Here is a 48,498-nt window from a genome sequence, read left to right on the forward strand (position 1 = left end):
GCCCCGGTGCCGTCGCCTCGGCCGCCCGGCCGCCCCGGTCGCGCAGCCGTCGTAGCGGTACGAGGGTGAAGGCGCCCCACCACAGGCCCGCCGCGGCCAGACAGATCCGGACCGCCTCCGTCTCGGACAGTCCGAAGGAGTCGTGCGCGGAGTAGAGGACCAGGTCGGCGATCAGCACCAGAGAGCCGGCCAGGTAGCCGAAGGCCCAGCCCCGGGAGGAGATCGTGTCGCGTTCCTCGGGCGGTGCGATCTGGGGGAGATAGGAGTTGTAGAGCATCAGGGCGACGGACTGGGCGGCGTTCGCGACGATCAGCAGCATCCCGCCGAGCAGATAGCGGTCGCCGTCCAGGAAGAACATGCCCGTCGTCGCCACGGCCCCGGTGTACGCGGCCGCGCCGAGGAGTTGCTTCTTGCGGCCGGTGCGGTCGGCGGCGCTGCCCACCAGGGGCATGACCACGACCGCCAGGATCACCGAGAGGGAGACCGAGTAGGCGAAGAAGGAGCCCGCCCGGACCGGGATCCCCAGCGGGTGCACATAGCCGTCGGCGTCGGCCGCGTGGTCGGCGACCGACGTCAGATAGGGGCCGAGGAACACAGTGAGGACGCTCGTCGAATAGACCGAGCACGCCCAGTCGTAGAAGTACCAGCCGCGCTGTTCGCGCCGCAGCTCGGTGGCCTCGTCCAAGACCCCCGTCCGCACGGTTTCCGTGCCCACCCGTGCCCTCGCCTCTCCGCGGCAGTGCCGTGCGCGGGTCTCAGACCCAGACGCCCCGGTCCTGCATGACCTGACGCAACGTGTCGATGTGATCGGTCATGATGCCATCGACACCCAGGTCCAGGAGCCGGTGCATCCGCTCCGGTTCGTTGATGGTCCACACGTGGACGTGCAGCCCGCGCGCGTGGGCGGCGCGCACGAAGCGCCGGTCGACGACCGGGACCCCCGACTGCGACTCGGGCACCTGCGCGGCGACCGCCGACCGACGCACCGCCGCGGGCAGCCCCCAGGAGCGCAGCCGCAGCCCGACCACACCGCGCGTGCCGAACGAGGTGGCGAGCCGCGGCCCCGCGATGCGCTGCGCCCGCAGCACCCGGGCCTCCGAGAACGACCCGACGCACACGCGGCCGTACGAGTCCGTCCTCTCGATGAGCTCGAGGAGCGGCCGCAGCGCCGGCTCCGCCTTGGCGTCCACGTTCCAGCGGACGTCCGGGAATTCCTCGAGCAGTTCCTCGAAGAGGGGGAGCGGCTCACGCCCGGCCACGCGCGCGTGGCGTACGTCCTCCCACGGCAGGTCGGCGATCCGGCCCGCCCCGTCGGTGACCCGGTCCAGGGTGTCGTCGTGGAAGGCGACGAGCCTGCCGTCCGCCGTCGCGTGCACATCGGTCTCGATGTACCGGTAGCCGAGTTCGACCGCGCGCCGGAACTGCGCCACGGTGTTCTCCAGGCCGTCCGCGGCTCCGCCCCGATGGGCGAAGGCGATGGGGCCGGGGTGGTCCAGGTACGGGTGGCGTGTCAACGTGCTCACGTGCGCAGTATGGACCGCGCCGATGACCCCTTGGCAACCACCGCGCTGCCACCGGATGCCGGCCGGACGGCGAACACCTTCAGGAACAGCTGGGCGAGCGGCCCGATGGACACGGCGTAGAGCAGGGTGCCGACGCCGATGGTCCCGCCGAGCGCGAAGCCGGTGACGACCACGGCGACCTCGATCGCCGTCCGGATCAGCCGGATCGAACGGCCGGTACGGCGGTGCAGCCCCGTCATCAGGCCGTCCCGCGGGCCCGGTCCGAAGCTCGCCGCGATGTACAGCCCGGTCGCCGCCCCGTTGAGCACGATGCCCGCCGCCATCAGCGGAATCCGCACGGCGAACGCGTGCGCCGTGGGGACCACGGCGAGTGTGGCGTTCATGGCGAGGCCGATGACGAAGACGTTGGAGACCGTGCCCAGGCCCGGCCGCTGGCGCAGCGGGATCCACAGGAGCAGCACGGCCGCGCCCACGATGATGGCCACCGTGCCGATGCTCAGCCCGGTGTGCTCGGCGAGCCCCTGGTGCAGTACGCCCCAGGGCTCCAGACCGAGACCGGCGACGACGAGAAGCGCGGAACTCACGCCGTACAGCGTGAGCCCCACGTACAGCTGGACCAACCGTCGCCCGAGACGGCCTTGCGTGGACAAGGGATACCCCCCTGGTGGTAAAGGTGGACTGACCCGTGTCACTCTGTGGCTTGGGATGGAAAGTCATCCATGGCCAATTCGGGGAAGGTGGACTGATTCTCTTGGGGCGGTGGACCTCCGCTGTGGGTGCCGCACAGCTTGCCCGGCTGCTCAGCTCGCAGCAGGACCGCCCGGCCGGCCCCGGCACCCGGCGCCCGCCCGCCTACCGTGCCCTCGCCGACGGCATCCGGCTGCTGGTCCTGGAAGGACGTGTCCCGGTGGCCGCCCGGCTGCCCGCCGAACGCGAGCTGGCGCTCTCCCTGTCCGTCAGCCGTACGACCGTGGCGGCGGCGTACGAGGCGTTGCGCGCGGAGGGATTCCTGGAGTCCCGGCGGGGCGCCGGCAGCTGGACCGCCGTCCCGGCGGGCAACCCGCTGCCCGCCCGCGGTCTCGAACCCCTGCCCCCCGAGGCCCTCGGCTCGCTGATCGACCTCGGCACCGCCGCGCTCCCCGCGCCCGAGCCCTGGCTGACCCGTGCGGTCCAGGGCGCCCTGGAGGAACTCCCGCCGTACGCGCACACCCACGGCGACTATCCGGCCGGGCTCCCCGTCCTCCGCTCGATGATCGCGGAGCGCTACACCGCGCGCGGCATTCCCACCATGCCCGAGCAGATCATGGTCACCACGGGTGCGATGGGCGCGATCGACGCGATCTGCCATCTCTTCGGCGGGCGTGGCGAGCGCATCGCCGTCGAGTCGCCTTCGTACGCCAACATCCTCCAGCTGATGCGGGAGGCGGGCGCCCGGCTGGTCCCCGTCGCGATGGCCGAGGGGCTGTCGGGCTGGGACATGGACCGCTGGCGCCAGGTCCTGCGGGAGGCGGCGCCCCGGATCGCGTACGTCGTCGCCGACTTCCACAACCCCACCGGGGCGCTCGCGGACGAGGACCAGCGCCGGCGGCTGGTGGACGCGGCCCGCTCGGCGGGCACGGTGCTGGTCGCCGACGAGACGATGAGCGAGCTGTGGCTCGACGACGTGGAGATGCCCCGCCCCGTCTGCGGCTTCGACCCGGCGGGCGCGACCGTCATCACGGTCGGCTCCGCCAGCAAGGCGTTCTGGGCGGGCATGCGCATCGGCTGGGTGCGGGCGGCTCCCGACGTGATCCGCAGCCTGGTCGCCGCGCGGGCCTACGCCGACCTGGGGACGCCGGTGGTGGAGCAGCTGGCGGTCACCTGGCTGTTCAGTACGGGAGGCTGGGAACAGGCCGTCGAACTGCGCCGGGCGCAGGCGCGCGAGAACCGGGACGACCTGCTGACGGCGATACGACGGGAGCTGCCGGGCTGGGAGTTCGAGGTGCCGCGGGGCGGGCTCACGCTGTGGGTCCGTGCGGGGGGTCTGTCGGGCTCCCGGCTGGCGGAGGCGGGGGAGCGGGTGGGGGTCCGCGTCCCGTCCGGTCCGCGGTTCGGGGTCGACGGGGCGTTCGAGGGTTATATGCGCCTTCCGTTCACCGTGGGGGGACCGGTGGCGGACGAGGCGGCGGCGCGGCTGGCCGCGGCGGCGCGGCTGGTGGAGTCGGGGGTGTCGGGAGGGAACGAGTCACCGCGGAGCTTTGTGGCGTAGCGGTCCGTCTGCGGGCGGGCGCGACGGCACCCCGCAAGCGCCGGTAAGCGTTCCCACCCCCACCTCAACCCTCAACGACCGCAGCCTCCACAGGCACCGCTTCCATCTCCGCACTCCGCGGCGGCAGCAACGCCAGCACCGCTTCGCGGTACACGTCACTCGTCGCGTCGTCGTACGGATCCGGCGTGGCCGGCACCTGGAGCCGCAGTACCGGTCCGTGTCCCAGCCGGGCGTAACCCCGGCCCGGCGGCACCTGCGCGAGCGGTGTCGTATGCGGCGGAGCCCCCAGTACCGCCGCCAGCTCCTCCGGCAGCGCCGGACCGAGCACGACACGCGCGCGCGTGTGCTGTCGTACCGCCTCGCTCAGCGCATCCGCGCTGTCGAGCTGTTCGGCCACGACCACGGTGACGTTCGCCGCGCGGCCGTGCCGGAGGGGGACCTGGAGGAGGGCCTGCGGGTCCTTGTGGCCGTCCGCCGCGGCCAGGTGGACGAAGGCGCTGGGACGGTCCAGCAGGACCCACAGGGGGCGCCTGCAGTCGTCCGGCGGTGGGTGGCCCGCCTGGCGCGCGCGGTTGAGGGCGATGAGCCGCCGTTCCGTCTCGTGCGCCGCCCACTCCAGGCTGGCCAGCGCCCCGGCGAGACCGCACTCCACGGCGAGGACCCCGTCCCGGCCGGAGAGGCAGGCGTACTCGCCGGTGCCGCCGCCCTCGACGACGAGCACGTCGCCGTACTGGAGGGCCTGCAGGGCGACGGAGCGCAGCAGGGTCGAGGTGCCGCTGCCGGGGCGGCCCATGACCAGCAGGTGCGGTTCGGTGGAGCGGACGCCGGTGCGCCAGACGACCGGCGGGACGTCACGCTGCTCCTCGCCGTACGCGAGCGGGAGCGTGCGCTGGACCTCGGTGGGGTCGGTGAAGCCGAGGACCGTCTCGCCGGGCGCGGTGACGAAGCGCTGGGCGGCGATGTCGGTGGGCAGCGGGGCGAGGACGGTCACCGTGAGCCGGTTGCCCTCCTCGTCCCACGCGAAGTGGTACTCGCGGCCCCGCCCGGACTTCGCGGTGAGCAGGTACTCGATCCGCGCGCGGGCCTCGGGCTCGCCGTCCGGGAAGTACGCGGGGTAGCGGATCACGAGCTGGCCGATCTGGCCCACGTCGTCGAACTCGGGGGCGAGGAACGCCTTCTCCCACTCCCCGCCGTGTGCGTACAGCGGCGCCGGGTCCTCGGCGGCCGAGAAGTACGGCACCAGGGCCTCGTACAGGGACTGGAGCCGCTGGGTCTGCGACTCGTCGGGGCCCTCCGGCGGGGGCGGGGCGTGGTCGCGGCCCTGCCAGGCGCTCGCCGCCATCACCGTGATGACGGCGAGCAGTGGTCCGTACGGCACCAGTGCCACGACCAGCACGACCGAGGCCACCAGGAACAGCAGTGGCCCGCGCTTGTCCTTGGGGGTCTCCGCCCACCTGCGCCGCCCGGCCGAGGCCAGCCGGCGCAGCCCGCGCGTGACGGTGATGAGCGGATGGAGGACATCGGTGGCGCCGTCCGCGGCCGTCCGGGCCAGCTCCCGGCTCCGGGCGAGCTGTGCGCTGCCGTTGCTCAGAATGCGAGGGAGAGGGCGCAGGGCCACTGCTGTCTCCTGACGGTGCGTACGGGCGGGAGGGGCGTCAGAACTTGATGCCGCCGAGCAGGCTGGCCAGGCTCTCGCCGCCGGCCTTGATGCTCGGTGCGATCGCCGTGCTGGCGAGGTAGAAGCCGAACAGCGATGAGACGCAGGCGTGCGACGCCTTCAGTCCGTCCTTGCGGAAGAAGAGGAAGACGATGATGCCGAGCAGGACGACGCCTGACATGGAGAGGATCATTTGAGATCTCCTGGTGTCGGAGGGGGACAGTCACCATGAGTTCTTCCAGGATCACAGCAGGTATCCATACGATAAAAGGTGCGAAAGGGTGAATTTCGGCGAATTTCACTCGGTTGGTGGATCATTCCTGACCCGTTCTGACCGGGGCGGCCGGTGCGGTGATCTTTACCTCGGGCAGATCCGGTCATGTGCCCCCCGAGCCAGTACGCTGACGATTCACTCGTACGGCCGCGGGGCCCGTCCGTTGCCGTACGCTCCCCCAGTCCACGAAAGTCCCCACAGCACACAGGAGAGGCGGTCCGGCCGATGAGCGAAGCCCCCGACCCCGAGGTCGTGGAGCTGGCGACCAAGATCTTCGATCTGGCCCGGCAGGGGCGGACCGAGGCGCTCGTCGCGTACCTCGACGCGGGCGTTCCGGCCAACCTCACCAACGACCGCGGCGACTCCCTCGTGATGCTCGCCGCCTACCACGGACACGCCGAGGCGGTGCGCGAGCTGCTCGCCCGGGGCGCCGCGGCCGACGAGGTCAACGACCGAGGTCAGACCCCACTCGCCGGAGCGGTCTTCAAGAACGAGACGGAAGTGATCAAGGCGCTTCTGGAGGCCGGCGCGGACCCCGCGGCGGGCACTCCGTCGGCCGTCGACACCGCGCGGATGTTCGGCAAGACGGAGCTTCTGGAACTGTTCGGTACACACTGACCCAACTGACCCATCTGTTCTGACCAGCTAAAACACACAAAACGGGGGAGGCGGTACAGGGCCGCCGAAATTTCGGTCGCGGCAGGTCGAAGTGCCGAGTCATCATGACGTCGTGATTCACGGACGCGATGGCTGGGCAGGTGTTGCCGCACCGCGCGGGCCGTGATGCGGCCCGCATGGGCCACTGACGAGAGGCAGAGAGAAATGGTCTACAGCAAGCAAGAGACGGCGGGCGCTCCGACGTTGTGTCACGCGGCCAGGTAGTGCGTGTTCTCCGGTTGCGTCGACGCTTGATGTGAGGCTGTTTCCCATGTTCGATCCGGTCATAGCGCCCAGCGGTACGCTGCTCGGCCTGCTTCAGCGGGGCCGCGGCGACGGCACGCTGCACGCGCTCACCGCCCCGCGCGCCGAGGCGCTCGCGGCTCTGAACCACTGTGTGCTGCGCGATCCCCGCCACGACTGGCAGGTGGAGAACCGCTCCCTGTACTACGCCCGGCTCTACCTCGACCTGAACGGCGAGCTGGACGCCATCGAGGCGCACCTCTTCGACCCCGAGGACGTCCTGGACGACGAGGAGTCCCGCACCGGCCTCGCGCTGGCCGTGCTCGGGCACCTCGCCTCCTACGGCAGGCGGGACGCGCTCGAACTGCTGCGCAGGTACGCCGCCACCGGCTCCAACTGGGCCTGGGCCCTGGACGAGCTGGCGCTGCGCGACGACGACGCCGGCCTGCGCACCCTCGCGGTCCCGGTGCTCGCGCGGTTCGCCGCGGACGCCGAGGGCGAGGCCGAGCTGGCCGCCGCCGTACGGGACGCCTTCGAGCCGCGGCCCTGGCGGCTGTGGGCCGAGGATCCCCGTGAATCGATCGCCACGCGCGTGCGTGCGGCCCAGGAAACCGGCTGCTTCGACCGCTGGCAACGCCAGATGCGACCTACCGGGCCCCGTCCGGGGTGGAGCGTGCAGGCGGTCTTCGAGTGGGCCCAGCAGGGCGTCGAACGGGGCGCGGCCCTCCATGTGCCGGCCGCCCGCTGCCTGGTCGCCGTGGCCGGGCCCGAGGACCGGCCGGAGATCCTGCGGGCCGCCAAGGACGGCACCGACGGAGCCCGCTGTACCGCGTTGCGCTACCTCGCCGACAGCAACGACTCCGACGCGCTGAACCTGATCGAGGTGGCGGTGGCCGACGGCACGTCCGCTGTCGTGGAGGCCGCCGTCGACGCCTTCGAACGCATGCGCAGTATCGCCGCCGTGGATCGCGCCCGCGGCTGGGCCCGCCGGCCCGACGCCCTGGGCGCCGCCGCCGGACGGATGCTCGCCTGCCGGGGCGGAGCCCAGGACAGCGAACTGGTGCTCGCGGCGCTCCGGGAGGCCGTACGCGGGGAAGGCCCCGACGCACCGACCCTGTGGACCCTCGTCGACGGCACCGGACGGCTCGGCATCGCCTGCGCCGCACCCGTCCTGCGGCACGTCTACCGCGAGACCGCCTCGTCCCATCTCCGCGGCCGCGCCGCCCGCGCCCTGGCCGCCACCGACCCCTCCTTCGCCGCCGGCTTCGCCGTCGAATGCCTGTGGGACTGCGAGGAGACCACCCGTGAGGTCGCCGCCCGGCACGCCGAGACCGGTGACGCCCGGGTCGTCGAACAACTCCGCAGGCTCGCCGCCGACCCCGCCGAGGAGGCCGAGGTCCAGACGGCCGTACGCAGCCGCATCGGACCGGACACACCCGCCGTGTGACACATCACCACGGGGGAGCACGGCTTCACCACGGGAACCACGGGGGATCCCGCGCACGTTCCATACGCGGAAGACTGCCCGTCAGGTGAACGAGCGGTGACCGGCAGGTCAGCCGGGCATGGCCACCGGTTGGCCCGCTCGGGTGCGCAGGGCAACGCTCATGGGACGTTTAACAACCGGAAAGATCCACTTTGACGCGGCCACGTCCAGCGCGGCGACAACACCGGTATGCGTGTCGTCATCGTGACCGAATCCTTTCCCCCCGATGTGAACGGCGTGGCCCACTGCGCGCTCCAGACCGCCCGACACCTCGTCGATCGCGGTCACGCTCCCCTCGTCGTCGCTCCGGCCCCCGCTCCCGGAAACAGGCTCGACGCGTCCGCCGCGCCCTGCCCTGTCGTCCACGTCCCCTCCCTTCCGCTCCCGGGCTATCCCCAGGTCCGCGTCGCTCTCCCCAGCCGCAAGCTCGCCGCCGCACTGATCGAGCACCGCGCCGACGTCGTCCACCTGGCCAGCCCCTTCATCCTCGGCGTCCGCGGCATGGCCGCCGCCGCCCGCCTCGGCATCCCCGCCGTCGCCGTCTACCAGACCGACCTGGCCGGATACGCCCGGACCTACGTGGGCGCCGGCGAGGCGGCCGCCTGGCGGCGGATACGGTCCGTCCACGGCGCCGCCGACCGCACCCTCGCCCCGTCCACCGCCTCGATCAGCGACCTGGAGGCGCACGGAGTTCCCCGGGTCCAGCTGTGGCAGCGCGGCGTGGACACCGTCCGGTTCCGCCCCGAGTTCCGCGACGAGGCCCTGCGCCGCGAACTCGCCCCGAACGGCGAGGTCCTCGTCGGCTACGTCGGCCGCCTGGCGCCCGAGAAGCAGGTCGAACTCCTCGCCGGGGTCTGCGGCCTGAAGGGCGTGAAGGTCGTGATCGTGGGTGACGGGCCCGCCCAGGCCCACCTCACCGAGGCGCTGCCCGGCGCGGTCTTCCTCGGCCGCCGCACCGGCCACGACCTCGCCCGGATCTTCGCCTCGCTCGACGTCTTCGCCCACACCGGCCCCTTCGAGACGTTCTGCCAGACCGTCCAGGAGGCCATGGCCAGCGGTGTCCCGGTCGTCGCGCCCGCCGTCGGCGGCCCGATCGACCTGGTCGACCACGGCCGCACCGGGTTCCTGGTCCCGCCGCGCGACGCGAGCGCCGTCCGCGAGGCGGTGGCGTCCCTGGTGGCCGACCCCGCGCTGCGGGCCGGCTTCGGCGCCGCCGCGCGCGAGACCGTCGAGGGCCGCACCTGGGCCGCGGTCGGCGACCAGCTGATCCAGCACTACGAGGACGTGCTCGCGGCACGCCGGCCGGTGGTGGCGGCATGAGCGGTGAATCCCTGCGCATCGTCCGGCTCGCCAACTTCGTCGCCCCCTCCTCGGGCGGCCTGCGCACCGCCCTGCGCGAGCTCGGCAAGGGATTCGTGGCCGCCGGTCACGAATCGGTCCTGATCGTGCCCGGCGAGCGCTTCTCGGACCGGATCGAGGAGCAGGGCCGGGTCATCACCCTGCCCGGCCCGCTGCTCCCCGGCACCGGCGGCTACCGCGTCCTCGTCGACAAGAAGCGCGTACAGACCCTCCTGGAGCACCTCGCCCCGGACCGCCTGGAGGTGTCCGACCGCACCACCCTGCGCTGGACCGGCCGCTGGGCCCGGCGCGCCCGGATCCCCGCCGTGATGGTCTCCCACGAGACCGCCGACGGCGTCCTGCGCACCTGGGGCATGTCCGAGAACATGTCCCGGCGCACCGCCGACGCCCTCAACATCCGTACGGCGCACACATACGCGCGCGTGGTGTGCACCACCGAGTTCGCCGAACGCGAGTTCATCCGCATCGGCGCGCGCAACGTCGTACGCGCCCCCCTGGGCGTCGACCTGATGGGCCGCCACCCCTCGCTGCGCGACCTCGACCTGCGGGCGCGGTACGCACGTGAGGACGAGGCGCTGCTGGTCATGTGCTCGCGGCTGTCCGTCGAGAAGCGGCCCGGCACCGCCCTCGACGCCCTGGAGGCGCTGGTACGGCGCGGGCGCCGGGTCATCCTGGTCGTCGCCGGCGACGGGCCGCTGCGGGAGCGTCTCGAGCAGCGGGCGCGCGAGCGCAGGCTGCCGGTGACCTTCCTGGGGCATGTCTCCGACCGGGACAGCCTGGGCGCGCTGCAGGCGTCCGCCGATGTCGCCCTGGCGCCGGGACCCGCCGAGACCTTCGGGCTCGCCGCCCTGGAGGCCATGGCCTGCGGCACACCCGTGGTCGCCAGCGCCTCCTCCGCGCTGCCCGAGGTGATCGGATCCGCGGGGGCCACCGCGGCCGACCGCGGGGAGGCGTTCGCCGACGCCGTGGAGATGCTCCTGGAGCGTCCCGCGGCCACGCGCAGGGAAACGGCACGCGCGCGTGCGGAGTGTTTCGGCTGGGGAACGGCCGTGGAGGCCTTCCTCGCCGCGCACGACGCGCCGGTGCTGTGCCGTCGTGACGAGAGCGGAGCGACGGAACCGGTCCGTCGTGTCGTGCCGGAGGGCGTGGCATGAGAGCAGTTCGGTTCGTGGCGCTCGGGGACTCGCTGACCGAGGGCGTGGGCGACCCCGCCGGCGACGGGTGGCGCGGCTGGGCCGCGCTGCTGGCCGGCGGACTCGCCGCGAAGGACGTGGAGTTCACCAACCTCGCGGTCAGCGGGGCGCAGACCCGGGACGTGCTGGAACGCCAGACCCCGGCCGCGCTGGACCTGCGCCCCGACATCGTCGCCATCGTCATCGGCGTCAACGACACCCTGCGCTGCACGTTCGACATCCACGCGGTGGCCGAACGGCTCGACAAGGTCTACTCGGCCTTCACCCAGCAGGGCGCGACCCTGCTCACGGCCTGTCTGCCCGACCCCGGCTCGATGCTGAGGCTCCCGGGCGCCCTGGCCCGCCCGCTGGCCCGCCGACAGCGTGCGGTCAACATGGTCGTGCACGCCCTGTCCGAGCGGTACGGGGCCGTCCATCTGCACGCGGCGGAGGGCGAGTGGCTCACCGACCGCGCACTGTGGAGCGCGGACCGGCTGCACCCGTGCGAGCGCGGGCACCGGCAGCTCGCCGTCCGCTTCCACGGCATGCTCGCCCCGCTGGGCATGGCCACGGGGACGGCGCCGTCCCCCGAGCCCGAGTTCGCGGCGCCGACCAAGTCGGCGAGCCTGGTCTGGCTGGCCACCGCCGGTACCGCGTGGGTCATCCGGCGCTGCCGCGACCTGCTGCCCCAACTGCTGCGGCTGGCCCTCGACGAGATGCGGCACCGCCGGAAGGGCACCAGCGCCCGCCTGGACCTGAGCGCGTCCGCCGCCGTGTCCGCCGCGCTGGCCGCCCTCCAGCCGCCGGAGCGGCCGGCCGACGCCGCGTGAGGCCGATGCGCCGGAGGAGGCCGCTGCGGCGGTTCAGCGACGGCTCATGGCCCAGCGACGGCTTGCGGCTCAGCGACGGTTTACCGCCACGAAGCGGACCGGGGTGCCCGGGACCGCCTGGGCCGCCGCCGGGAGGTCGGCGGCGCGGACCACCGCGATCACCGGATAGCCCCCGGTGGTCGGATGGTCGGCCAGGAACACCACCGGGCAGCCGTCCGGCGGAACCTGGACGGCGCCGAGGACCATGCCCTCGCTGGGGAGTTCACCGGGACGGGCCCGCTCCAGGGCGGGCCCTTCCGTGCGCAGGCCGATGCGGTTGCTCGCCGACGACACGCGGTACGCGCGCGACGTGAACACCCGAACGGCTCCGGCCGTGAACCAGCCGGCGCGCGGACCGAGCGTCACCCGCAGCACGAGCTCCGCCGGCGGGGACGGCTGCGGTACGACGTCCACGCGCGCGTGGACGCCGGTCGGCGTACCCAGCGGCACCACCGTGCCGTCCGCCAGCGGCGCCGGCCCGAGCCCGGAGAGCAGGTCGGTGGACCGGCTGCCCAGCACCGGCTCGACGGCGATACCGCCGGAGACGGCCACATAACTCCGTACCCCGGACAGGGCCGCCCCCACTTCGAGGAGTTCGCCGGCCGGAACCACGACGGGCGCGCCCCACGCGGCCGGGCGCCCGCCCACCGCGACCGGACACGGCGCACCCCCGACCGCGACCACCACCGTCGAACGCGGCCGCACGGCACAGCCGTTGAGCGTCGTCTCCAGGACGGCGGCCTCCGGCGGATTGCCGGCCAGCCGGTTCACGAGCGCCGCGGCGGGCGCGTCCAGCGCCCCGGAACGGGGCACCCCGAGATGCGCGTACCCGGGCCGCCCCCGGTCCTGCACGGTCGTCAGCGCACCGGCCCGTACGACGACGAGCGCGCGGTCGGTCATACGCCCCCCACCGGCCCCACCGGCACGAACCGCACCCGCGTCCCCGGCGCCAGCAGCGCGGCCGGCACACGCGCGTGGTCCCACAGCACCGCCTCCGTCGTCCCGATCAGCTGCCAGCCGCCCGGCGAGGAGCGCGGGTACACGCCGGTGTAAGGCCCGGCCAGCGCCACCGCACCCGCGGGCACGGCCGTGCGCGGGGTGGTCCGGCGCGGCACGTCGTAGCGGGCCGGAAGCCCGGTCAGGTAGCCGAAGCCGGGCGCGAAGCCGCAGAACGCGACCGTGAACTCGGTTCCCGCGTGGATACGGGCCACCTCCTGTTCGGGCACCCGCCAGTGCGCGGCGACCTCGGCGAGGTCCGGGCCGTCGTAGCGCACGGGAAGCTCGATCGCCCCACGCGCGCGTGGGGGAGTGGGAGGGATCTCGGCGGCGGTGAGTTCGGCGGCCAGGCGGGCCGGGTCGTCGAGGCCGTCGAGCAGGACCGTGCGGGCGGCCGGCACGATCTCGCGGACCGCCAGCGAGCCCTCCGCGCGGCGGCGCAGCAACTCGGCGTGCAGGGCCTGGGCCTCGGCGCCGGAGCCGACCTCGACGAGAAGGGCGTCGTCCCCGACGGGATGGGTGGTCATGGGCATGATGGTCCCGGTCGGCATGGTGCTTGTCGGCATGGTCCCGTTCGGCATGCTCCCGCTCACGCGAAGGCCGCCACGGTCACGCCCGCCTCGGTGAGCCGCGCCCGCACCCTGTGCGCCAGCTCCACGGCGCCCGGGGTGTCGCCATGCAGACAGAGCGAGCGGGCGCGTACGGCGATGCGCGTGCCGGAGTGCGCGGTGACCGCGCCGGAGCGCGCCAGCTCCACCGAGCGCTCCACGACCGCGTCCGGGTCGCTCACCACCGCGCCCTCGCGCCCGCGCGGGACGAGTGTCCCCTCGTCGGTGTACGCGCGGTCCGCGAACGCCTCCGTGACGGCCGGCAGCCCCGCCTTGCCCGCCAGCTCCAGGAACCGCGAACCGGGCAGCCCGAGGACGGGCAGCGAGGCGTCCGCGAGGAGCACGCCGTCGACCACCGCGGCGGCCTGCTCCGCGTCGTGCACGACCCGGTTGTAGAGCGCGCCGTGCGGCTTCACGTACGCCACGCGCGCGCCGGCCGCGCGGGCGAAGACCTCGAGGGCGCCGATCTGGTAGGCCACCTCGGCCGCCAGCTCGGCGGGCGGCACGTCCATCGCGCGCCGCCCGAACCCCGCCAGGTCCCGGTAGGACACCTGGGCGCCGATCGTCACCCCGCGCTCGGCCGCCGACTCGCACACCCGCCGCATGGTCGCCGCGTCCCCGGCGTGGAAGCCGCAGGCCACATTGGCGCTGGTGACGACGGACAGCAGTTGTTCGTCGTCGGTGAGCCGCCAGCGGCCGAAGCCCTCGCCGAGGTCGGCGTTCAGGTCGATCGAGGTCATGGATCCGTTGTCTCTCCTGTCAGGCCACGCGGTACTGCTCGTCGCGGGCGTCGCTGATGAACATCTGGCCGGGCGCGTGGGTGATGGCGAACGGCGGCCGCGAGGCCGTCACCACCGCCTGCGGGGTCACCCCGCACGCCCAGAACACGGGAATGTCGTCCGGGCCGGCGTCCACCGGGTCGCCGAAGTCGGGGCGGCCGAGATCCTCGATGCCGAGTGCCGAGGGATCGCCGCAGTGCACGGGGCCGCCGTGCACCGCCGGGAGCAGACTGCTCTCCCGGATCGCGGCGGACAGATGCGTCGGAGGCACCGGGCGCATCGACACCACCATCGGCCCGCTCAGCCGCCCCGCCGGCCGGCAGGGGCGGCTGGTGACGTACATCGGCACGTTCCGGCCCTGCTCGACGTGCCGGATCGGCACGCCGGCCGCGGCCAGCGCCCACTCGAACGTGAAGCTGCACCCGAGCAGGAACGACACCAGATCGTCCCGCCAGTACGCGCGCACGTCCGTCGGCTCGTCCACCAGCTCCCCGTCCCGCCACACCCGGTAGCGCGGCAGGTCGGTGCGCAGGTCCGCGCCGTCCGCGAGCACGGTGTCCGTGGCACCGGCGTCGGTGACGTCGAGCACCGGGCAGGGCTTGGGATTGCGCTGGCAGAACAGCAGCATGTCGTAGGCCCAGTCGGCGGGCACCGAGATCAGATTGGCCTGTGTGTGCCCGGCCGCGACCCCGGCCGTGGGGCCCGCGAGGCCCTCCCGGAAGCGGGCCCGCGCGGTTTGCGGGCTCCACGCGTGCGCGTGCTCGTCGACGAGGGCGACGGGGCGGTCCTGCGTGGCGAGGGCGCAGGGCTGGTCACCGGGGGTGACGGCGACGAGGCGGTCCTCCGTACGGTTCACGCCAGTTCCTTTCCGCGCGTCTCCGGCAGCCCGAACAGGGCCAGGGCGGCGAGTGCGTATCCGGCCGCGCCGAAGACCAGGGCGCCGCCCACGCCCCAGCTGTCGGCCAGGAAGCCCACCAGGGTGGGGAAGACCGCGCCGACCGCGCGGCCCGCGTTGTACGTGAAGCCCTGCCCGGTGCCGCGCACCGCCGTCGGGTACAGCTCGCTCAGATACGAACCGAAGCCGCTGAAGATCGCCGACATGCAGAAGCCGAGCGGGAAACCGAGCACCAGGAGCACCGTGTTGGCGCTGTCCGGGATGTTCGCGTACGCCAGCACGCAGACCGCCGAGAGCAGCGCGAACAGCCAGATGTTGCGGCGTCGGCCCAGCCGGTCGGTGAGGTATCCGCCGGTGAGATAGCCGAGGAAGGCGCCCGAGATCAGGAAGGTCAGATATCCGCCGGTCCCGACGACCGACAGACCGCGCTCGGTCTTCAGATACGTCGGGATCCAGGTCGCCAGCGTGTAGTAGCCGCCCTGGACACCCGTGGACAGCAGGCCCGCGAAGACCGTGGTGCGCAGCAGACCGGGTGCGTCGGCCGTACCCGGCCGGAAGATCGCCGCGAACGAGCCGCGCTGCGGGCTCTGTTCGCGTACCGCGACCGCCTGCGGGGCGTCGTGCACCCGGCGCCGCAGCCACACCACGAGGAGCGCGGGGAGCGCGCCGGTCCAGAACATCACCCGCCAGGCCAGGTCGTCGCCGACGAACGAGAAGACCAGCGTGTAGACGATCGCGGCGAGCGCCCAGCCGACGGCCCAGGAGCTCTGGATCGCACCCAGCGTGCGGCCGCGGTGCCGGGCGCTCGCGTACTCGGCGACCAGGATCGCGCCGACCGCCCACTCGCCGCCGAAGCCGAGGCCCTGCAGGGCGCGGAACACCAGCAGCGTCTCGTAGTTGGGCGCGAAACCGCAGGCCACCGTGAAGACCGCGTACGTGATCACCGTGACCATCAGGGCGCGGACCCGGCCGACCCGGTCCGCGACGACACCCGCCACCGCGCCGCCGACCGCGGAGACCACCAGGGTGACGGTGGTGAACAGGCCGGTCTGGCCTTTGTCCAGGCCGAAGTACGCCGCGAGCGCGACCATGCTCAGCGGCAGCATGAAGTAGTCGTAGGAATCCAGGGCATATCCGCCGAAAGCACCGGCGAACGCGCGCCGGCCGTGCGGACCGAGGGCGCGCAGCCAGCCGAACGCACCGTCCTCGGCGGTGCGTTCGCCCTTGCCGGAGCGTGTGTCGGAGGTCAGGGCCTGCTGTGGAGGGGGCGTGCTCATGGGCACCTCGCAGATGAGGGACGGAGGGTGCTGGGACTGAGCAGTGCGGGGCCGCTCCTTGGGGAGCGTGATGAGCACCGTAGAGGATCGTTCAACGATCCTTCAATACCCGTGTTGTTTCGTTCTTGTGTCTGCGGTTGAATTCCGGGCATGGCAGAGCAGCTGACGGGACTGGCCGACGACCGCGCCCTCCTCGGGCGCACCAGCACCGCCGAACGGGTCTCCGACATCCTCAGAGGCCGTATCGCCGACGGCTTCTTCCCGCCAGGCACCCGCCTGTCGGAGGACGGCATCGGCGGCGCGCTCGGTGTCTCCCGCAACACCCTGCGCGAGGCGTTCCGGCTGCTCACCCATGAACGCCTGCTCGTCCACGAGCTCAACCGCGGCGTCTTCGTCAGGGTCCTGACCGTCGAGGACGTCGAGGACATCTACCGCACCCGGTCCCTCGTGGAGTGCGCCGTCGTACGCGGCCTCGGAAAGCCGCCCTTCGCCCTCGACGGGCTGTCGGTGGCAGTCGCGGAAGGGCAGCGGGCGGCGGCCGGAAATGACTGGAAAGCGGTGGGTACGGCCAATATCCATTTCCACCGGGAACTCGTCGCCCTGGCCGGCAGCGAACGCACCGACGAACTGATGCGCAGTGTCTTCGCCGAACTCCGCCTCGCGTTCCACGTGGTCGACGACCCCCACGCCCTGCACGAGCCGTACCTGGCCCGCAACCGGGAGATCCTCCAGTCCCTGGAGGCAGGCGACAGGCGCGGCGCGGAGGCTCTGCTTGAGACGTACCTCACGGACTCCCTGGAACGAGTGGTGGAGGTCTACCGCCGCCGAGTGGACAGCGCCCCGTAAGGGGCGCGGGGAGCTGCGCGACCAGCCACAGCCGGCCCGCACTTTGGCGAACCCCTGCAGTCACCCGGCACCCCGGCGGAGCCACCCGCGTCGTTTGGGTCGTTGTCAGACCAAGGACCTAGTCTGTGCACCGTGACTTCGCCTGCATCGACGGACAGCGTTCCGCCCCAGCTCAGCGCGGGGCCGCGCCCGGCACCGGGCCCGGCCGCCGACGAGGGGCTGGCGCGGCGGCTGCGCGCGCTCGCGTGCACCGCGCCGCTGCACGACCTCGATGCCCGCAAGGCGAACCTGGCCGGCGAGTACTCGGTGTACGGCATGGCCGAGGTGGCCCTCTCCGCCATCGACCTGGTCACACTGAACATGGACTTCGACACCGGCGCCGACCACGAGCAGATCGTCGCCCGGCTGATCCCGCGCATCTCCGCGCAGACCCCGCACCGTCCCGTCGCCGAGCACGAGCGCGTGGCCCGCTGGGTTCTGGAGAACCTGATCAACGTCGGCAGCGTCGACCGCGGCTTCCGCGCGGTGTACGGCACCTTCGAGCCCGACGGGTCGTACGTCCGCCGTGACTACGACTTCAAGCTCATCGAGGAGGTGCCGGGCCCCGGCGGCACGGTGTACCTCCGGACGACCGACGAGGCCGTCAACGTCCTGGTCGGAGCCCTCGACACGGACGTCACCAGCGCCCAGATCGCCGCCGAGGTCAAGCTGGAGGTGCTGGTCAACCGCGGTCGGCTCGCCGACGCCCAGCTCGCCGCGGAGCAGGCCCGCTACCGGACCGTGCAGTACTCGGAGAGCCTGCGCCGCGCCCTGGACGCCACCCGGCGCAACGTGCGCGCGGTGGACTGGCTCAACGCCGTACCCGACATGATCGCCGAGGCCCTGGACCACGTCGCCGACCGCTACCGGCACGAGAACGCGATCCTCACCAACATCCGCAAGGCCCGTGACGAGACCGAGGACCCCGAGAACAAGCGGCGCGCCGCCGAGCTCGTCGACATCGTCAAGGACTGCATCCGGCGCCATACGCAGTTGCAGTCGCGACTCCTGGAGGCCGGGCCGCTGTTCCGCGCGGAGCAGGACCGGCAGGCGTTCGCGACACCCATGACGACGTCCGGGATAGACCTGTACGGGCACCTCGTCGCCCCCGTGCTGCCGTTGCCGCTGGAGCAGGCGAGCCGGGTCACGGGGGCGTTCTTCGCCCGCGGGACCGGGCTGCGGACACCGGTGTCGGTGCGGGTGGGCGACCTCGTCGACATACTGCTGACGCCGCCCGTGGAGCGGGAGCACCTGGGGGCGGAGATGCCGGAGCCGGACCTCATCGCCACGCCGGACGACAGCCGGTTCAGCGAGGAGCAGCTGGCTGCCGCCATGGAACTGCTGGACCTGCCGGCCGACGCGCCGCGACGGTTGTCGGGGTTGCTGGCGCAGGCGCGGCGCTCCGATCCCGAGCTGCCTTACCTGGTGGCCCTGTTGGCTGTTCACGCGGCCAGCCCGGCGGTCGGTACGGCGTATCGGCAGGGCGAGGAGAAGTTGCTGTTCGCCGTGGACGACGGGACCGAGTTGGACGATCCCGAGTTCGGTGGGGCGGATCTGATCGTGGGGACCGCTTTGCTGGATGCGGTGGGGATGGCTGCGGATCGGACCGAGGCGGCGTGATGTCGTGTGCCGGGTGCGGGCCGGTGGGGGCTGATCGCGCAGTTCCCCGCGCCCCTGACGGGGCGCTTGCGCCGACCCCTGTTTTCAAGTTGAGGGAGTTGTCGTTGTGAGCGAGTACGTCGAGGCTGAAGCGGTTGCCGGGTCGGCGCATGCTGCCGTCACCCCGGCCGACGCCGCCGATGCCGCGCGGCTCGTCGCCTTCGGGCTGCAGCCCAAGCTGCAGCCCGCGCGTGACCAGGAGTACACGGAGCTGCTCCGGCGGTATCGCGAGGACCCCGCGTTCGCGCGACTCGCGGACGCCGTGGCCGCCGGGCTCGGGCTGGTGGTCCTGGAGGTGTCGCCCCGCGCGGGGATGGCCGTGACCGCCGCCGAGGACTCGGTGTTCGCCGTCCGCATGGGCGACTACGCCCGTCGTACGTCCGCGGACGGCAGCGACCGGTTCCTGCACGGGCTCGCCCATCTCGCCGTCGCCGCGCTGGCCTTCCCGCGCCCTGAGGACCTGGCCGACGACGCCTACATCGGGCGGATCACGGTCAACGGCGTCGACGCCTTCGTCCGGCAGGCCTGCCGCCGCCTGGAGGAGCGGGCGGAGGGGCTGGGGGAGAACACCGACCCGGCCACCGACGCGCCCGGCCTGGAGGCCGCCTGGCGGATCTGGGCCAGACGCAGCGCGACCGGCGCCACCAAGGACGCCCGCCGGCTGGCCGGTTCCACCACCGGCATCATCGGCAAGGCGGTCGCCTTCCTCACCGACTCCGGGTTCCTGCAGCGCACCGGAGACGACCAGGGCGGCACGTACCGTACGACGGCCCGCTACCAGCTCCAGGTACGGGACATGGCCGGCAGCGCCGCCATGGCCGAGCTGCTGGAACTCGGCGTCGTCCCGGTCACGGACGGCACGGCCAGCCTGATGCCCGCCGACGACACCGAGGATCTGGACCTGGTCGCCGACGCCGGGCTGCCGTTCCACTCCTGACCGTCCCGAACCACCGCTTCTTTCCCCAGACTTACGAGAGTCCGCCATGTACGAGTTGTCCCGGGTCCGCCTCTACTCCATCGGGCCGGCCGGTGCGCGCTACGCCGACACCGTGCTGGACCTGCGGGGTGTCGGCGCGCCCGTGCCCGACCCGGCCCCCACCCAGGCGGAGTTCTTCGAGGAGGAGCCGGTCGGCCCGCCGCGCCGGCCCGCGCCCGCCGGGGTGCTCTTCCTGGAGAACGGCGGCGGCAAGTCGGTGCTGCTCAAGCTGATCTTCTCGGTGATGCTGCCGGGGCACAGGAACACCCTCGGCGGGGCGAGCTCGGGCGTGCTGCGCAAGTTCCTGCTCGCCGACGACTGCGGGCATGTCGCCCTGGAATGGCAGCACACCCTCACCGGCGAGTGCGTGGTCGTCGGCAAGGTGAGCGAGTGGCGGGGGCGGCAGGTCTCCAACGACCCGCGGAAGTTCGCGGAGGCCTGGTACTCGTTCCGGCCCGGGCCGGGGCTCTCGCTGGACAGCCTGCCGGTCGCCGAGTCCACCGCCGTACGGCCGCCCGTCGAGGGCGCCTCCGGGGCACAGGGGCGGCGGCGGACCATGAAGGGCTTCCGGGACGCCGTCACCGAGGCGAGCAAGTTCTATCCGCACCTGGAGGTGCACTGGGAGGAGATCCACGACCGCTGGATCGAACATCTCGGCGAACTGGGCCTGGACCCCGAACTCTTCCGCTACCAGCGGGAGATGAACGCCGACGAGGGCGAGGCCGCCGGCCTCTTCGCGGTCAAGAAGGACTCCGACTTCACCGACCTGCTGCTGCGCGCCGTCACCGACACCCGGGACACCGACGGGCTCGCCGACCTGGTCGGCGGCTTCGGCAACAAGCTGGGGCGGCGCGCCGAGCTGATCGCCGAACGGGACTTCACCGCCGGTTCGGTGGATCTGCTCGGCCGGATCGTGGAGGCGGCGGAAGCACGCTCACGCGCGCGTGACATCCACGCGGGCGCCGAGCGCCGTACGCGCACGCTCGCGCGCCGGTTGTCCGCGCGGGGCGTGCAGGAGCGGGTGCGCGCCGCCGATCTCGCCCAGCGGGTCACGGCCGCCGCCTACGCCGTCACGCACTCCGAGGGCGCCCGCGAGCGCAGCGCCCTGATCGCCGCCGAACTCGCCTACCGGCACGCCTCGCTGGCGCTGGCCGCCGGTGAGAAGTCAGCCACCGCGCAGAAGCGCGAGCTGGCCGACGCGCGGACCCTGCACTCCGCCTGGCAGGCCGCCGAGGCCGTACTGCGGCACCGCGCCGCCGCCGACCGCGTCGCGCGCGTGGCCGCCGCCATCCAGGAGGCCGAACGGGACGCGGCCCCGGCACTCGCCGCCCGTGCCAAGGCCGCCGTGGATCTCGTACGGGCCCTGCACACGGCCGCCGAGGGCGCCGAGAGCCTCGCCAACGAGGGGGAGGAGCGCTCCGCGGCGCTCCAGGAGGTCAGCGACTCCGCCCACCGGGACTCGACCACCGCGGCCACCGAGGCGCAGCGCGCCCGCAGCGAGGTCGGGCATCTGCGCCAGCGCCTCGGCGAGGTCGAGCAGGAGACCGCCGAGGCCGTCCGCGCGGGCTGGCTCGACGACAGCGCCCCGGACGCCGACCCGGCCCGGGCCGCGCTCGCGGCCAGCGACGCCGAGAAGACGGCCGTGGCCGCCTGGGACACCGCCCGCGAGGCCGCCCGCAAGACGGCCGAGCACGCGCGCGAGGCGGCCTCCGCCGAGTCCCGCGCCGAGCTCACGGCCGCCCGCGCGGCGGACGCGGCGACCGCGGCCGAGCGGACGTACGACGGCGAGAACCGGCTCGCCGAGGCACTGGCCGCCGAGGAGCGCCTCGCCGAGCTGCTGGGCCTGACCGGCTCGCGTACGCCGATCCCGCAGCCCCGGCAGGAGGACGGCGAGGGAGCCCTGAGCGCCGCGGAACTCGACCGGTTCGCCGACGAGTTGCGCGAACTGCTCGACGACGCCGTCGGCTCCGCCGAACGGCACCTGTTCGAACTGCGCACCGCGGCCGCCGACGACTCCCGGATCCTCGGCGCCCTCGGTGACGGCGGGCTGCTGCCGCCCGGCCCCGATGTGCTGGCCACCGTCGAGTTCCTCGGCGAGCACGGCATCCCCGCGCTCCCCGGCTGGCGCTATCTCGCGCAGGCCGTCGACCCGACGGACCACGCGCGCGTGCTGGCCGCCCGTCCCGAACTCGTCGACGGTGTCATCATCACCGACCCGGACACGCACGCGCGTGCCCGGGAGACGCTCAGCGAGGCGGCCCTGCTGCCGCGTTCCGCCGTCGCCGTCGGCACGGCCGCCGCCCTGCTCGCCCCGACCCCGGCCGCCGACGCCGCCCCCGGCGACGTGTTCCTCGTACCGCCGAACCCGGCCATGCACGACGAACACGCCGCCGACGAGGAGCGGCAGACGCTGCGCGCCCGGGCCACCGAACGCGACGAGGAGATCCGTACGCTCGCCGCGCGGCTCGGCAAGGACCGCGAGCTGGCCGCGCGGCTCGCCTCCTGGCGCACCGGCTGCCCGGCCGGACGGCTGGTGGAGCTGGCGCAGGCCGCGGGGGACGCACGCGTGTTCGCCGAGGAGTCCGAGGCCGAGCTGGCCGAGGCGCGGACCGTACGGGCCGAGGCCGAGGAGGCCGCCGCCGAGGCCGCGCAGGCGCGCGACGAGCGGCAGGAGGCCGCGCAGAAGGCCCGGCGCGCCGCCGACGCCCTTGCCGGCCTCGCGTTCCGGCTCCGCGAACGCGCCGGCTGGCAGGTCAAGCTGCGCGAACTCGCCGACGAGGCCACCGAGTCGGAGGCCCGCGCCCAGTCCTGCCTGGAGCGCGCCCGCATGGCCGACGAGGACCGGCGCACCGCCCAGCGTGCCGCCGACGATGCCCGCCGCACCGCCCGCGCACTGCGCGCCGAGCGCTCCGAGATCGCCGGCGCCCCCGACGACGTACCCGAGGCCGACGCGGACGCCCCCAAGTCCTCACTGCCCGCCCTGCGTGAGGCCTACCGGGCCGCCTCGCAGGTGTACGAGAAGGTCGGCGTCGGCGCCGACCTGCGTGCGGAACAGGCGCGTTCGGAGAGCGACGAGAGTGCCGCCCTCGCGGAGCTGGACCGGCTCAGCAACAAGGTCCGCACCCGCGCGGAGCAGCTGCTCCAGTCGCCCGACGGCTCCGACGGGCCCTCCCGGCAGGCCGCCGCCGCCCGCGCGGAGGAGCTGGTCCAGCTCCTGGAGACCCGGATGTCCACCGCGAGCGAGCAGCTCGGACGGCTGCGCGGCGAGGCCGAGCGGCACGCCCCCGAGGACGGCGAGGCACACACCGAACTGCCGGAGGAACTGCGGCCGCGTGACGCCGAGCACGCGCAGGCGCTGCTGCGCACCGCGACCGCCGAACTCTCCACCCGCACCGAGGCGCTGACTCAGGCCCGCGAGGTCCACGCGGAACTGCTGGACGCGCACCGCGCGGCCGAGGACGCGGCGAGCGGCTTCGACGAGATCGCCGCCATGCTCCGCGACCTGCTGCGTGAACACGCCCCCGAGGAGGAGCAGGAGGAGCCCGAGCCGTACCCCGGCAGCCCGGAGGAGGCCCGGCAGTCCGCCGCCGAGGCCCGCCGGTCGCTGCGCGGCTGCGCCGGTGACCTCTCCGCCGCGGAGTCCGCCGTACGCGAGGCGAGCGATGTGCTGGTCCGGCACGCCAACTCCACGCGCTATGAGGCGGTTCGGACGCCCGCGCGGCAGCAGATCCGTGAACTGCCCGCGTCCGCGCTGCCCGAGCACGCCCAGAAGTGGGCCGACGCCTTCGCGCCCCGACTGCGGGTGCTCACCGACGAACTGGCGCAGCTGGAGCGGAACCGGGACTCGATCGTGGACCGGCTGCGGGGGCTCGTCGAGTCCGCGCTCGCGACCCTGCGGTCCGCCCAGCGGCTGTCCCGGCTGCCCGAGGGGCTCGGCGAGTGGTCCGGGCAGGAGTTCCTGCGCATCCGCTTCGAGGATCCGGACCAGGCCACGCTCACCGAGCGGCTCGGTGAGGTCGTCGACGACGCGACCCGGGCGGCCGTGAAGAAGAACTCCGACCTGCGGCGGGACGGAATGTCCCTGCTGCTGAGGGGAGTCGGGGCCGCGCTGCAGCCGAAGGGGATCGCCGTCGAGATCCTCAAACCGGACGCGGTGCTGCGCGCGGAGCGGGTGCCGGTGGGGCAGATGGGGGACGTGTTCTCCGGTGGGCAGCTGCTCACGGCCGCCATCGCCCTGTACTGCACGATGGCCGCGCTGCGGTCCAACGACCGGGGGCGGGACAAGCACCGGCACGCCGGGACCCTGTTCCTCGACAACCCCATCGGGCGTGCCAACGCGACGTATCTGCTGGAGCTTCAGCGGGCCGTGTCGGACGCGCTGGGTGTGCAGCTGCTGTACACGACCGGGCTGTTCGACACGACCGCGCTGGCGGAGTTTCCGCTGGTCATCCGATTGCGGAACGATGCGGACCTGCGCGCCGGACTGAAGTACATCAGCGTGGAGGAGCACCTTCGGCCCGGGCTGCCGCAGCAGCCGCAGGCCGGGGAGGCCGTACACAGCGAGATCACGGCGACCCGGATGTTCAAGAAGCCGTCGGCCTAGAAGCCGTCCGCTCAGAAGCCCGGGTCCTCCACCGCCGGTGGCGTCCTCAGGGGTGGGACAGCTGCCCGGCGCCGCCGCCCCGCCGCCGTATCCGCTCCTGTTCACGCTCGGCGGCCCGCATCTGCCGTCGGGCCGCACGCCGCTCGCGGCGGAGTGCGCGTGCCGTGCTGCTCGGTTCCGAGACCACGCCGTAGCGCTGGTTCCACACCTGACGGGTCACCAGGACGTCCACCGCGCTCCAGGTGGCCACCACCGTGCTCGCCACGCTGCTGATCACCATCGGGAACGCCAGCCAGGACTCCGCCACCGTGCAGAGGAAGGCCACCATGGCCTGGATCAGCGTGACCGCGATGATGATCACCGCCCGCACGGCCGACGTACGCACCGGATCCGGCATCCGGTACCGCTTGGCGGGCTCCTCGACCCACAACGGCCGGTACTGCGCCTGCTGGCGCGTGCGTGCCCGCGCACCCGAGAACTCCGCGTCGCCGCCTCTCGGCGCACCGTCGCGGTCCGGTGCGCCGGACCCCGGACGCACCGTCGAGCGCGCCGCCGCACCGTCCTCGGGCGCCACGCGCCGCTGAGCCGTCCCCATCAACGTGTCCCTCCCCACCGCCGGCAGCCCCTCGCACCGGTGTCCGACGACACCGGCTCCCCAGTGGCTGCCCGGCTTGCGCTGTTTTACGCCGCCCGAACACCAGATGCGGTTCCTGTGGCCGATTCCGCACCCATTGCCCAACAACAAGGACGAACGAACCCCCCAGATGATTCCCGATCAGCGAAAAAATCCGGCCAACTGATCCTTCGTGCCGTTCCCGCCCCACTCGCGCGAAGTCGGCGTCATCGCGGGTGCAATCTCCCGCAATGCCCGGACAACTCTCCCTGTCCGTTCGCCATGTCCCGACGCCGAGGCGGAAGTTCGCCGTCCGGACGCGTCTTCGAGTTATCCATGTGACGGTAGTAGGCTCGCGCCGTTTGTTGACGCACATATGTACCCCCGGTCGTCGGGGGTCAAGCTGGGGGAGGCCATGCGCTTTCGCGGGAAGTCGATCCGCCGGAAGATCGTGGCGCTGCTTCTCGTGCCGCTGGTGTCCCTGACGGCTGTCTGGGGCTTCGCGGCCGTCCTCACGGGACGCGAAGTCGCCCAGCTCTTCCAGGTGTCGTCCGTCATCAAGGACATCAGCTACCCCGCCGAGGACTTCACCCAGGCCGTCCAGCAGGAACGCCGGCAGACCCTCGTCTACCTCGCCGATCCGCGGGCCTCCGACGCCATCACCGCCCTGCACCGCACACGCGCGGCCACCGACGGCACGGTCGCCGAACTCCGGAAGAACGCGAAGCAGCAGAACGTCCAGGACGGGATCGACGCCGACGCGCGCGAGCGCCTCACCGCCGTACTCGACGCGTTCGACGGCATCGCACCCCTGCGCCGCAGCGTCGAACAGGGCACCGTCAGCCGTGCCCAGGCCTTCGACCTCTACAACCGTCTCGTCGACCCCAGTTACGTACTGCTCACCACCCTCGACGGCATGGACGACGCCGCGATGGAGAGGCGGGCCCACGCCCTCGACAGCCTCACCCTCGCCCGTGAACTCCTCTCCCGCGAGGACGCCCTCCTCGGCTCCGCCCTGGTCGTCGGGAAAGTCACCCGCGAGGAGAGCCGTGAGATATCGGACCTCGCCGCCCAGCGCACCCTCCTGTACGACAGCAATCTGCCGCTGCTGCCCGCGGACGAGCGCGACCGCTTCGACCGCTTCTGGAAGGACGCCACGACCGCGCCGCTCAGGACAGCGGAGCAGTCCGTCATCGCTCTAGGGTCCGGAACGCCCAACGACGTCACCGCCAAGAGCTGGGACGCCGCCGCGGGCAACGTCCTCAAGGAACTCGGCACCCTCAACGACCAGGTCGGCGACGGCTATCAGGCCCGCATCCGGCCCGTTGCCGCCCGTGTGATCATCCAGGCGGCCGTCGTCGGAGTCCTCGGCCTGGTCGCCGTGCTGTTCACGATCGTGATGTCGATCCGGGTCGGCCGCAGCCTCATCCGCGACCTGCGGAAGCTGCGCCAGGAGGCGCACGAGGCGTCCGGGGTCCGGCTGCCGAGCGTCATGCGCCGGCTGTCCGCCGGCGAACAGGTCGACGTGGAGACCGAGGCCCCGCGCTTCGAGTACGACAAGAACGAGATCGGCGAGGTAGGCCAGGCCCTCAACACCCTGCAGCGTGCCGCGGTCGAGGCCGCCGTCAAGCAGGCCGAACTGCGGTCCGGGGTCTCCGAGGTCTTCGTCAACCTCGCCCGCCGCAGCCAGGTCCTGCTGCACAAGCAGCTCACCCTGCTCGACACCATGGAGCGCAGGACCGAGGACACCGACGAACTCGCCGACCTCTTCCGCCTCGACCACCTCACCACCCGTATGCGCCGCCACGCCGAAGGCCTGGTGATCCTCTCCGGCGCCGCTCCCTCCCGGCAGTGGCGCAGGCCCGTCCAGCTGATGGACGTGGTGCGCGCCGCCGTCGCCGAGGTCGAGGACTACGAGCGCATCGAGGTCCGCCGCCTGCCCCGCGTCGCCGTCACCGGCCCCGCCGTCGCCGACCTCACCCACCTCGTGGCCGAACTCCTCGAGAACGCCACGGTGTTCTCGCCCCCGCACACCGCCGTCCAGGTCCTCGGCGAGCGCGTCGCCAACGGCTTCACCCTGGAGATCCACGACCGGGGCCTCGGCATGGCGGCCGAGGCACTGATGGAGGCCAACCTGCGGCTCGCCGAGACCCCCGAGTTCGAGCTCACCGACACCGACCGGCTCGGCCTGTTCGTGATCAGCCGCCTCGCCCAGCGCCAGAACGTCCGTGTCTCGCTCCAGCCGTCCCCCTACGGCGGCACCACCGCCGTCGTCTTCATCCCCGACGTACTGCTGACCGACGACGTTCCCGACACCAACGGCATCGGCTTCCGCCTCGACCGGGACCACCCCGCGCAGCAGGCCGAGCCCGAGGAGAGCCGCGCCACCGCCCTGACCCAGGTGCCGAGGCGGCCCGGGGCGCACGGTGCGCTGCTGGACGGTCCCGTCGAGCTGGAGGCATCCGTCGACCTGGACGCGCTGGACGGCTTCCCGGGCGCCCTCACCGACGACGACAGCGAGCGCGGCGGCCTGTTCCGCCCCCGCCGCTCCATCGCCCGCGCCGCCGACGACACCACGCCCGCCGTGGGCGATTTTCAGCAGCCGGCCCACGAAACCGCGGACGGCTTCCGCGACGAGGGCCCCGACGGCCCCGACGGCCCCGTGCCGCTGCCCAGACGCCGTACGCCCAAGCTGGTCAGCTCGCACGGCAAGTCCGTCATCGAGCAGCGCTCCCGCCGCGCCGAGCCGGACGAGCGGGACCCGGCGGACGCAGGCCGCCCCGAACCGGGCGGACTCGCCCCGCTGCCCTCCCGCCGCCGCACCGAGCCGTCCGCGCAGCGCGCCGTCGGCCCGGTCGGCCGCGTCGAGGAACCCACCGCGCCCCCGGCCGGCGGCCCGGACGAACCCCCCGCCCTGCCTCTGCGCACCCGCCGCTCCGAGATCACCTCCGGCAGCGGCACCGACGACTCCGTCCCGCCCCTCGGCAGCACACCCCCGGAGGCCGCATCCGGCATCCGGCCGCTGCCCAAGCGGGTACGGCAGGCCAACCTGGCCCCACAGCTGCGACAGGACCCCGCACGACCTGCCGGAAGGGAGGCGGAACCCGTCGAGCGCGACGCCGACGAGGTCCGCAGCCGCATGGCCTCGCTCCAGCGCGGCTGGCAGCGCGGCCGTGAGGAGAACGCCGCGGGCGACGGGTCCCGGAACGGCACAGCACAAGGAACGACTAAGGGGGACGGTCGATGACCGATCCGAAGGCGACCGGCCACACGGCGACGAACAAGGGCGAGCTGAACTGGCTCCTGGACGACCTCGTCGACCGGGTCTCCAGCATCCGCAAGGCCGTCGTGCTCTCCGGCGACGGCCTGGCCACCGGTGTCTCCAAGGACCTCACCAGAGAGGACGGCGAGCACCTGGCGGCCGTGGCCTCCGGTTTCCACAGCCTCGCCAAGGGCGTGGGCCGCCACTTCGAGGCGGGCAGCGTCCGGCAGACCGTCGTCGAGCTCGACGAGGCCTTCCTGTTCGTCACGGCCGCCGGTGACGGCAGCTGCCTCGCCGTCCTCTCCGACGCCGACTCCGACGTCGGCCAGGTCGCGTACGAGATGACACTCCTGGTCAAGCGGGTCGGCGTACATCTGGGGTCCGCTCCGCGCACCGATCTGCCCTCGGGCGGGTAGTGGAGTGACATGAGCGGAGACGGTCAGGGAAGAAGTCACTGGTTCGACGACGAGGCCGGACCGGTCGTCCGTCCGTACGCCATGACGCGCGGCCGCACCACCAGTGCGGCCCAGCACCGCCTCGATCTGATCGCGGTGGTCGTCACGGAGCCCCACGCGGACGACCCGGAGGACGACCGGACGCTCTCCCCGGAGCACGTGGACATCGTCGAGCTCTGCCGGGACACCCCGCAGTCCGTCGCCGAACTGGCTTCCGAACTCGATCTGCCCATCGGAGTGGTCCGGGTCCTCATCGGGGACCTCGTCGACGGTGAACTCGTCCACGTCAACCGCCCGGTACCCCCGGCCGAGCTCGTGGACGAGAGTATTCTGCGCGACGTGATCAACGGCCTCCGGGCACTGTGACCGGCGCGGAAGCGGAGAAATGACGTGACAGGCTGGCAGTTCTGGGTCGACCGCGGCGGTACGTTCACCGACGTCGTCGCGCGGCGCCCGGACGGCCGGCTGCTCACCCACAAGCTGCTCTCCGACAACCCCGCGCGGTACGCGGACGCGGCCGTGGCGGGCGTACGCGAGCTCCTCGACGGCTCCGACGACCCCGTCGACGCCGTCCGCATGGGCACCACGGTGGCCACCAACGCGCTTCTGGAACGCAAGGGCGAGCGCACCCTGCTCGTCATCACGCGCGGCTTCCGTGACGCCCTGCGCATCGCCTACCAGAACCGCCCCCGCATCTTCGCCCGCCGCATCGAACTGCCCGAACTGCTCTACGAACGGGTCGTCGAGGCCGACGAACGGATCGCCGCCGACGGCACCGTGCTGCGCGCCCCCGACCTGGACGCCCTGGCGGGCCCGCTCCGGGAGGCCTACGACGACGGGATCCGAGCGGTCGCCGTCGTCTGTATGCACAGCCACCTGCACCCCGGACACGAGCAGGCGATCGGCGAGCTGGCCGCCCGCACCGGCTTCCCGCAGATCTCGCTGTCCAGCGAGGTCAGCCCGCTGATGAAGCTCGTCCCGCGCGGGGACACCGCCGTCGTCGACGCCTACCTGTCGCCCGTACTGCGCCGCTACGTCCGCCATGTCGCCGACGAACTCGAAGGCGTGCGGCTGATGTTCATGCAGTCCAACGGCGGGCTCGCCGAGGCCGGGCAGTTCCGTGGCAAGGACGCCATCCTCTCCGGGCCGGCCGGTGGCATCGTCGGCATGGCCCGGATGTCGCGGCTCGCCGGCTTCGACCGGGTCATCGGCTTCGACATGGGCGGCACCTCCACCGACGTCTCCCACTTCGCCGGCGAGTACGAACGGGTCTTCACCACCCAGATCGCGGGCGTCCGGCTGCGCGCCCCCATGCTGGACATCCACACCGTCGCCGCCGGCGGCGGCTCGGTGCTGCACTTCGACGGCTCCCGCTACCGCGTCGGCCCGGACTCGGCCGGCGCCGACCCCGGCCCGGCCTGCTACCGGGGCGACGGCCCGCTCGCCGTCACCGACGCCAACGTCATGCTCGGCCGCATCCAGCCCGCCCACTTTCCCCCGGTGTTCGGACCCGACGGGAACCAGCCCCTGGACGCCGGCCTGGTCCGCGACCGCTTCACCGGCCTGGCGCGGGAGATCCGCGAGCGGACCGGCGACGACCGCACCCCCGAGCAGGTCGCCGAGGGCTACCTGAGCATCGCCGTCGCCAACATCGCCAACGCGGTGAAGCGGATCTCCGTCCAGAAGGGCCACGACGTCACCCGCTACGCCCTCACCACCTTCGGCGGGGCAGGCGGGCAGCACGCGTGCATGGTCGCCGACTCGCTCGGCATCCGCACCGTCCTGGTGCCGCCCATGGCGGGCGTCCTGTCCGCGCTCGGCATCGGCCTCGCCGACACCACCGCCATGCGCGAACAGTCCGTCGAGGCCCCGCTGGAGCCCGCCGCCATGCCCGGCGTCCGCAAGACCGCCGACGACCTGGAGGCCGCGGCCCGCGCGGAACTCCTCGCCGAGGACGTCCCCGGGGACCGCATCGAGGTCACCCGCCGTGCCCAGCTCCGCTACGACGGCACCGACACCACCCTCACCGTCGAGCTCACCGAGCCCGACGCGATGAAACACACCTTCGAAGAACGTCATCGCGCCACGTACTCCTTCACGCTCGACCGCCCGGTCGTCGTCGAAGCCCTCTCCGTGGAAGCCACCGGCATCACACAACCCCCCGATCTCTCCGCCCTCGCCCCTTACGAGGGCCGTCCCGCCGCCCCGGACACCGTCCGCCTCCACACCGGCGGCGCCTGGCGCGACGTACCCCTCCACCGCCGCGAGAGCCTGCCCCCCGGCGCGTCCGTCCTCGGCCCCGCGATCATCACCGAGGCCGGCGCCACGACCGTCGTCGAGGACGGCTGGCGGGCCGCGACGACCGACGACGGGCATCTGGTCATGGAACGCGCGGCGATTACGCAGAGTTCCGATCTCGGCACAAAAGCCGATCCGGTCCTGCTCGAGGTCTTCAACAACCTCTTCATGTCGATCGCCGAGCAGATGGGCGCCCGGCTGGAGTCGACGGCCCAGTCCGTCAACATCAAGGAACGCCTGGACTTCTCCTGCGCCCTGTTCGACCCGGACGGGAACCTGGTGGCCAACGCCCCGCACATCCCCGTCCACCTGGGCTCCATGGGCACCAGCGTCAAGGAGGTCATCCGCCGCCGCGGCACCTCGATGCGCCCCGGCGACACCTACGCCGTCAACGACCCGTACCACGGCGGCACCCACCTGCCCGACGTCACCGTGATCACACCGGTCTTCGACACGCAGGGTGACCGGATCCTCTTCTACGTCGCCTCCCGCGGCCACCACGCCGAGATCGGCGGCATCGCCCCCGGCTCGATGCCCGCGAACAGCCGCACCATCGACGAGGAGGGCGTCCTCTTCGACAACTGGCTGCTCGCCGAGAACGGCCGGTTCCGCGAGGCCGAGACCCACCGGCTGCTCGCCGGGGCCCGCCACCCCTCCCGCAACATCCGCACCAACCTCGCCGACCTGCGCGCCCAGATCGCCGCCAACCGCAAGGGCGTGGACGAAGTCGGCCGCATGATCGAGGAGTTCGGCCTCGACGTCGTCCAGGCCTATATGCGGCACGTCCAGGACAATGCCGAGGAAGCGGTCCGCCGGGTGGTCGACGCCCTGGACGACGGTGAGTACGCCTACGAGACCGACTCCGGCGCGATCATCCGGGTACGCGTGCGCGTGGACCGCGAGAACCGCCGCGCGACCATCGACTTCACGGGCACCTCCGCCCAGCTCGCCACCAACTTCAACGCGCCGTTCTCGGTCGTCAACGCGGCTGTGCTGTACGTCTTCCGCACCCTGGTCGCCGACGACATCCCGCTCAACGACGGCTGCCTGCGGCCCCTGGACATCGTCGTACCGCCCGGGTCCATGCTCGCCCCCGAGCCGCCGGCCGCCGTCGTCGCGGGCAACGTCGAGACCTCGCAGGCCATCACCGGTGCGCTCTACGCGGCGCTCGGCGTCCAGGCCGAGGGCTCCGGGACCATGAACAACGTCACCTTCGGCAACGAGCGCCACCAGTACTACGAAACCGTCGCCTCCGGATCCGGAGCGGGCGACGGCTTCCCCGGCGCGAGCGTCGTACAGACCCATATGACCAACTCCCGGCTCACCGACCCGGAAGTCCTGGAGTGGCGGCTGCCCGTCCGCCTCGACGAGTTCGCCGTACGGCGGGGCAGCGGCGGCGCGGGCCGCTGGCACGGCGGGGACGGCGCGGTCCGCCGTATCCGCTTCCTCGAACCCATGACCGTCTCCACCCTCTCCCAGCACCGTCGCGTCCCGCCGTACGGCATGGCGGGCGGTGCACCCGGCGCGCTCGGCGCCAACCGGGTGGAACGGGCCGACGGCACGGCCGTCGAACTCGGCGGCAGCGACGCGGCCGACGTCGGCCCCGACGACGTACTCGTCGTCGAAACCCCAGGTGGCGGCGGATACGGACGTCCGTCACCCGATCCCCATCCAGCCCGCCCCCGTCAAGCAGGAGAAGAAAACGATGATCTTCGGGCGATCTGAGCGCGGCAAGCCCCCGGTCGAGCCCGTCACGCTCAAGATCCTCGTGGCCGGCGGCTTCGGAGTGGGCAAGACGACTCTCGTCGGCGCGGTCAGCGAGATCAGGCCGCTGCGCACCGAGGAGCTGCTCACCGAGGCCGGGCGACCGGTCGACGACACCAACGGCGTCGAGGGCAAGCACACCACCACCGTCGCCATGGACTTCGGCCGCATCACCCTGCGCGAGGACCTGGTGCTGTACTTGTTCGGCACTCCCGGGCAGGAGCGGTTCTGGTTCATGTGGGACGAGCTGTCCGAGGGTGCGCTGGGTGCCGTCGTGCTCGCCGACACGCGCCGCCTGGAGGACTGCTTCGCCGCCGTCGACTACTTCGAGCGGCGCTCCATACCGTTCCTCGTCGGCGTCAACTGCTTCGAGGGCTCTGCCCGTTACCCGGTGGAGGACGTCCGCCGGGCCCTGGACCTCGACGCGGACGTACCGGTCGTGCTCTGCGACGCACGGGACCGCGAGTCGGTCAAGGAGGTACTCATCGGCGTCGTCCAGCACGCGATGGCGTACGCGGCGGCCCACCGGCAGGCCGTCACCACCTGAACGGCGGCGGCACGGCCCGTACCCCCGCCGACAGGGGTACGGGCCGTGGTCCCAGGGGGTTACTCGTCGCCCTCCTCGATCCAGCCGAGGCTCTTCTCCACCGCCTTGCGCCAGTTGGCGTACTCCCGCTCGCGCGCCGACGCCTGCATGGCGGGCGTCCACTCCACGTCCTTCTGCCAGTGCGACTTCAGCTCGTCCAGGTCGTTCCAGACGCCGGTCGCCAGGCCGGCCGCGTAGGCGGCGCCCAGGCAGGTCGTCTCGGAGACCCGGGGCCGGATCACGGGCACCCCGAGGACATCGGCCTGGTGCTGCATCAGGAGGTTGTTCCTGGTCATGCCGCCGTCCACCTTCAGGGTCGTGATCTGCACCCCGGAGTCCTGGTACATGGCGTCCACGACCTCCCGTGTCTGCCAGCTCGTCGCCTCCAGGACCGCGCGGGCGAGGTGCGCCTTCGTGACGTACCGGGTGAGCCCGGTGACGACCCCGCGCGCGTCCGAGCGCCAGTAGGGCGCGAACAGTCCGGAGAAGGCGGGCACGATGTAGGCGCCGCCGTTGTCGTCGACGCTCGCCGCCAGGGTCTCGATCTCGTCGGCGCTGCGGATGATGCCGAGCTGGTCGCGGAACCACTGGACGAGCGCGCCCGTTATCGCGATCGAACCCTCCAGGCAGTACACCGGCGCCTCACCGCCGATCTTGTAGCCCATCGTCGTCAGCAGCCCGTTCTTGGACGGCACCGGCCGGTCGCCGGTGTTGAGCAGCAGGAAACTGCCCGTCCCGTAGGTGTTCTTCGCCGTGCCGACGTCGTAGCAGGCCTGCCCGAAGACCGCCGCCTGCTGGTCGCCGAGCGCCGACGCCACCGGCACCCCGGCCAGTTGGCCCACGGCGGTGCCGTACACCTCGGCGGAGGACCTGATCTCGGGCAGCACCGCCGCGGGGACGTTCATCGCGGACAGGATGGAGGTGTCCCACTGCAGGGTCTCCAGGTTCATCAGCATGGTGCGCCCGGCGTTGGTGACGTCGGTGACGTGCCGGCCGCCGTCGGTGCCGCCGGTGAGGTTCCAGATCAGCCAGGAGTCGATGGTCCCGAAGGCGATCTCACCGCGCTCGGCCCGGTCCCGGAGCCCGGGCACGTTGTCCAGCAGCCAGGCCGCCTTGGGCCCGGAGAAGTAGCTGGCCAGGGGCAGCCCGGTCTGCTCGCGGAAGCGGTCCTGGCCGTCGCTGCCGCCGAGTTCGTGGCACAGCGCCGCGGTGCGGGTGTCCTGCCAGACGATCGCGTTGTGCACGGGCTTGCCGGTGGCCCGGTCCCACAGGACCGTCGTCTCGCGCTGGTTGGTGATGCCGAGCGCGCTCAGCTGGTCGGCGCGCAGCCCGGCGTTGGCGAGCGCCCCGGCGACCACGGCCTGCACCTTGGACCAGATCTCGGTGGCGTCGTGCTCCACCCAGCCCGGCTTGGGGAAGATCTGGCGGTGCTCGCGCTGGTCGACGGCGACGATGGCGCCGCCGTGGTCGAAGATGATGCAGCGGCTCGACGTCGTGCCCTGGTCGATTGCGGCGACGTACTTCTCGGCGGTGTCCGTCATGGCTACCCCTTGGTCGCTGGATCAGAAGGCTGCGTTGTAGATGAGGCCCGCGAGCGCCCCGCCGACCAGCGGGCCGACGACCGGGATCCAGGCGTAACCCCAGTCGGAGGTGCCCTTGTTGGGGATCGGCAGGAAGGTGTGCACGATCCGGGGGCCGAGGTCGCGCGTCGGGTTGATGGCGTAGCCGGTGGGGCCGCCGAGGGACAGCCCGATGCCGACGACGAGCAGCGAGACGATCAGCACGGTGGTGCCGGACTCGCCGAGCCCCTTGGTCAGCCCGAACGCGAGGATCGGCAGGACCAGCGAGATCGTCGCGATGATCTCGGTGATGAGGTTGGCGACCGGGTTCCGGATCTCCGGGATGGTGGAGAAGATGCCGAGTGTCGGCGTGGGTTCCTCCGCGGTCTCCTCGTCGCGCACGTTGGCCTGGAACTGGGCGAGGTAGACCAGGTACGTCAGGACGGCGCCCAGCATCGCGCCGACGAGCTGGCCGAGCAGATAGACCCAGACCTTGTCCCACTTGCCGGTGTCGACGGCGATGCCGATGGTGACGGCGGGGTTGAGCTGCCCTCCCGACAGCGGAGCGGCGGTGTAGGCGCCGGCGAGGACGCCGAATCCCCAGCCGAAGGCGATCACCACCCACCCCGCGGCCCGCGCCTTGGAGTGTCTGAGGGTGACGGCGGCGCAGACACCGGCACCGAACAGGATGAGGATGGCCGTGCCGATGACTTCGCCGACGAATATGTCTCCGTTGCTCATGGCGGCTCCTAGGGCGCTGGCCGGGGGATCACCCCGGCGCTCCGAGCAGGAACGGTTCCCTTGGCGACGTCAGCCGAAGGCAGGGAAGGTCCCGCGCCCCGCCCGGCGTCCGTGACGAGCGTGCCGTAACAGCCGAATCGCCCATGGGGGGACAGCCTCGAGACAGGAGCGGCCCATGGCACAGTGCCTGATTACGCCGAGAATGTACGGCGATGTCGACCGACACCGGAAGTTTTCACCGGCGCCCAGGGAGCGTCAAGGTCGCCGACGGCAACGATGACAGGCAACCCGTGAGAAAACCTGTTTCACGGCTCCACCGTGGCGTACCCGGCCTGCGCCGGGTACGCGCCCGAGCCGCGCCGGATCTCGTGCCCGGGCAGTCCCGCCCGCCCCAGCACCCAACTCGCCCCGTGCAGCGCCTTGGCGGCCTTCTTGAGCGGTGCCAGCCATGCGGCAGCCTGCCGGTGGTCGGTCACACTGCCGGGACCGCACACGACGGTGGCCAGGGACAGCGTGACGGGCCGTCCGCCCGCCGCCCAGGGCGCGTCGAGCACCCCGGTGACGAGCGAAGCCATCCCCTCCTCGTCGGCGAGCACCAGGAAGTCGTCCCCGCCGATGTGCCCCACGCGCGCGTGGCCGGCCACGGCCTGCTGCAGCGCCCGCCCCACCGAGCGGATCAGCTCGTCGCCCGCGGCGAACCCGGCGCCGTCGTTCACCTGTTTGAAGTGGTCGATATCAAGCCAACTCAGCGCGAAGACACGGCCGTCCGCGATCCACCGGTCCACCTCGCCCGTGATCGTGTCCGAACCGGGCAGCCGCGTCAGCGGGTTGAGCCCGGCCGCCTCCTCGACGCGGGTCTCGGCGAGGGCCCGTACGAGGTCGGCGAGGCGTACGACGCCCACGCAGCGCCCGAGCTGGTCGACGACCGCCACATCGTCCGAGGTGCGGTCCCGGCCGCCGACCGCCACCACGTCCAGCACCTCCCAGGCGGTCGCGTCGACGCCGACCGTGCGCGGCGCGTCGCCCAGCTTGAAGGCCGGGCGGTCCGCGTACAGGGCGTGTCCGTAGCGGCCCGACATCGACAGCAGGAAGCGGGAGCGGTGCACCGACCGCACCGGGGCGCCCGTCTGGTCCACCAGGAGGACGCCGGAGACGTCCGGGGAACCGGTCAGCAGGGCGCGCACCTGCAACGCGGACGCGGTGACCGGCAGCAGCGCGGCGGGCCGGATGAACTCCCGCACGGACGGCCCGGACCGTGGTGGCGGCACGCCGGCGGGGGAGTGCGGCGGAACGTATACCTCCGCCACCGGGATCCGGGCCGGCGGCGCGAACAGCTCGCCCTGGGCCAGCTGTGCCCCGGCCGCCAACGCCGCCGCGTGCTGCAGTTCCGTCTCCACGCCCTCGACGGCCACCAGGGCGCCCAGCTCCTCGGACAGGGTCCGCATCGCCCGCACCGCGGCCGGGCGGCCGAGCAGCGAGGCGTCGAGCTTGATCAGGTCGGGGGAGAGGTCGGTGAGCAGCCGCAGCGGCACGTCCCCGTCGCCGATGCCGTCGGCGCTGATCCGGAAGCCCTGGCCGCGCAGCGTCGCCACGGCCTCCAGCAGGGCCCGCTGCGGTACGTGCGTGTACGGCGGGACGATGTCCAGGGTCACCTCCCAGGGCATCCGTCCGGCTTCGCGGACGGCCTCGGGCAGCGGGCCGATGCCGCCGAGGTCGGCGAGCGTGGCCGCGAAGACGTTGATGTGCAGCGGCAGGAGCGTCTCCTTGCGAGCCGCCGCGCGCAGGGCCAGCACGGCCAGTCTGCCGTCGAGTTCGGGGTCTCGGCGGGCTTCGGCGAGGATGTCGCCGGTCTCGGGCCGGGCGAGGATCTCCAGTGCGGCGATCCCGCCGGTCGTCAGATTGACCACCGGCTGGAAGGCGAAACGGAGAGCATCCGTCCATGAGCGCACGGGAGCATGATGACTCCACCGGCGTACGCCCAAGGGCAGTTCATAAGACGTTCACGCACCATTCCGGGGTGGTGGCACGGGGTGTGGAAACCCTCCTGTCACACCCGTCCCGCTAGCGCACCGCTATCACGGACGAGCCGTGTCCGAACAGCCCCTGGTTGGCGGTGATCCCCACGCGCGCGTGCGCCACCTGCCGGTCACCCGCCGTGTCTCTCAACTGCCAGGTCAGCTCGCATATCTGAGCGATCGCCTGGGCCGGCACCGCCTCTCCGAAGGAGGCGAGCCCACCGCTGGCGTTGACCGGTGTGCGGCCGCCCGGCGCCGTCGCGCCCTCGCGCAGCAGCTTCGCCGCCTCACCCTCGCCGCACAGCCCGAGATCCTCGTACCACTGCAACTCCAGGGCGGTGGAGAGGTCGTAGACCTCCGCGAGGGAGAGCTCCTCGGGGCCGATGCCCGCCTCCTCGTAGGCGGCCCGGGCGATGGACGCACGGAACGACTCGCCCGGGGGCGCCACGGCCGCCGCCGAGTCCGTGGCGATGTCCGGCAGGTCGAGGACGGTGCTCGGATAGCGCGGCGTGACCGTGGACACCGCGCGGATGCGCACCGGCCGTGCCACTCCGTGCCGGTGCGCGAAGTCCAGGCTCGACAGCACCAGCGCGGCGCCGCCGTCGGAGGTCGCGCAGATGTCCAGCAGCCGCAGCGGATCGGCGACCACCTGGGAGGCGGCCACCTCCTCGGCGGTGACCCGCTTGCGGTAGCGGGCGTACGGATTCAGTGCCCCGAGGGCCGCGTTCTTCACCTTGACCAGCGCGAAGTCCTCCGGGGTGTCCCCGAACACCGCCATCCGCCGACGCGCGTACAGCCCGAAGTACGTCGGATTCGTCGCCCCCAGCAGCCGGAAGCGCAGCCAGTCGGGATCGTCGGGGCGGTCTCCTCCGGCGGGCCGGAAGAAGCCCTTGGGGGCCGCGTCCGCGCCCACCACGAGCACCACGTCCGCGAGCCCCGCCAGGATCTGCGCCCGCGCCGCGGCGACCGCCTGGGCCCCGGACGCGCACGCGGCGTACACGCTCGCGACCCGCGCGCCCTGCCAGCCCAGCGCCTTGGCGAAGGTCGCGCCCGCGACATAGCCGGGATATCCGCCACGCACCGTGTCCGCGCCCACGATCGAGCCGACGTCCCGCCACTCCAGTCCGGCGTCCGCGAGCGCCGCGCGGGCCGCCGCCGTCCCGTACTCGACGAAGCTCCGCCCCCACTTGCCCCAGGGGTGCATGCCCACGCCGAGCACCGCCACGTCCGCCGTCATGCCGCCCCTCCTGTCGGCCGAAAGTGCCAGGTCGTCCAGGTCGTCTCCGCGTCCTCGCCCAGCACCCCGGGGACGACCTCGACCTCCATGCCCACCGTCAGATCGGCGACGGTGATCCCGGGAACCGCCTGTCCCAGCACCACGATCCGCTCGGACTCCAGCTCCACAGCGACCAACGCGTACGGCTCCCACGGAAGTTCCGGATCGCTCACATAGGGTGACGGCGGCCGGTATCTGCTGTCGGTGTACGACCAGATCCGCCCGCGGCGGGAGAGCGGGACCTCCTCCAGGTCGCCGCCCGCGCATCCGGGGTTGCGGCAGTGGGCGTCCTCGCGGGGGAAGAAGACCGAGGTGCAGGCCGCACAGCGGGTGCCCAGGAGCCGGAACTCGTCCCCTTCGCCCGTGAACCAGCCGTCGACCGCAGGCATGCGTGTACGCGACAAAGCTCCTCCAGGACAGGATCTGACGGAACGTCAGAAGTGTGCCACGGGCTGCCGGAATTGGGCAGGCCGCGCCCGTGGGTGACGTCTCCCTGTCCGCTTCCTGGCCGTTGGTGTCGATTTCCTGGGCGTCGGCGTCGATTCACTTCCGGAAGGAGGCGTTCCCCTGACCGTGAGACGTCGTTCCCGTGATCGGATAAAGTCCGCGCGTGTCCGAAAATCAGCACCCAATTGCCAACTCCGCTCCGGGCTTGCACTGTTCGAGCTGCGGCGCGTCGTACGGAGCAGGAGTCTCCGGCTGGCCGCGCACCTGCCCGGCCTGCGGCCACATCGCCTACCGCAACCCGCTGCCGGTGGCGATCGCCCTCCAGCCCGTGTACGACACGAAGGGCACCGCCCTGGTCGTCATCACCCGAACCGTCGCCCCCGCACGCGGAGGCACCGCGCTGCCCGGCGGCTACGTCGACGACCGCGAGGACTGGCGGCACGCCGTCGTCCGTGAACTCAAGGAGGAGACGGGCATCGACGCGGCCGCCCGCGACGTACGCCTCGTCGACGCCATGAGCTCACCCGACGGGCACCTGCTGCTGTTCGGGCTTCTCCCGGAACGCCCGGCCGAAGGCCTCCCGCCGTCGGCCGCGACGGACGAGACGGAGGGCTGGCACCTGCTGCGCAGGCCCGAGGAACTCGCCTTCCCGCTGCACAGCGTGGCCGTACGCGCGTGGTTCGAGGGCCGCTACTGAGCCCGCCGGCTCAGCCCAGCCCCCTGATCTGCACGGGGCGGGACGGCTCGCTCACGCCGTTGTCCCCCTCGCGCCGGACCACCACCCGTCGGCCCTCCCAGCGGGCGACGTAACGCTCGATCTCCGGCTCGTCCCAGCCGTCGCCCGCGTCCGGCACGAGCAGCCCGCCGCCGGTGCGTCCCCGGACGGGCGCCCAGACCTCCAGCCGCGTCCCGCCGTCCTCGCCCCGCACGGGAAGGACGGCACCCGCGCGCGCGAGCACCGGAATCCGTGACAGCGGGGCATCGACTAGCACCTGCCCGGGCCCCTCGTACGCCTGCTCCGTCACCGTGTCGTACCAGCGCCCCCGCGGCAGCTGCACGGCTCGCCGGTCGGCGCCCGGATCCAGCACCGGTGCCACCAGCAGACCGTCGCCCAGCAGGAACGCGTCCTCGCAGTCGCGCAACGCCCGGTCCTCCGGCGTGCCCCACCACAGGGGCCGCACATAGGGCGCGCCGGTCCGCCGGGCCAGGTGGGCCAGCGTCATGAAGTACGGCAGCAGGCGCTGCCGTTCGAGGAGCGCCACGCGCGCGTGCTCCAGCACCTCGGGCCCGAACTCCCATGGTTCCCGGCGCCCCGCGCGCATGCTCGCGTGCGTGCGGAACAAGGGCAGATAGGCGCCCAGCTGGAACCAGCGCAGAAACAGCTCGGGCGACGGACTCCCGTCGAAACCGCCCACGTCCGGCCCGGAGTACGGCACCCCGCACAGCCCGAGCCCCAGCACCAGCGACAGGGACGCGCGGAGCCCCGGCCAGCCGGTGGCGACGTCACCGGACCAGGTGCCCCCGTAGCGCTGCATGCCGGCCCAGCCGGAGCGCGAGAACAGGAACGGCCGCTCCTGGGGCGCCAGTTCGCGCAGCCCTTCGTAGGCCGCCTGCGCCATGCAGAGCGCGTAGACGTTGTGCGCCTCCCGGTGGTCGCCGCCGCGCCCCTCCAGAGCGTGCCGTGCCGAGCGCGGCAGTGTCGACTCACCGAAGGCGTTGAAGGACGTCGGCTCGTTCATGTCGTGCCAGAAGCCGGTGAAACCCTCGTTGAGCCGCTCCTCGTACAGCCCGCCCCACCACTCACGCACGCGCGCGTGCGTGAAGTCGGGATAGACGGACTCGCCGGGCCAGACCACACCCTCCACCGTCCGCCCCGACGGGTCGCGCACGAACGCGTCGATGGCCGTCCCGGCGTCATGGACCGCGTTGCCCGGCTCGGCCTTCACCGCCGGGTCGACGATCGACACCAGCCTGATCCCGTCCCGCCGCAACTCCTCGGCCAGCGAAGGCAGCTTCGGGAAGTGCTCGTGGTCGACGGTGAACACCTGATGCGCGTCGTAGTGGTCGATGTCCAGATGGACGGCGTCCAGCGGCAGACCGCGCTCCTGGTAACCGGCGACGATCCGCCGCACCTCCCGCTCGCTGCCGAAGCCCCAGCGCGCGTGGTGATGGCCCAGCGCCCAGGCCGGCGGCAGCGCCGGCGCGCCCGTGATCGAGGCCCAGGTGTGCAGCACGCGCGCGGGGGTGCCCACCATCACCCAGCAACGCAGCGGACCGCCGTCCATCCGCAGCTCGCACCGCCCGGTCCGGTCATGGCCGGAACCCGCCCCCTCCGCACCCTCCCGGAGCGTCACCGTCCCGTCCCACGTGGAGTCGTGGAACACCAGGTGCGCGGCCGCGTCCGCCACCACCAGCTGCACGGGCATGGTGATGTACAGCGGATCGTCATCGGCCCCGAACGCATGTCCGGGATCGGTGTTCCACAACCGGTACGTTCCGTCGCGCAGCCGCGGACCCGAGGCGCGCCCCCCGAGCCCGAAGAACCGCGCGTCCGCGGCCACCTCCGAGCGCTGCACCCAGCGCGCCGTACCCCCGCCCACCGGTTCCCACCACCGGGGCGGCAGATCCCGCCGGAGCATCACGCCACCCGGAGTGCACACCTCCACCGCGCCGTGCCGCGAGATGTTGATCGTCACCCGCTCCGCCACGACCCGCCAGCCGCCGTCCGTGTCCGGCTCCAGGACCGCCCGCGGATCCGGCTCCGGGCAGCGCCCCGCGAGCGCGTACGACGGCTCGGGACCGGCCCCGTCCCACCCCCAGAACACCGCCCCGTTCACGGCGACCGTGATCCGCAGCTCGGACCGGCTGAAGCGGAGCACCCCGCCCCCGGGCCCCGGCTCCGCTTCCCGCACCGGCCCCGGCACCCGGGCGCGCTCGGCCCCCCGCGCGGGCAGTCCGGCGGCATCGATCCGCTTCCTGCGCCACGCGGCCCGTACGGTACGCAACCCCTGAGCCGCCTTGCTCGAACCGACCACTCTCACCGAACGCACCAGGTCACGACCGTCCATACTGCTCACCCTGCCACTCAGCGCTCCACACGCGCGTGCCGTTCAACTGCCGTTCACCCGTGCTGGGACCACATCTTCACGACGCGGACTATGTGGAGCGCACCCTGGTGTAGAAGTCGATCACATGGCATCGTCCCTGTCAGCCGCGTCACGCGCACACCCCAGCCCGTGCGCGCCCGACGCACACCAGCGCAGAAGCCCGGGAGCCGCCCCATGTCGACCGCGAACCCCCAGCCGCTCTGGCAACCCGATCCCGAACGGATCGCCCAGGCACACATCACCACGTTCCAGGCCTGGGCGGCAGAACACCACGGAGCCCCCGCCGAGGGCGGGTACCCGGCCCTGCACCGCTGGTCCGTCGACCACCTGGACACCTTCTGGAAAGCCGTCACGGAATTCTTCGACGTACGGTTCTCGACCCCCTACGCGCGCGTGCTGGGCGACCGCTCCATGCCCGGCGCCGAGTGGTTCCCCGGGGCGAGGCTGAACTACGCCGAACACGCCCTGCGCGCCGCCGCCACCCGCGCGGACGAACCGGCCCTCCTGTACGTCGACGAGACCCATGAACCGCGCCCGGTGACCTGGGCCGAACTCCGCCGCCAGGTCGGCTCCCTGGCCACCGAGCTCCGCGCCCTCGGCGTCCGCCCGGGAGACCGCGTCAGCGGCTACCTCCCGAACATCCCGCAGGCCGTCGTCGCCCTCCTCGCCGCCGCCGCCGTGGGCGCCGTCTGGACCTCCTGCGCCCCCGACTTCGGCGCCCGCAGCGTCCTGGACCGCTTCCAGCAGGTCGAACCCGTCGTCCTGTTCACCGTCGACGGCTACCGCTACGGCGGCAAGGAGCACGACCGCCGCGAGATCGTCGCCGAACTCCGCCGCGAACTGCCCACCCTGCGCGCCGTCGTCCACATCCCGCTGCTCGGCACCCCGGCCCCCGAAGGCGCCCTGGAATGGTCGGCCCTGACCGCCGCCGACACCGAGCCCGCATTCGAACCGGTCCCGTTCGACCACCCCCTCTGGGTGCTCTACTCCTCCGGCACCACCGGCCTGCCCAAGGCCATCGTCCAGTCCCAGGGCGGCATCCTGGTCGAACACCTCAAACAGCTCGGCCTGCACTGCGACCTCGGCCCCGAGGACCGCTTCTTCTGGTACACCTCGACCGGCTGGATGATGTGGAACTTCCTCGTCTCCGGCCTCCTCACGGGCACCACGATCGTCCTGTACGACGGCAGCCCCGGCTACCCGGACATCAGCGCCCAGTGGCGCGTCGCCGAACGCACCGGAGCCACCCTCTACGGCACCTCCGCCGCGTACGTGATGGCCTGCCGGAAGGCCGGCGTGCACCCCGCCCGCGACTTCGACCTCGCGCGCGTCCAGTGCGTCGCCACCACCGGCTCGCCCCTGCCGCCCGACGGCTTCCGCTGGCTGCACGACGAGTTCGCGGACAGCGGCGCCGACCTCTGGATCGCCTCCGTCAGCGGCGGCACCGACGTGTGCTCCTGCTTCGCGGGCGCCGTGCCCACCCTCCCGGTGTACACCGGCGAACTGCAGGCGCCCGGCCTCGGCACCGACCTCCAGTCCTGGGACCCCAGCGGCAGACCCGTCGTCGACGAGGTCGGCGAACTGGTCGTCACCAACCCCATGCCCTCGATGCCGATCCGCTTCTGGAACGACCCCGACGGCAGCCGCTACCACGACAGCTACTTCGACATGTATCCCGGCGTCTGGCGGCACGGCGACTGGATCACCCTCACCTCGCGCGGCTCCGTGATCATCCACGGCCGCTCCGACTCCACGCTCAACCGCCAGGGCGTACGGATGGGCTCCGCCGACATCTACGAGGTCGTCGAGCGCCTTCCCGAGATCAAGGAGTCCCTCGTCATCGGCATCGAGCAGCCCGACGGCGGCTACTGGATGCCCCTCTTCGTACAACTCGCCCCGGGCGCGGCCCTCGACGACGCCCTGCTGGACCGCATCAAGCGGGCCATCCGCGAACAGCTCTCGCCACGTCACGTCCCCGACGAGATCATCGAGGTCCCCGGCGTCCCGCACACCCTCACCGGCAAGCGCATCGAGGTCCCCGTCAAGCGCCTGCTCCAGGGCACACCGCTGGAGAAGGCCGTCAACCCCGGATCCATCGACAACCTCGACCTGCTGAGCTTCTACGAGGAACTGGCCCGCAAACGCGGCTGACCCCCTCGGAAGGCGGGCGCGTTCACCCTCCACAGGTGGCCTCGGACTCACCCAGCACGGCGGCCAAGTCCGAGGCCGGCCGCACCGCGTCGACGGGCTCCAGCCCGACGGTAGAGATCCGCACACCCGGCCCCGCCGACAGCCGGAACCGCGCCCCCGCCGCCACCCACCAGCCGTACGACCGCAGGCCGTTGGCGGCCCTCGCCCTGGACACCACCACCGCCTACCGCCGGCTCCTGGCGGGCGACGCGTGCTCGTTCGCCGCGACCGCGATTCTCACCCTGCGCTGCGGCGAACCCCCGTCACCGTCCCGGACCGTGGCCGACTCCCATCGCCCTGACCTGCGCAATTCGGCATCGCCTGATCCGCGACCGGCTGCCGCACCCCTGATTGTCAGTGGTGCCGGTTACTGTGAGTGAGCATTGATCGACCGCTCACAGGGGGAACCATGGCGCACACCGACCACCGGACCATGCGACGCGTCCTGCGCCGCGAAATCGCCGGCACCATCGGCCTGCTGACCGACGAACACGACTTCCGCGCCATGCGGCGCTACCGCACCTTCACCTTCGACGACCATCCCACCTACCTGAGGCAGATCGAAGCCCTCCTCAGGACCCGCGCGGCAGAGGGCACCCACACCACACTCGCCCTCTTCGACCCCGAGGAATACGCCGAGTTCTGCACGGACACCGGACTGGACCCGGACGCCCCCGCGAGCCGCACCCGCTTCACCGCCGACCTCGCGGCCACCGGCGCCACCGTCCCCTACGACGGCCGACCCCTCACCGACCTCGTCCCCGTCCTCGTCGACGAGGCGGTACGCCAGGCCACCTGGGAGTACGCCAGCACCCTGCTCGCCCGCCTCGGCCCCTGCCCCACCTGCGGCGAGGACGTCGGACGCGCCGCCTTCACCCGCGCCTCCCACCTCCTCACCCGCATCCTCGACACCGCCCCGCCAGGCGACCGGCACCTCGTGTGCAGCGTCTCCGGACCACCCGAAACCCTCGTCACCGTCCTCCACGCCGACCAGGACAGCGAAGGCACCACACACCTCGACGAAGCCGAAGCCCTCGAATTCACGAGCGTCCTCGCCCTCGGCCTCGCCACCCGCAGCCCCGGCGGCCTCGTGATGCGCACCAGCGCCCCCGGCACCGCCGACCGCGTCTACGGCTGGCGACTGCGCGGCGACGGCCTCGCGCCCCTCACCGCCGGCGAGGTCTTCGACGCCTACTGCACCGACATCGAATCCGGCGAGCTGATCTCCCCGGAGTCCGACGTCGACTACTGCACGCCTCCCGACCTCGGCGATCAGGACACCCCATCGGGCCACCACCACTGAACACACCAGGGGCGCCCCACCCACAGGTGGAGCGCCCCTGGAAAGACAGCCGATCACGGCCGCACCCGGCTACTCGCCGGACAGCACCGCCTGAGCCGCCGCACGCGCCTCGTCCGCACTGTCGGTGGCACGCGCGGCCGACGCGGCCCGCTCGCACTGGGCCAGCGTGTACTTGGCCAGCGTCGCCCGCACATAGGGAATCGACGCCGAACCCATGGAGAGAGAGGTGACACCCAGACCCGTCAGCACACAGGCCAGCAGCGGATCGGACGCGGCCTCACCACACACACCACAGCTCTTGCCCTCGGCCTTCGCCGCCTCCGCGGACAGGGCGACCAGGTCGAGCAGCGCCGGCTGCCACGGGTCCTGCAACCGGGCCACCGCACCCACCTGACGGTCCGCGGCGAAGGTGTACTGCGCCAGGTCGTTCGTGCCCAGCGACAGGAACTCGACCTCCTGGAGGATGGAGCGCGCCCGCAGCGCGGCCGACGGAATCTCCACCATCGCGCCGAACTTGGCCCGCAGCCCCGCCTCACGGCAGGCGTCGGCGAACGCCTTGGCATCGGCACGGTCGGCCACCATGGGCGCCATGACCTCGAGGTAGACAGGCAGCCCCTCGGCCGCCTTGGCCAGCGCCGTCAGCTGGGTGCGCAGCACATCCGGGTGGTCGAGCAGCGTCCGCAGACCACGCACGCCCAGTGCCGGGTTCGGCTCGTCCGCCGGAGTCAGGAAGTCCAGCGGTTTGTCGGCACCCGCATCCAGCACACGCACGACGACCCGGCCCTCCGGGAACGCCTCGAGCACCTGACGGTAGGCCTCGACCTGCTTCTCCTCGGAAGGAGCGTTCTTGCTGTCGTCCAGGAACAGGAACTCGGTACGGAACAGACCGACGCCCTCGGCACCGGCCTCGACCGCCGCCGGCACATCGGCCGGCCCGCCCACGTTGGCCAGCAGCGGCACCTTGTGTCCGTCCGCGGTGACGCCCGGGCCGGTCGAAGCGGCCAGCGCGGCCTTGCGCTCGGCGGCCGCGGCCGCCAGCTCGGCCTTCTTCTCCGCACTCGGGTTCACGAAGATGTCGCCGGTGCTGCCGTCGACGGCGATCACCGTGCCCTCGGCGAGCTCACCGGCACCCGGCAGCGCCACCACGGCCGGCACTCCGAGCGCCCGCGCCAGGATCGCGCTGTGACTGGTCGGCCCGCCCTCCTCGGTCACGAAGCCGAGCACCAGCGTCGGGTCCAGCAGCGCCGTGTCGGCCGGCGCCAGGTCCCGGGCGACCAGCACGTACGGCTCGTCGCTGTCCGGGACACCCGGCATCGGAACCCCGAGCAGGCGGGCGACGATACGATTCCGCACATCGTCCAGGTCGGCCACCCGGCCGGCGAGGTACTCACCGGCTCCGGCCAGCAGCTCGCGGTACGCGGCGAACGCGTCGTACACGGCACGCTCGGCGGTGCTGCCGACGGCGATCCGTCGCTCCACATCGGCCATCAGCTCGGGGTCCTGGGCCATCATGGCCTGCGCCTCGAGCACGGCCTGGGCCTCACCGCCGGCCAGGTTGCCGCGCGCCATCAGGTCGGCCGCCACCGCATCGACAGCCTGACGGGCCCGCCCCTGCTCGCGCTCCGCCTCTTCCGTCGGGATCTGCTTGGCAGGCGGCTCCAGCACCGCCGTTCCCATGTGCCGAACCTCGCCGATCGCCACACCGTGGCTCACGCCGACGCCTCGCAGCGTTGTCTCCATCTCACCCGTCTCCGATAGTGCGGCGGGTCCCGCCGCCGCGATGGTTGTCGTGGTCGCCGCGTTCTCCGTCAGCCGACGGCACGGCGCAGTGGTCGTCCTATACAGACGAGTCAGTTCCAGGCGAAGAGGCTGTCGCCGGCCTTCACGTCACCGCTCTCGCGGACCTCGGAGAGGGAGTCGGCCGTGGCCTCCAGGGCCACGACGGGGCACACCGGGGACTTGCCGGCGGCCTCGACCTCGGCCGGGTTCCAGCGCACGACGCCCTGGCCGCGGGTCACGGTGTCGCCCTTGTTGACGAGGAGTTCGAAACCCTGGCCGTTGAGCTGCACGGTGTCGATACCGAGGTGGATGAGCACTCCGTGCCCACTCTCGTCCACGACGACGAACGCGTGCGGGTGCAGGGAGACGATGACTCCGTCCACGGGGGCCACGACCTCGGAAGGCTCACGCGTGGGGTCGATGGCTGTACCCGGGCCGACCATGGCCCCGGAGAAGACCGGATCAGGCACGGCGGCCAGTCCGATGGCACGTCCTGCGAGCGGGGACGTCACGGTGGTCATGGGAAGCCTCCCAGGAGTGGAGCTGCTTTCGGGCCGTCACTGCCTGTCCCGGACGGCGCACTGAGCAGCAGCGTATGTCATATGAAGTGGCGGTTCCGCATGGAAGCTACCAGCTAGTGGTCTAGACCACCAGCCCAATGGATTTGCACGGCCTTCGAGGGTCCGTGTACAGTCGTACTCCTGCTTGAGACCGAGCGGCGCGATAAAGCGTCCTCACTCGGCAGCACCCAAACTCGTCAGATCCTAACTCGGGATCACCTTCCGCATGTCTGCGGGACGGTGGTCAGGGGGCCGGAAAAACACTGATAGAGTTTGGAACACCGAAGGGAAGCCCGGAGGAAAGCCCGAGAGGGTGAGTACAAAGGAAGCGACCGTTCCTTGAGAACTCAACAGCGTGCCAAAAGTCAACGCCAGAT

General features: G+C 72.4%; 38 protein-coding genes (1 of these 38 cut by a window edge). 19 read left to right on the top strand and 19 right to left on the bottom strand.

The genetic code is table 11. The features are described from left to right. The 3 genes in view from AB0D85_RS12730 to AB0D85_RS12740 are tightly spaced (at most 40 nt apart) and all read right to left on the bottom strand, a layout consistent with a single transcriptional unit that may run on beyond the window. Nucleotides 1-715 carry the 5' portion of an MFS transporter gene (locus tag AB0D85_RS12730; protein ID WP_362317852.1) on the bottom strand. The gene continues 632 nt to the left of window position 1, outside the view, so 715 of the gene's 1,347 nt are visible here — the first part of the coding sequence; the start codon lies at nucleotides 713-715; the stop codon falls past the left edge of the window. Between the two features lie 40 nt (nucleotides 716-755). Then, entirely contained in the window at nucleotides 756-1,523 is a 768-nt protein-coding gene (locus AB0D85_RS12735) for a glycerophosphodiester phosphodiesterase (protein WP_362317855.1), read from the bottom strand. Then, complete coding sequence (locus AB0D85_RS12740) at nucleotides 1,520-2,173, bottom strand: hypothetical protein (protein ID WP_362317858.1); 654 nt, start codon at nucleotides 2,171-2,173, stop codon at nucleotides 1,520-1,522. Before AB0D85_RS12740 ends, AB0D85_RS12735 begins: the two co-directional genes overlap by 4 nt. Before the next feature lie 101 nt (nucleotides 2,174-2,274). Between AB0D85_RS12740 and AB0D85_RS12745 the strand changes: the two genes are divergently transcribed. Continuing rightward, nucleotides 2,275-3,771, top strand: coding sequence for a PLP-dependent aminotransferase family protein (locus AB0D85_RS12745; RefSeq protein ID WP_362317861.1), 1,497 nt, complete (start codon nucleotides 2,275-2,277; stop codon nucleotides 3,769-3,771). A 64-nt stretch (nucleotides 3,772-3,835) separates the two neighbouring features. Here AB0D85_RS12745 and AB0D85_RS12750 read toward each other — a convergent pair whose 3' ends face one another. Further along, nucleotides 3,836-5,389: a hypothetical protein gene (locus tag AB0D85_RS12750; protein WP_362317864.1), complete on the bottom strand. Its 1,554-nt coding sequence runs from the start codon at nucleotides 5,387-5,389 to the stop codon at nucleotides 3,836-3,838. A 37-nt stretch (nucleotides 5,390-5,426) separates the two neighbouring features. Continuing rightward, on the bottom strand, nucleotides 5,427-5,621 hold the full coding sequence (locus tag AB0D85_RS12755) for a hypothetical protein (protein ID WP_235455802.1): 195 nt from the start codon (nucleotides 5,619-5,621) through the stop codon (nucleotides 5,427-5,429). 306 nt (nucleotides 5,622-5,927) lie between these two features. Between AB0D85_RS12755 and AB0D85_RS12760 the strand changes: the two genes are divergently transcribed. From AB0D85_RS12760 to AB0D85_RS12780, 5 genes are all read left to right on the top strand, one after another. Further along, complete coding sequence (locus AB0D85_RS12760; RefSeq protein WP_362317868.1) at nucleotides 5,928-6,320, top strand: ankyrin repeat domain-containing protein; 393 nt, start codon at nucleotides 5,928-5,930, stop codon at nucleotides 6,318-6,320. A gap of 310 nt (nucleotides 6,321-6,630) precedes the next feature. Beyond that, complete coding sequence (locus AB0D85_RS12765) at nucleotides 6,631-8,049, top strand: HEAT repeat domain-containing protein (RefSeq protein ID WP_362317871.1); 1,419 nt, start codon at nucleotides 6,631-6,633, stop codon at nucleotides 8,047-8,049. A 228-nt stretch (nucleotides 8,050-8,277) separates the two neighbouring features. Further along, nucleotides 8,278-9,408 (top strand): glycosyltransferase family 1 protein, encoded by a 1,131-nt coding sequence (locus AB0D85_RS12770; protein WP_362317874.1) that lies wholly within the window; start codon nucleotides 8,278-8,280, stop codon nucleotides 9,406-9,408. Next, nucleotides 9,405-10,601: a glycosyltransferase gene (locus AB0D85_RS12775; RefSeq protein ID WP_362317877.1), complete on the top strand. Its 1,197-nt coding sequence runs from the start codon at nucleotides 9,405-9,407 to the stop codon at nucleotides 10,599-10,601. Before AB0D85_RS12770 ends, AB0D85_RS12775 begins: the two co-directional genes overlap by 4 nt. Next, nucleotides 10,598-11,449 carry an SGNH/GDSL hydrolase family protein gene (locus AB0D85_RS12780; protein ID WP_362317880.1) on the top strand — a complete coding sequence of 284 codons (852 nt, stop codon included), beginning with the start codon at nucleotides 10,598-10,600 and terminating at the stop codon, nucleotides 11,447-11,449. The genes AB0D85_RS12775 and AB0D85_RS12780 overlap by 4 nt, the downstream gene beginning before the upstream one ends. Nucleotides 11,450-11,518: 69 nt before the next feature. Here AB0D85_RS12780 and AB0D85_RS12785 read toward each other — a convergent pair whose 3' ends face one another. From AB0D85_RS12785 to AB0D85_RS12805, 5 genes are all read right to left on the bottom strand, one after another. Further along, nucleotides 11,519-12,388 (bottom strand): biotin-dependent carboxyltransferase family protein, encoded by an 870-nt coding sequence (locus tag AB0D85_RS12785; RefSeq protein WP_362317882.1) that lies wholly within the window; start codon nucleotides 12,386-12,388, stop codon nucleotides 11,519-11,521. Beyond that, entirely contained in the window at nucleotides 12,385-13,011 is a 627-nt protein-coding gene (locus tag AB0D85_RS12790) for an allophanate hydrolase subunit 1 (RefSeq protein ID WP_362317885.1), read from the bottom strand. Before AB0D85_RS12790 ends, AB0D85_RS12785 begins: the two co-directional genes overlap by 4 nt. Before the next feature lie 62 nt (nucleotides 13,012-13,073). Continuing rightward, nucleotides 13,074-13,832 (bottom strand): 5-oxoprolinase subunit PxpA, encoded by a 759-nt coding sequence (locus AB0D85_RS12795; protein ID WP_362317888.1) that lies wholly within the window; start codon nucleotides 13,830-13,832, stop codon nucleotides 13,074-13,076. A 19-nt stretch (nucleotides 13,833-13,851) separates the two neighbouring features. After that, entirely contained in the window at nucleotides 13,852-14,727 is an 876-nt protein-coding gene (locus AB0D85_RS12800; RefSeq protein ID WP_362317891.1) for a putative hydro-lyase, read from the bottom strand. Then, nucleotides 14,724-16,043, bottom strand: a complete 1,320-nt coding sequence (locus tag AB0D85_RS12805; protein ID WP_362317894.1) for an MFS transporter — start codon at nucleotides 16,041-16,043, stop codon at nucleotides 14,724-14,726. Before AB0D85_RS12805 ends, AB0D85_RS12800 begins: the two co-directional genes overlap by 4 nt. Nucleotides 16,044-16,193: 150 nt before the next feature. Here AB0D85_RS12805 and AB0D85_RS12810 point away from each other — a divergent pair, with 150 nt between their 5' ends. From AB0D85_RS12810 to AB0D85_RS12825, 4 genes are all read left to right on the top strand, one after another. Further along, nucleotides 16,194-16,889, top strand: a complete 696-nt coding sequence (locus AB0D85_RS12810) for a GntR family transcriptional regulator (protein ID WP_362317896.1) — start codon at nucleotides 16,194-16,196, stop codon at nucleotides 16,887-16,889. Between the two features lie 132 nt (nucleotides 16,890-17,021). Continuing rightward, a complete protein-coding gene (locus AB0D85_RS12815; protein WP_362317899.1) occupies nucleotides 17,022-18,548 on the top strand; it encodes a hypothetical protein in 1,527 nt (508 codons plus the stop codon). A 106-nt stretch (nucleotides 18,549-18,654) separates the two neighbouring features. Then, nucleotides 18,655-19,524 (top strand): hypothetical protein, encoded by an 870-nt coding sequence (locus AB0D85_RS12820; RefSeq protein WP_362317902.1) that lies wholly within the window; start codon nucleotides 18,655-18,657, stop codon nucleotides 19,522-19,524. Between the two features lie 46 nt (nucleotides 19,525-19,570). Continuing rightward, nucleotides 19,571-24,166: a hypothetical protein gene (locus tag AB0D85_RS12825; protein WP_362317906.1), complete on the top strand. Its 4,596-nt coding sequence runs from the start codon at nucleotides 19,571-19,573 to the stop codon at nucleotides 24,164-24,166. Between the two features lie 46 nt (nucleotides 24,167-24,212). On the opposite strand, the gene AB0D85_RS12830 is transcribed toward AB0D85_RS12825, so the two are convergent. Continuing rightward, nucleotides 24,213-24,761, bottom strand: a complete 549-nt coding sequence (locus AB0D85_RS12830) for a hypothetical protein (RefSeq protein ID WP_362317909.1) — start codon at nucleotides 24,759-24,761, stop codon at nucleotides 24,213-24,215. Between the two features lie 433 nt (nucleotides 24,762-25,194). On the opposite strand from AB0D85_RS12830, the gene AB0D85_RS12835 reads away from it, so the two are divergent. Genes AB0D85_RS12835 through AB0D85_RS12855 form a run of 5 tightly spaced genes read left to right on the top strand, consistent with a single transcriptional unit; the run spans nucleotide 25,195 to nucleotide 33,105 of the window. After that, on the top strand, nucleotides 25,195-28,026 hold the full coding sequence (locus AB0D85_RS12835) for a nitrate- and nitrite sensing domain-containing protein (RefSeq protein ID WP_362317912.1): 2,832 nt from the start codon (nucleotides 25,195-25,197) through the stop codon (nucleotides 28,024-28,026). After that, the gene (locus AB0D85_RS12840) at nucleotides 28,023-28,457 is read left to right on the top strand and encodes a roadblock/LC7 domain-containing protein (protein WP_362317916.1); all 435 of its coding nucleotides are present in this window, start codon (nucleotides 28,023-28,025) and stop codon (nucleotides 28,455-28,457) included. Before AB0D85_RS12835 ends, AB0D85_RS12840 begins: the two co-directional genes overlap by 4 nt. Nucleotides 28,458-28,466: 9 nt before the next feature. Next, entirely contained in the window at nucleotides 28,467-28,862 is a 396-nt protein-coding gene (locus AB0D85_RS12845) for a DUF742 domain-containing protein (protein WP_362317919.1), read from the top strand. A gap of 24 nt (nucleotides 28,863-28,886) precedes the next feature. Next, a complete protein-coding gene (locus tag AB0D85_RS12850; protein WP_362317922.1) occupies nucleotides 28,887-32,519 on the top strand; it encodes a hydantoinase B/oxoprolinase family protein in 3,633 nt (1,210 codons plus the stop codon). Continuing rightward, nucleotides 32,500-33,105, top strand: coding sequence for an ATP/GTP-binding protein (locus AB0D85_RS12855; RefSeq protein WP_362317925.1), 606 nt, complete (start codon nucleotides 32,500-32,502; stop codon nucleotides 33,103-33,105). The genes AB0D85_RS12850 and AB0D85_RS12855 overlap by 20 nt, the downstream gene beginning before the upstream one ends. A gap of 59 nt (nucleotides 33,106-33,164) precedes the next feature. Here AB0D85_RS12855 and glpK read toward each other — a convergent pair whose 3' ends face one another. The 5 genes from glpK to AB0D85_RS12880 all read right to left on the bottom strand — a co-directional run bounded on the left by glpK (nucleotide 33,165) and on the right by AB0D85_RS12880 (nucleotide 39,124). After that, on the bottom strand, nucleotides 33,165-34,685 hold the full coding sequence (glpK, locus tag AB0D85_RS12860; RefSeq protein WP_362317928.1) for a glycerol kinase GlpK: 1,521 nt from the start codon (nucleotides 34,683-34,685) through the stop codon (nucleotides 33,165-33,167). Between the two features lie 21 nt (nucleotides 34,686-34,706). Beyond that, nucleotides 34,707-35,444 (bottom strand): MIP/aquaporin family protein, encoded by a 738-nt coding sequence (locus AB0D85_RS12865; protein ID WP_362317932.1) that lies wholly within the window; start codon nucleotides 35,442-35,444, stop codon nucleotides 34,707-34,709. A 305-nt stretch (nucleotides 35,445-35,749) separates the two neighbouring features. Beyond that, nucleotides 35,750-37,393, bottom strand: a complete 1,644-nt coding sequence (locus AB0D85_RS12870) for a GGDEF domain-containing protein (protein WP_362317935.1) — start codon at nucleotides 37,391-37,393, stop codon at nucleotides 35,750-35,752. 112 nt (nucleotides 37,394-37,505) lie between these two features. Further along, a complete protein-coding gene (locus tag AB0D85_RS12875; RefSeq protein ID WP_362317938.1) occupies nucleotides 37,506-38,696 on the bottom strand; it encodes a lipid-transfer protein in 1,191 nt (396 codons plus the stop codon). Beyond that, a complete protein-coding gene (locus AB0D85_RS12880) occupies nucleotides 38,693-39,124 on the bottom strand; it encodes a zinc ribbon domain-containing protein (protein WP_362317941.1) in 432 nt (143 codons plus the stop codon). Before AB0D85_RS12880 ends, AB0D85_RS12875 begins: the two co-directional genes overlap by 4 nt. A 221-nt stretch (nucleotides 39,125-39,345) precedes the next feature. On the opposite strand from AB0D85_RS12880, the gene AB0D85_RS12885 reads away from it, so the two are divergent. Continuing rightward, nucleotides 39,346-39,879, top strand: a complete 534-nt coding sequence (locus AB0D85_RS12885; RefSeq protein ID WP_362317944.1) for an NUDIX domain-containing protein — start codon at nucleotides 39,346-39,348, stop codon at nucleotides 39,877-39,879. Between the two features lie 10 nt (nucleotides 39,880-39,889). On the opposite strand, the gene AB0D85_RS12890 is transcribed toward AB0D85_RS12885, so the two are convergent. Beyond that, nucleotides 39,890-42,250 carry a glycoside hydrolase family 31 protein gene (locus AB0D85_RS12890; protein WP_362317947.1) on the bottom strand — a complete coding sequence of 787 codons (2,361 nt, stop codon included), beginning with the start codon at nucleotides 42,248-42,250 and terminating at the stop codon, nucleotides 39,890-39,892. Nucleotides 42,251-42,463: 213 nt separating this feature from the next. Between AB0D85_RS12890 and AB0D85_RS12895 the strand changes: the two genes are divergently transcribed. Genes AB0D85_RS12895 through AB0D85_RS12905 form a run of 3 tightly spaced genes read left to right on the top strand, consistent with a single transcriptional unit; the run spans nucleotide 42,464 to nucleotide 45,782 of the window. Then, nucleotides 42,464-44,440 carry an acetoacetate--CoA ligase gene (locus AB0D85_RS12895; RefSeq protein ID WP_362317950.1) on the top strand — a complete coding sequence of 659 codons (1,977 nt, stop codon included), beginning with the start codon at nucleotides 42,464-42,466 and terminating at the stop codon, nucleotides 44,438-44,440. Between the two features lie 35 nt (nucleotides 44,441-44,475). Further along, the gene (locus tag AB0D85_RS12900) at nucleotides 44,476-44,859 is read left to right on the top strand and encodes a hypothetical protein (RefSeq protein ID WP_362317953.1); all 384 of its coding nucleotides are present in this window, start codon (nucleotides 44,476-44,478) and stop codon (nucleotides 44,857-44,859) included. A 29-nt stretch (nucleotides 44,860-44,888) separates the two neighbouring features. Then, nucleotides 44,889-45,782, top strand: coding sequence for a hypothetical protein (locus AB0D85_RS12905; protein WP_362317956.1), 894 nt, complete (start codon nucleotides 44,889-44,891; stop codon nucleotides 45,780-45,782). A gap of 69 nt (nucleotides 45,783-45,851) precedes the next feature. Here AB0D85_RS12905 and ptsP read toward each other — a convergent pair whose 3' ends face one another. Continuing rightward, nucleotides 45,852-47,522, bottom strand: a complete 1,671-nt coding sequence (gene ptsP, locus AB0D85_RS12910; RefSeq protein ID WP_362317959.1) for a phosphoenolpyruvate--protein phosphotransferase — start codon at nucleotides 47,520-47,522, stop codon at nucleotides 45,852-45,854. Between the two features lie 110 nt (nucleotides 47,523-47,632). Continuing rightward, nucleotides 47,633-48,082 carry a PTS glucose transporter subunit IIA gene (locus AB0D85_RS12915; protein ID WP_362317962.1) on the bottom strand — a complete coding sequence of 150 codons (450 nt, stop codon included), beginning with the start codon at nucleotides 48,080-48,082 and terminating at the stop codon, nucleotides 47,633-47,635. Nucleotides 48,083-48,498 lie beyond the last annotated feature (416 nt).

Origin of the sequence: Streptomyces sp. NPDC048277, from assembly GCF_040652235.1 — a bacterium.
GTDB lineage: Bacteria > Actinomycetota > Actinomycetes > Streptomycetales > Streptomycetaceae > Streptomyces.

Excerpts from the sequence above, each read along its gene's own strand:
- AB0D85_RS12865 (WP_362317932.1), bottom strand. The coding sequence starts at position 35,444 with ATGAGCAACGGAGACATATTCGTCGGCGAAGTCATCGGCACGGCCATC.
- AB0D85_RS12845 (WP_362317919.1), top strand. The coding sequence starts at position 28,467 with ATGAGCGGAGACGGTCAGGGAAGAAGTCACTGGTTCGACGACGAGGCC.
- ptsP (WP_362317959.1), bottom strand. The coding sequence starts at position 47,522 with ATGGAGACAACGCTGCGAGGCGTCGGCGTGAGCCACGGTGTGGCGATC.
- AB0D85_RS12765 (WP_362317871.1), top strand. The coding sequence starts at position 6,631 with ATGTTCGATCCGGTCATAGCGCCCAGCGGTACGCTGCTCGGCCTGCTT.
- AB0D85_RS12855 (WP_362317925.1), top strand. The coding sequence starts at position 32,500 with ATGATCTTCGGGCGATCTGAGCGCGGCAAGCCCCCGGTCGAGCCCGTC.
- glpK (WP_362317928.1), bottom strand. The coding sequence starts at position 34,685 with ATGACGGACACCGCCGAGAAGTACGTCGCCGCAATCGACCAGGGCACG.
- AB0D85_RS12890 (WP_362317947.1), bottom strand. The coding sequence starts at position 42,250 with ATGGACGGTCGTGACCTGGTGCGTTCGGTGAGAGTGGTCGGTTCGAGC.
- AB0D85_RS12915 (WP_362317962.1), bottom strand. The coding sequence starts at position 48,082 with ATGACCACCGTGACGTCCCCGCTCGCAGGACGTGCCATCGGACTGGCC.
- AB0D85_RS12830 (WP_362317909.1), bottom strand. The coding sequence starts at position 24,761 with ATGGGGACGGCTCAGCGGCGCGTGGCGCCCGAGGACGGTGCGGCGGCG.
- AB0D85_RS12780 (WP_362317880.1), top strand. The coding sequence starts at position 10,598 with ATGAGAGCAGTTCGGTTCGTGGCGCTCGGGGACTCGCTGACCGAGGGC.
- AB0D85_RS12775 (WP_362317877.1), top strand. The coding sequence starts at position 9,405 with ATGAGCGGTGAATCCCTGCGCATCGTCCGGCTCGCCAACTTCGTCGCC.
- AB0D85_RS12835 (WP_362317912.1), top strand. The coding sequence starts at position 25,195 with ATGCGCTTTCGCGGGAAGTCGATCCGCCGGAAGATCGTGGCGCTGCTT.
- AB0D85_RS12810 (WP_362317896.1), top strand. The coding sequence starts at position 16,194 with ATGGCAGAGCAGCTGACGGGACTGGCCGACGACCGCGCCCTCCTCGGG.
- AB0D85_RS12805 (WP_362317894.1), bottom strand. The coding sequence starts at position 16,043 with ATGAGCACGCCCCCTCCACAGCAGGCCCTGACCTCCGACACACGCTCC.
- AB0D85_RS12790 (WP_362317885.1), bottom strand. The coding sequence starts at position 13,011 with ATGACCACCCATCCCGTCGGGGACGACGCCCTTCTCGTCGAGGTCGGC.
- AB0D85_RS12770 (WP_362317874.1), top strand. The coding sequence starts at position 8,278 with ATGCGTGTCGTCATCGTGACCGAATCCTTTCCCCCCGATGTGAACGGC.
- AB0D85_RS12905 (WP_362317956.1), top strand. The coding sequence starts at position 44,889 with ATGGCGCACACCGACCACCGGACCATGCGACGCGTCCTGCGCCGCGAA.
- AB0D85_RS12875 (WP_362317938.1), bottom strand. The coding sequence starts at position 38,696 with ATGACGGCGGACGTGGCGGTGCTCGGCGTGGGCATGCACCCCTGGGGC.
- AB0D85_RS12895 (WP_362317950.1), top strand. The coding sequence starts at position 42,464 with ATGTCGACCGCGAACCCCCAGCCGCTCTGGCAACCCGATCCCGAACGG.
- AB0D85_RS12795 (WP_362317888.1), bottom strand. The coding sequence starts at position 13,832 with ATGACCTCGATCGACCTGAACGCCGACCTCGGCGAGGGCTTCGGCCGC.
- AB0D85_RS12880 (WP_362317941.1), bottom strand. The coding sequence starts at position 39,124 with ATGCCTGCGGTCGACGGCTGGTTCACGGGCGAAGGGGACGAGTTCCGG.
- AB0D85_RS12755 (WP_235455802.1), bottom strand. The coding sequence starts at position 5,621 with ATGATCCTCTCCATGTCAGGCGTCGTCCTGCTCGGCATCATCGTCTTC.
- AB0D85_RS12760 (WP_362317868.1), top strand. The coding sequence starts at position 5,928 with ATGAGCGAAGCCCCCGACCCCGAGGTCGTGGAGCTGGCGACCAAGATC.
- AB0D85_RS12825 (WP_362317906.1), top strand. The coding sequence starts at position 19,571 with ATGTACGAGTTGTCCCGGGTCCGCCTCTACTCCATCGGGCCGGCCGGT.
- AB0D85_RS12785 (WP_362317882.1), bottom strand. The coding sequence starts at position 12,388 with ATGACCGACCGCGCGCTCGTCGTCGTACGGGCCGGTGCGCTGACGACC.
- AB0D85_RS12840 (WP_362317916.1), top strand. The coding sequence starts at position 28,023 with ATGACCGATCCGAAGGCGACCGGCCACACGGCGACGAACAAGGGCGAG.